Annotated in this window: 47 protein-coding genes; 22 read left to right on the top strand and 25 right to left on the bottom strand. The window is 39.8% G+C overall.

Annotation, left to right across the window (positions count from 1 at the left end; translation table 11 throughout):
• Positions 1-75 precede the first annotated feature (75 nt).
• Complete coding sequence (gene der / locus AC504W_RS25110; protein ID WP_096580971.1) at positions 76-1,437, bottom strand: ribosome biogenesis GTPase Der; 1,362 nt, start codon at positions 1,435-1,437, stop codon at positions 76-78.
• A gap of 218 nt (positions 1,438-1,655) precedes the next feature.
• On the opposite strand from der, the gene AC504W_RS25105 reads away from it, so the two are divergent.
• The 3 genes from AC504W_RS25105 to AC504W_RS25095 all read left to right on the top strand — a co-directional run bounded on the left by AC504W_RS25105 (position 1,656) and on the right by AC504W_RS25095 (position 2,943).
• On the top strand, positions 1,656-2,450 hold the full coding sequence (locus AC504W_RS25105; RefSeq protein ID WP_494874955.1) for a metallophosphoesterase: 795 nt from the start codon (positions 1,656-1,658) through the stop codon (positions 2,448-2,450).
• Positions 2,451-2,554: 104 nt separating this feature from the next.
• Positions 2,555-2,722 (top strand): DUF6888 family protein, encoded by a 168-nt coding sequence (locus AC504W_RS25100; protein WP_494874954.1) that lies wholly within the window; start codon positions 2,555-2,557, stop codon positions 2,720-2,722.
• Between the two features lie 14 nt (positions 2,723-2,736).
• Positions 2,737-2,943, top strand: coding sequence for a DUF6887 family protein (locus AC504W_RS25095; RefSeq protein WP_494874953.1), 207 nt, complete (start codon positions 2,737-2,739; stop codon positions 2,941-2,943).
• Between the two features lie 212 nt (positions 2,944-3,155).
• On the opposite strand, the gene AC504W_RS25090 is transcribed toward AC504W_RS25095, so the two are convergent.
• Both AC504W_RS25090 and AC504W_RS25085 read right to left on the bottom strand, forming a co-directional pair.
• Positions 3,156-3,611: a cupin domain-containing protein gene (locus AC504W_RS25090; RefSeq protein WP_494874952.1), complete on the bottom strand. Its 456-nt coding sequence runs from the start codon at positions 3,609-3,611 to the stop codon at positions 3,156-3,158.
• 3 nt (positions 3,612-3,614) lie between these two features.
• Positions 3,615-4,406: a cysteine hydrolase family protein gene (locus AC504W_RS25085; protein ID WP_494874951.1), complete on the bottom strand. Its 792-nt coding sequence runs from the start codon at positions 4,404-4,406 to the stop codon at positions 3,615-3,617.
• Positions 4,407-4,488: 82 nt separating this feature from the next.
• Here AC504W_RS25085 and AC504W_RS25080 point away from each other — a divergent pair, with 82 nt between their 5' ends.
• Complete coding sequence (locus AC504W_RS25080) at positions 4,489-5,892, top strand: amidohydrolase (RefSeq protein WP_494874950.1); 1,404 nt, start codon at positions 4,489-4,491, stop codon at positions 5,890-5,892.
• 104 nt (positions 5,893-5,996) lie between these two features.
• On the opposite strand, the gene AC504W_RS25075 is transcribed toward AC504W_RS25080, so the two are convergent.
• Positions 5,997-6,266: a peptidase gene (locus AC504W_RS25075; RefSeq protein WP_494874949.1), complete on the bottom strand. Its 270-nt coding sequence runs from the start codon at positions 6,264-6,266 to the stop codon at positions 5,997-5,999.
• Between the two features lie 229 nt (positions 6,267-6,495).
• On the opposite strand from AC504W_RS25075, the gene AC504W_RS25070 reads away from it, so the two are divergent.
• The gene (locus AC504W_RS25070) at positions 6,496-7,704 is read left to right on the top strand and encodes a NupC/NupG family nucleoside CNT transporter (protein ID WP_494874948.1); all 1,209 of its coding nucleotides are present in this window, start codon (positions 6,496-6,498) and stop codon (positions 7,702-7,704) included.
• Between the two features lie 15 nt (positions 7,705-7,719).
• Here AC504W_RS25070 and AC504W_RS25065 read toward each other — a convergent pair whose 3' ends face one another.
• From AC504W_RS25065 to AC504W_RS25055, 3 genes are all read right to left on the bottom strand, one after another.
• Positions 7,720-8,190, bottom strand: coding sequence for a hypothetical protein (locus tag AC504W_RS25065; RefSeq protein ID WP_494874947.1), 471 nt, complete (start codon positions 8,188-8,190; stop codon positions 7,720-7,722).
• A gap of 339 nt (positions 8,191-8,529) precedes the next feature.
• Entirely contained in the window at positions 8,530-9,180 is a 651-nt protein-coding gene (locus AC504W_RS25060) for a Rho termination factor N-terminal domain-containing protein (RefSeq protein WP_494874946.1), read from the bottom strand.
• Between the two features lie 38 nt (positions 9,181-9,218).
• Positions 9,219-10,556, bottom strand: a complete 1,338-nt coding sequence (locus AC504W_RS25055) for a ParA family protein (RefSeq protein ID WP_494874945.1) — start codon at positions 10,554-10,556, stop codon at positions 9,219-9,221.
• 413 nt (positions 10,557-10,969) lie between these two features.
• Between AC504W_RS25055 and AC504W_RS25050 the strand changes: the two genes are divergently transcribed.
• Positions 10,970-13,054, top strand: coding sequence for a glycoside hydrolase family 10-like protein (locus AC504W_RS25050; RefSeq protein ID WP_494874944.1), 2,085 nt, complete (start codon positions 10,970-10,972; stop codon positions 13,052-13,054).
• A 133-nt stretch (positions 13,055-13,187) separates the two neighbouring features.
• Here the strand turns inward: AC504W_RS25050 and AC504W_RS25045 are convergent, their stop codons facing one another.
• The 4 genes from AC504W_RS25045 to AC504W_RS25030 all read right to left on the bottom strand — a co-directional run bounded on the left by AC504W_RS25045 (position 13,188) and on the right by AC504W_RS25030 (position 17,264).
• The gene (locus AC504W_RS25045) at positions 13,188-13,619 is read right to left on the bottom strand and encodes a CAAD domain-containing protein (RefSeq protein WP_494874943.1); all 432 of its coding nucleotides are present in this window, start codon (positions 13,617-13,619) and stop codon (positions 13,188-13,190) included.
• Positions 13,620-13,792: 173 nt separating this feature from the next.
• Positions 13,793-14,254, bottom strand: coding sequence for a BON domain-containing protein (locus AC504W_RS25040; protein ID WP_494874942.1), 462 nt, complete (start codon positions 14,252-14,254; stop codon positions 13,793-13,795).
• Between the two features lie 101 nt (positions 14,255-14,355).
• Entirely contained in the window at positions 14,356-15,948 is a 1,593-nt protein-coding gene (locus AC504W_RS25035; RefSeq protein WP_494874941.1) for a general stress protein, read from the bottom strand.
• Positions 15,949-16,586: 638 nt separating this feature from the next.
• Positions 16,587-17,264 (bottom strand): M23 family metallopeptidase, encoded by a 678-nt coding sequence (locus AC504W_RS25030; protein ID WP_494874940.1) that lies wholly within the window; start codon positions 17,262-17,264, stop codon positions 16,587-16,589.
• Positions 17,265-17,822: 558 nt separating this feature from the next.
• On the opposite strand from AC504W_RS25030, the gene AC504W_RS25025 reads away from it, so the two are divergent.
• Both AC504W_RS25025 and AC504W_RS25020 read left to right on the top strand, forming a co-directional pair.
• Positions 17,823-18,209, top strand: a complete 387-nt coding sequence (locus AC504W_RS25025; RefSeq protein ID WP_494874939.1) for a hypothetical protein — start codon at positions 17,823-17,825, stop codon at positions 18,207-18,209.
• 141 nt (positions 18,210-18,350) lie between these two features.
• Entirely contained in the window at positions 18,351-18,920 is a 570-nt protein-coding gene (locus tag AC504W_RS25020; protein WP_494874938.1) for a hypothetical protein, read from the top strand.
• Between the two features lie 3 nt (positions 18,921-18,923).
• Here the strand turns inward: AC504W_RS25020 and AC504W_RS25015 are convergent, their stop codons facing one another.
• From AC504W_RS25015 to AC504W_RS25000, 4 genes are all read right to left on the bottom strand, one after another.
• Positions 18,924-20,180, bottom strand: coding sequence for a glycosyltransferase family protein (locus tag AC504W_RS25015; protein WP_494874937.1), 1,257 nt, complete (start codon positions 20,178-20,180; stop codon positions 18,924-18,926).
• 89 nt (positions 20,181-20,269) lie between these two features.
• Positions 20,270-21,628 carry a guanitoxin biosynthesis MATE family efflux transporter GntT gene (gene gntT, locus AC504W_RS25010; RefSeq protein WP_494874936.1) on the bottom strand — a complete coding sequence of 453 codons (1,359 nt, stop codon included), beginning with the start codon at positions 21,626-21,628 and terminating at the stop codon, positions 20,270-20,272.
• Positions 21,629-21,873: 245 nt separating this feature from the next.
• Positions 21,874-24,807 (bottom strand): zinc-dependent metalloprotease, encoded by a 2,934-nt coding sequence (locus AC504W_RS25005; RefSeq protein WP_494874935.1) that lies wholly within the window; start codon positions 24,805-24,807, stop codon positions 21,874-21,876.
• A 585-nt stretch (positions 24,808-25,392) separates the two neighbouring features.
• A complete protein-coding gene (locus AC504W_RS25000) occupies positions 25,393-27,456 on the bottom strand; it encodes a cytochrome-c peroxidase (protein ID WP_494874934.1) in 2,064 nt (687 codons plus the stop codon).
• 248 nt (positions 27,457-27,704) lie between these two features.
• On the opposite strand from AC504W_RS25000, the gene AC504W_RS24995 reads away from it, so the two are divergent.
• Both AC504W_RS24995 and AC504W_RS24990 read left to right on the top strand, forming a co-directional pair.
• Complete coding sequence (locus AC504W_RS24995; RefSeq protein WP_494874933.1) at positions 27,705-28,628, top strand: DMT family transporter; 924 nt, start codon at positions 27,705-27,707, stop codon at positions 28,626-28,628.
• 330 nt (positions 28,629-28,958) lie between these two features.
• Positions 28,959-30,674, top strand: coding sequence for an alpha/beta hydrolase (locus tag AC504W_RS24990; RefSeq protein ID WP_494874932.1), 1,716 nt, complete (start codon positions 28,959-28,961; stop codon positions 30,672-30,674).
• On the opposite strand, the gene AC504W_RS24985 is transcribed toward AC504W_RS24990, so the two are convergent.
• Positions 30,635-35,245, bottom strand: coding sequence for a tetratricopeptide repeat protein (locus tag AC504W_RS24985; RefSeq protein ID WP_494874931.1), 4,611 nt, complete (start codon positions 35,243-35,245; stop codon positions 30,635-30,637). The two genes, AC504W_RS24990 and AC504W_RS24985, sit on opposite strands and share 40 nt — an antisense overlap.
• Before the next feature lie 183 nt (positions 35,246-35,428).
• Complete coding sequence (msrB, locus tag AC504W_RS24980) at positions 35,429-35,923, bottom strand: peptide-methionine (R)-S-oxide reductase MsrB (RefSeq protein WP_494874930.1); 495 nt, start codon at positions 35,921-35,923, stop codon at positions 35,429-35,431.
• A gap of 344 nt (positions 35,924-36,267) precedes the next feature.
• Here msrB and AC504W_RS24975 point away from each other — a divergent pair, with 344 nt between their 5' ends.
• Positions 36,268-36,495, top strand: a complete 228-nt coding sequence (locus AC504W_RS24975) for a hypothetical protein (RefSeq protein WP_096580921.1) — start codon at positions 36,268-36,270, stop codon at positions 36,493-36,495.
• A 217-nt stretch (positions 36,496-36,712) separates the two neighbouring features.
• On the opposite strand, the gene AC504W_RS24970 is transcribed toward AC504W_RS24975, so the two are convergent.
• Both AC504W_RS24970 and AC504W_RS24965 read right to left on the bottom strand, forming a co-directional pair.
• Positions 36,713-36,919 (bottom strand): ChaB family protein, encoded by a 207-nt coding sequence (locus AC504W_RS24970; RefSeq protein ID WP_494874929.1) that lies wholly within the window; start codon positions 36,917-36,919, stop codon positions 36,713-36,715.
• A gap of 35 nt (positions 36,920-36,954) precedes the next feature.
• Entirely contained in the window at positions 36,955-37,401 is a 447-nt protein-coding gene (locus AC504W_RS24965) for a pyridoxamine 5'-phosphate oxidase family protein (RefSeq protein ID WP_494874928.1), read from the bottom strand.
• Between the two features lie 309 nt (positions 37,402-37,710).
• Here AC504W_RS24965 and AC504W_RS24960 point away from each other — a divergent pair, with 309 nt between their 5' ends.
• The 3 genes from AC504W_RS24960 to metK all read left to right on the top strand — a co-directional run bounded on the left by AC504W_RS24960 (position 37,711) and on the right by metK (position 42,806).
• Positions 37,711-38,235, top strand: coding sequence for a DUF5132 domain-containing protein (locus AC504W_RS24960; protein ID WP_494874927.1), 525 nt, complete (start codon positions 37,711-37,713; stop codon positions 38,233-38,235).
• A 149-nt stretch (positions 38,236-38,384) separates the two neighbouring features.
• Positions 38,385-41,411 carry a cation-translocating P-type ATPase gene (locus tag AC504W_RS24955; protein ID WP_494874926.1) on the top strand — a complete coding sequence of 1,009 codons (3,027 nt, stop codon included), beginning with the start codon at positions 38,385-38,387 and terminating at the stop codon, positions 41,409-41,411.
• Positions 41,412-41,621: 210 nt separating this feature from the next.
• The gene (gene metK, locus AC504W_RS24950) at positions 41,622-42,806 is read left to right on the top strand and encodes a methionine adenosyltransferase (protein WP_494874925.1); all 1,185 of its coding nucleotides are present in this window, start codon (positions 41,622-41,624) and stop codon (positions 42,804-42,806) included.
• 309 nt (positions 42,807-43,115) lie between these two features.
• On the opposite strand, the gene AC504W_RS24945 is transcribed toward metK, so the two are convergent.
• Positions 43,116-43,757, bottom strand: a complete 642-nt coding sequence (locus tag AC504W_RS24945; protein ID WP_494879463.1) for a DUF4142 domain-containing protein — start codon at positions 43,755-43,757, stop codon at positions 43,116-43,118.
• Positions 43,758-44,076: 319 nt separating this feature from the next.
• Entirely contained in the window at positions 44,077-44,646 is a 570-nt protein-coding gene (ndhI, locus tag AC504W_RS24940; protein ID WP_494878757.1) for an NAD(P)H-quinone oxidoreductase subunit I, read from the bottom strand.
• Positions 44,647-45,121: 475 nt separating this feature from the next.
• On the opposite strand from ndhI, the gene galE reads away from it, so the two are divergent.
• From galE to AC504W_RS24915, 5 genes are all read left to right on the top strand, one after another.
• On the top strand, positions 45,122-46,906 hold the full coding sequence (galE, locus tag AC504W_RS24935) for a UDP-glucose 4-epimerase GalE (RefSeq protein WP_494874923.1): 1,785 nt from the start codon (positions 45,122-45,124) through the stop codon (positions 46,904-46,906).
• Positions 46,907-46,916: 10 nt separating this feature from the next.
• Positions 46,917-47,390 carry a hypothetical protein gene (locus AC504W_RS24930; RefSeq protein ID WP_494874922.1) on the top strand — a complete coding sequence of 158 codons (474 nt, stop codon included), beginning with the start codon at positions 46,917-46,919 and terminating at the stop codon, positions 47,388-47,390.
• A gap of 20 nt (positions 47,391-47,410) precedes the next feature.
• Positions 47,411-48,112 (top strand): glycoside hydrolase family 2 TIM barrel-domain containing protein, encoded by a 702-nt coding sequence (locus tag AC504W_RS24925; protein ID WP_494874921.1) that lies wholly within the window; start codon positions 47,411-47,413, stop codon positions 48,110-48,112.
• Entirely contained in the window at positions 48,091-49,191 is a 1,101-nt protein-coding gene (gene galT / locus AC504W_RS24920) for a galactose-1-phosphate uridylyltransferase (protein ID WP_494874920.1), read from the top strand. Before AC504W_RS24925 ends, galT begins: the two co-directional genes overlap by 22 nt.
• Positions 49,192-49,359: 168 nt before the next feature.
• Positions 49,360-50,469, top strand: a complete 1,110-nt coding sequence (locus AC504W_RS24915) for a M24 family metallopeptidase (RefSeq protein ID WP_494874919.1) — start codon at positions 49,360-49,362, stop codon at positions 50,467-50,469.
• A 72-nt stretch (positions 50,470-50,541) separates the two neighbouring features.
• On the opposite strand, the gene AC504W_RS24910 is transcribed toward AC504W_RS24915, so the two are convergent.
• Entirely contained in the window at positions 50,542-50,763 is a 222-nt protein-coding gene (locus AC504W_RS24910) for a hypothetical protein (RefSeq protein WP_494874918.1), read from the bottom strand.
• 323 nt (positions 50,764-51,086) lie between these two features.
• Between AC504W_RS24910 and galK the strand changes: the two genes are divergently transcribed.
• From galK to AC504W_RS24895, 3 genes are all read left to right on the top strand, one after another.
• Positions 51,087-52,166, top strand: a complete 1,080-nt coding sequence (gene galK, locus AC504W_RS24905) for a galactokinase (protein ID WP_494874917.1) — start codon at positions 51,087-51,089, stop codon at positions 52,164-52,166.
• Positions 52,156-52,560, top strand: a complete 405-nt coding sequence (locus AC504W_RS24900) for a signal peptidase I (protein WP_494874916.1) — start codon at positions 52,156-52,158, stop codon at positions 52,558-52,560. The genes galK and AC504W_RS24900 overlap by 11 nt, the downstream gene beginning before the upstream one ends.
• Before the next feature lie 178 nt (positions 52,561-52,738).
• A complete protein-coding gene (locus AC504W_RS24895) occupies positions 52,739-53,101 on the top strand; it encodes a hypothetical protein (RefSeq protein ID WP_494879461.1) in 363 nt (120 codons plus the stop codon).
• Between the two features lie 80 nt (positions 53,102-53,181).
• Here the strand turns inward: AC504W_RS24895 and AC504W_RS24890 are convergent, their stop codons facing one another.
• Genes AC504W_RS24890 through hflX form a run of 3 tightly spaced genes read right to left on the bottom strand, consistent with a single transcriptional unit; the run spans position 53,182 to position 57,071 of the window.
• The gene (locus AC504W_RS24890; RefSeq protein ID WP_494874915.1) at positions 53,182-54,450 is read right to left on the bottom strand and encodes an ATP-grasp domain-containing protein; all 1,269 of its coding nucleotides are present in this window, start codon (positions 54,448-54,450) and stop codon (positions 53,182-53,184) included.
• Between the two features lie 54 nt (positions 54,451-54,504).
• A complete protein-coding gene (locus AC504W_RS24885) occupies positions 54,505-55,374 on the bottom strand; it encodes an isoaspartyl peptidase/L-asparaginase family protein (protein WP_494874914.1) in 870 nt (289 codons plus the stop codon).
• Positions 55,375-55,388: 14 nt separating this feature from the next.
• Positions 55,389-57,071: a GTPase HflX gene (gene hflX / locus AC504W_RS24880; protein ID WP_494874913.1), complete on the bottom strand. Its 1,683-nt coding sequence runs from the start codon at positions 57,069-57,071 to the stop codon at positions 55,389-55,391.
• Positions 57,072-57,671 lie beyond the last annotated feature (600 nt).

Genomic DNA, 57,671 nt, shown 5'->3' with positions numbered 1-57,671 from the left:
TTTAGTCAATAGTCATTGGTCATTAGTCATTAGTCATTAGACAAAGGACGAATGACTAATGACAAGCGACAAGTATTACACGCGAGTTGCGCGGTTGACATTACCACTTTCCATGTCGCGGACTTTTTTACTCCGCCAGAGTAGACGAATGGGTGTACCCTTAAATCCTAGTTGTTGACGGAATTGCCTTTCGATGTAGCGACGGTAGTTGTCGTTAAAACGTTTGGCTTCGTTGACAAATAGGGCAATTGTCGGTGGTTGGGTGGTTACTTGTGTACCATAATAAATTTTGCCTTGACGGCCACCGCGTGAAGTTGGTGGTGAGTGCCATCTGACAGCTTCTTCTAAAACGTCGTTAATTACTGATGTACTCACACGGCGTTTGTGTTCGACTGCTGATTGATTTACCAACTCTAAAATCTTTTCGACTCTTTGTCCTGTTAAGGCGCTGACAAAGATTGTTGATGCCCAGTCGGTAAAGTGTAACCGTTCTTGCAGAGTTTTTTCATAATCGTAGATAGTGTGGGAGTCTTTTTCAATGGCATCCCATTTATTCACCACAACGATGCAAGCTCGACCATCTTCAATGATCCGCCCTGCTAATTTTTGGTCTTGTTCGGTCACTCCGTCAAGGGCATCTATGACTAATAAAACTACGTCAGCACGACGAATTGCTTTGAAAGCGCGGTTAATGCTGAAAAATTCCGTCCCGTAGTCGATATTTTTCTTTTTGCGAATCCCAGCGGTATCAATGAGGCGATATTGTTGCCCATCCCGTTCGATAAACGTGTCAATGGCATCTCGCGTTGTGCCAGAAATTGGGCTAACAATGGCTCTTTCTTCACCGACAAAAGCATTCAATAAACTTGATTTACCCACATTTGGCCGTCCAACGATCGCCACTTTAATTTCGTTGGTTTGTGGTACTTCTGTAACAGTTGGAATGTATTTAATTAACTCGTCGAGTAAATCTCCTGTACCGTTGCCATGAATTGCAGAGATGGGGTATGGTTCTCCTAACCCCAGTTCCCAAAATTCAGCAGCTTGTATTATGCCTTGTTCTGGAGATTCGCATTTATTCACAGCCAGCAGTACAGGTACTGGTTGTTGACGTAACCATTCAGCGATTTCTTCATCTGCTGGCGAGGGGCCTGTTTGACCATTAACCACGAAAATTGCCGCAGATGCTTCTCGTAGGGCTGCTAGTGCTTGTTGGCGAATTAAGGGCAGAAATTCGGTGTCATCGTTAAAGACTAAACCACCTGTATCTACCACTAAATACTCGCGATCGTTCCAATAAGCAGGCATGTAAGTGCGATCGCGTGTCACACCTGGTTCGTCGTGGACAATCGCCGTTTGTTCCCCAGCGAGACGATTAACCAGGGTGGATTTGCCGACATTCGGTCGGCCGATAATTGCAACAATTGGCAGTCCCATAAAACCAGGAGTAGAGAAACAGATAGTATATCACATCTATTTATTCTATCGATTTTAAGACTATCTTAAATTTTCTCTGGCAAAAGAAAATTAAACCAAAAATCGCAAATATCTGTAAAAAACTTGGCAATTAAGTCGAAGGAGATTGTGCCTTGAGAACTCGTAAGTGGTTGATAAAAGCCAGCAGATCAGCCTTTCGATGTATACGATGGTGCATATTGTTTGGCTTTTGCACTTTACTATACGCCCAGTTAATTGAACCAAATTGGATTGAAATTAATTCTTTACAACTGACATTACCCAACCTCGCATCAGAATTTAACGGCTATCGCATCGTGCAAATCAGCGATATTCACCGCGATAGATGGATGAGTCCGCAACGTTTAAATCGGATAGTCCGGCTTGTTAACCAACAAAAACCCGATTTAATCGCCATTACAGGTGATTTAGTTACACGCCATTTATCAAAATTAATTCCTTCACTGGCAGATTCTTTAGCGCACTTCACACCCAAAGATCAAACTGTAGCAGTATTAGGTAATCACGACTACGAGAACGATACTCCAGGAATTATCAAAGCAATCCAACAAAGTAACATTGTCTATTTAGGTAATGATATTTATACCCTCAAACGAGGTAGGGCAACGCTGCATATTGCAGGTGTAGATGATGTACAGATGGGGAAAAGCCGCCTAGATTTAGTGATGCAGCAGTTACCCAAAGCAGGCGCAGCAATATTGTTAGCCCACGAACCAGACTTTGCGACTACCAGTGCTGCAACAGGGCGCTTTGATTTACAACTTTCAGGACATTCTCACGGTGGACAGATACGTTTACCGTTCATCACACCGCCTATACTCCCGCCTTTTGCCAAAAATTATTACTTGGGAAAATATCAGGTAAAAAAGATGTTTTTGTATACCAACCGAGGCTTAGGTATGACAGGTTTACATCTGCGGTTATTTGCCCGTCCAGAAATTACTGTGTTTACTTTGGTTGCGCCAAGATATTGAAAAAGTGCAGAAAGGCAATCCTTTTTTGGGTGCTTAAAATACTGAAATGAGAAAGTAAACCACAGTTTATAGGCTAAACTTGGTATGTTATCAGGAGTTTCATCTTGCCTACGCAGCAACAGCTAGTAACCGCAGCATTCCTTTGTCAGTCACTTTCTCATCTTTACCAACCAATCCAGATTTTTCGCTATGATCCGAGGTTTAAGACGATATACATACAGGCTGGAGTGAATGATGATATTGCTCTCGTAATTGATGAAGATGGAAGTTGAGAGTTTGTTCTATAATGCTGAACCTATCTGAAATGACAAATACAGAGCTAAAGCAATACATTTCTGAACATCGCAATGATGAAAAGGCATTTCAAGCTGCAATGGAAGTGTTAATGAGCCGTCGCAATCCAGCTAATCGCCATCCCTACCCTTTTGAGCTAGAAAATCCTGAAGTAGAAGTGGAAGCTCTTTTGAGAGAAAAGCTTAATCCGGTTGAGTAACTGAGTTAGAAAAAATCATTGTGGTTTATCCTGACTATTATGAGCTAGGAAGACATCAAACTGTGCTTAGTTAGTAAAAAAAATTTTAGGTTGGGTAAAGGGAAGCGGAACCCAACCAAATTCTGAGAATCTTGGGTTTCACTGCGTTACACCTAACCTACCTTTAATGAACTGTTTTATTCGTGTCAAGCCATTACAGTTTTCTGAATTCTTCAATAAGGCATAAAGGTATCTAACCTGCCAAATACTGCCATATCTTCTGCATCTAATTCTACTGGTGTGCCACTGCGAATTAATTCGGCAAAATCTTCATTAGGAACCATAATTGTCAATGTATACAAGCGACTAGAACCTGTATTTTTAATTAAATGTGTACCTGTAGGCGGCACTAGTAAACTATCTCCGGCTTTAATGGCAACTTGTTTACCATCACAAATAGCCACTCCTTCACCTTTGAGGACAAAAAACATTTCAACTGCCCATTGATGGCGATTGGGTGGAGTTTTGCCTCCGACATCAAAGATTTCTATACAACAAGTTAAAGAAGTGTTAGCGTTGGTTGAATCAAAGATAATTGCTAACCGATTGGTATCATGGGGAGTAATGCGGTATGCTTGATAATCTTTAGGAGATTTAATAACAGGAATTACGCAACGAGTAGAGTGCATTGATTAACTTCCTCCTGTTAATTCAGGGTGATTTAAAGCGGTGAAAATTGCTTGTGAGTCGGTGACAAAACCAAAGCATTGTTTGACATTATATAAAGTTGCCAACCAACAATAATCAGGTGAAGTTGTTGCCGTACAATCTTTAATTAAAATGCAGTCATATCCTAAAAAATTGGCATCACACAGTGTAGTTAATACACATTGATCAGCATTCACACCAGCAAAAAATATTGTAGTAATTCCCAAATTTCGCAGGATACTATCTAAGGGCGTGTCCCAAAAACCACTCATACGGTATTTGTCTACACGGATATCTTTGGGTAACTGTGGTAATTCATCAACGACAGCCGCCGCCCAACTACCTGCCATCAATACCTTAGCACCGTTTTGCGGTAAAGGATCGCCTAAACCCACACCATCACCAGTAGGGTTGTATACATGACGGGAAGCCGCACTGATATTGAGTAAGTCGGGACGATTACCCCAATTTATCCAAATTACGGGTACGTTAACATGACGCAGTTTAGGGAGTAAATTGTTTAACGGTTCAATTGGTTTACGTGCGGGGGTGACATCCACGCCAATATGCGCCAACCAGCCATCAGGATGGCAAAAGTCGTTTTGCATATCAATAACGAGGATGGCAGCTTTTGATAAATCAAGGCGCAGGGTTTTCGTTTCGGTTGATAAAATAACGGGTTGTGGGGTTTTGGGAGGACGCGTAATATCTGCGATCGCATGATCTACCATCCAAGCATTTGGCGCAACTCCCAATGTCCGCAGAGGCTGATTCATAAATTGCAACACCCAACACCTTTTTCTATTTTGTAACTTGAAATGTAGTAGAGCGTTCAATTACTTAATCAAGGTTTAACTCGTGAACTTTACTATTCAAAATGTTTTAATTGCCACTAATGATGCTTATACAACCAAAGATGTGCAGGTTGTAGCGGGTAAAATCTCTGCTATTGCGTCTAATTTGGATGTTGTGGGGACATCTGTTAACGGGGAAAATAAACTGCTATTACCCGGTTTTGTCAACGCCCACACCCATTCTTCCGAAATGTGGCAACGGGGAATTATGTCGGTTTTGCCTTTAGAATTATGGCTGGCGGAACTGTATGATTTTGCCCCTTTGGACACCGAAAAAGTTTACCTCAGTGCGTTAGGAACGGCGGTGGAAACTTTACTGTCAGGCGGTACAAGTGTCGTAGATCATCTGGTGTTAATTCCGGGACAAGAGTTAGAAACCATCGCTACCGCAGTTCGCGCTTACCGAGAAATTGGGATTCGGGCTTTTATTGCACCTTTAATTCAAGATGAATCTCTCACAGCAGGTATTCCCTCTGGGGAGACAGAACGCAATCATGAACCGTATTTTCGCTCAACTGCGGACACTCTAGCAATTATCGAAGAAGCGGTGAGACAGTTTCATCGCCCAGAGGAAGGTATGAATATTTTAGTTGCACCCACAGGAATTCAGCTGTGTAGTGATGCTTTGTTTACTGGTTGTATTGAATTGAGCGATCGCTATAATTTATGTCGTCACTCGCATTTACTCGAAACCAAAGCCCAAGAGAAACTCGCCCAAGAAAAATACGGTTGTAGTGCTGTTGAACATCTGAAACGCCTTGGGTATTTAAGCGATCGCACTTCCCTCGCCCATTGTGTTTGGTTAAATGATATTGATATTGAAATTCTTGCCGCAACTCAATCTACCGTTGTTCACAATCCTTTAAGTAATTTGCGCTTAGGTAGCGGTATTGCACCAATTTTAAAATATCGCCAAGCTGGGGTAAATGTGACTTTTGGTTGTGATGGTGCTTCGAGTAATGATTCCCAAGATTTATTAGAAGCTATCAAAATTGGTTCTATTCTGCACAACACCACAGACCGAGATTATCAACATTGGATTACACCCCGACAATCTGTAGAAATGGCAGCTTTAGGTGGTGCAAAAGGCTTAAATATGGTAGATCAAATTGGTTCTTTGACTGTTGGTAAACAAGCTGATTTAGTGCTTTATGACTTGACAAGTTTATCATTACTTCCCCGTACAGATCCCATTGGTTTATTAGTTTTAGGACGACCTACCAATGCTGTTGATAGTGCATGGGTGAATGGCAAACAAATAGTCGTTGCTGGTAAAGTTAATACCATAAATGTCGATGAATTACGGCAAAAATTATTTCAGCTAAGTCAATGGGATACACAGCGCAAGTCGCAAACTGTAGCAGAAATTGAAGCCCATTATCGCACTGTGATGGGTTTAATAAACTAATATGTCTCATGCAAAGACGCAAAGTTTTTTTAGCGTCTTTGCGCCTACTCTGCGAGAACGGCTTCCCTACGGGACGCTACGCGAACGCCGAATGCGCGAAATTATTATTGTGAGGCGCGTTGGCGGAATAAACCTGTCATACTTACACCAGTAATTAACAAGCCAACTAAGCCTAACCCGTTCAAGATGGGGTAAATTTTCTCTAAATGAATGATTTCTAATGTATGCAGTCCTAAGAGAAATTCACCTAATTCATCTTGGTGTAACCATTCATGGGCTATAGTAAAGCCCATGCCAGTTAATACAGTTAAAAATAAGGGCAAACATAGAATAATGGCTATCTGGCGATGGTAGCGCCGAAACATTCGATTCATAAATAGTTTTTCAATAAAGTAAATTTTAGGGTATCAGTTTTAGCATCGTTTTAAGCCGGAAGTTTTATTACAAATTCTAAACCTTTGCTTTGTATAGAGTTTTATTCTCAAGTGGCGATCGCATTTTCGTTTAATACCGAGACAACTTAACTACAAAAAGTTAAAAAAGTTACATTTTTATGTATGCTTGATAGCCAAGTATCATTGCTGTACATTTTTGGAAATCAATATGGAACGTGCTATTTCTTTCTTGGGAATATTAGTATTTATTGGGATATCTTACGCTTTGTCTGTTGAACGTCAAGCCATTCGTTGGCGAACAGTTGCTTGGGGATTAGGATTAGAGTTTATTTTTGCCTTAATAATTTTGAAAACACCTTGGGGTTTAAATATCTTTAAATCGTTAGGAGATATTGTCAGTAATTTTTTAGCTTTTTCTGATGTTGGTGCAAAATTTGTCTTTGGAGAAAATTTTAAAGACCATTTATTTGCCTTTCAAGTACTGCCGACTATTATCTTTTTCTCTGCTTTCATTAGTGTCTTATATTACTACGGAATTTTGCAGCGAATTGTCAATATCCTGGCCTGGGTGATGATTAAAACAATGAAAACATCAGGCTCCGAGTCTTTATCTTGTGCAGGTAATATCTTTTTAGGGCCAACAGAATCTGCACTGATGGTTAAACCATACATAGGAAGTATGACTTTATCAGAACTCCATGCAGTGATGACAGGAGGTTTTGCCACAATTGCTGGTGGAGTTTTAGGCGCTTATCTTTCCTTTGGTATTCCTCCAGAACATTTAATTGCAGCTTTTTTTATGACTGCGCCAACATCGTTAGTTGTGTCCAAATTAATGTACCCAGAAACAGAAGTTTCTCAAACAGCAGGTCAAGCAAAAATTGATGTAGAAACGAATTATGTTAACGTTATTGATGCTGCTACGTCAGGAGCAATTGACGGCGTAAAATTAGCAGTTAATGTCGGCGTAATGATTATTGCCTTTTTAGGATTACTCGCCGCTTTCAATGCTTTATTAGGATGGTTGGGTTCTTTGGTTAATTTACCCCAGCTATCTTTGCAATTAATATTATCAGTTATTATGGCTCCCATAGCTTGGTTGATGGGTGTACCTTGGCAAGATTGTCAACAAGTAGGGGCGCTCTTGGGAACAAAAACTATTTTAAATGAGTTTATTGCTTTCTTAGATTTAAAACAGCTAATTCAAGACGGCAAAATTTCGCAACGAGCCGTAATTATTGCGACTTACGCATTATGCAATTTTGCTAATATTGGCTCAATTGGAATTACAATTGGTGGATTAACTGGTATGGCTCCTCACCGCCAGCATGACTTAGCTAACTTGGGTGTAAGGACAATGATTGCTGGACTATTAGCAAGTTTTATTACTGCTTGTATTGCCGGAATATTAATTTAAAAAATTGCTGCATTTTTATCTGTACTTCTGGATTTTTTTGCTCTCGAAATAACCTAGTTTCCAGTTTTCTGGTTGTTTTAAGTCATTGATATGCCCTTGAAGTATCAGCCAAATCGCAATGCGAGTATTTAAATAGCCTCTAAGAATCCGATTTTTAGGCTTTGGGTAAAGACCTGGAATTACAAAACCACCAACATTTAATAGTTGTCCACAGTAAGTTTTGTTTCCTGGTAATGTCAAAGTAAAAAAGCCATCATTTTTATAACCATTGGGAACGAGAAATGTTCCGTAGACATTATGCTGTCCGCGCCAAGGTTGAACTACTAAATCTACAGGAGAAGCGTAATATTTTTCTTTGAATGATGTCGCAGTATATTTCCATTTATCGCAACTAACTACTGGGGAAAAGTCTGTGAATAAAGCAAAGCTCAGAATCGCAGCTAAGGTAAGAAAAAATATTAAATAAAATATTTGATATCTTCGCACTGGTCGAATACTAAGACTATTTGTTCCAGTTCTATTTTAGCAACTGGTAAAATGTGGCGATCGCATACGTATCAGTGTGCTGTTATCATATACCTTATATGACTAATGTAAAGCCTGACAACAAGCCGCTTCGCATTTACGCCCTAACTCAAAATTAGCACTCTCATCAATAAGCTCACTATGAAAATGCTCCATACATGAGTTTTATTGATTAATTAATTTTGTCCTATAACTACTCAATTAGTCAGTAAGATGCTTTGTGTGTTTTGAAGCACCTTACCAAACTAATACTTAGAAGTGGAATATCTGATTGTTTGATATTCTACGATTTATTGTTTGCTACTTTGAAAACTTGCTTAATGCTCTAATAAGCTCATCTTTCTTCATCTTACTTATGCCAGTAATTCCTTGTTTCTTTGCCATTGCTTTTAAATCAGCCGTTGACATTGTTTTGACGATCTCAGAATCAGTGATTGTCTCTGGTATTGATTGAGGAGTTAGATAAAAAACTTGTTTTAAAGCATCTAGTTTTTTACCTTTGGTAATGCCACATTTTAGATTTATGATTGGATCTAATGTCTTCCAATATTGACGAGGGGCTTCATCAATTCGGTTTGTCGCTATAGCAGGTTTGACAGATTTAAGAATACTATCTGGTTGCTTGACTAAATACTCTAATGCTGATTGAATTTCATCTCTAGATGCCTTAGAGAGATTGATTTTGGGAATTTCTTCCCCAGCTAGTATTTTTGTTACTTCGACAGTGTCATTACTACCATCAGTAATAATGCACCAAACGCGCTCTAAACCAGCAGCTTCGACAACTGCATAAATGAAAGAATTGCCAATTACTTGATACTTATCTTCACCAGTTTCTTTTACAATTACTGGAATCCAATTACGTCCACCTTTTTGGTTAAGTAAATGGGCTGAAGCTTTAATTAAAAATTCCGGCGCATCAGTTCCTTCACCTGGATCAATTTCATCCAAATATAAGTGCATCAAATTTCCAACATCGCTGAGGCTACTCATTGTAAAAAATACTCCTTTGCTAGATTTTTGTAATAATCATGGGCAGATCGATCTCGGTAAACCGCAGGAATACGAGAAAAGGCTGAACTAGCTATATTAGCGTAGCTGGGAACCTCATGAATATGAAGGTCTCTTCTGGCATTGGTATATCTAGGATAGAAATAAGAAAGTAAATCAAATCCCTCTTTTTTAGCAGTTTTAAGAATATTATTAATTTCTTGTTGAGCAACTGCCAACTGAGATGGTGTAATCTTTTCTCCGTTAAAGAAAATTGGTAATGGAATAGGGCTACCGTCAGCTTTTTTAGCTTGCACTTCAGGAATAAATTTCTTCATTGCCATTGCTGCATTCTCTAAAGAGAAAAGATTGTTATGCTTTGTGGGAATCAGGACAACATCAGCAGCATAAACAGCAAGTTGACTAAATATTCGCCAGTTGGGTGGTGCATCAATCAAAATATAGTCATATTCTTGTCTTGAAGATTCTAACTTGCGGTGAAGAGTGTCACTTTTCAGATGATTACGCAAGATATTTTCAGGTGCCTCCGTCAGTTCTTGATCCGCAGGGATAACATCAAATCGCAGTTCTGTATTAAGCTTTTTTAGGGGCAATTTATAAGGATGTAGGGTACTTTGAAGTTCTAAATTTCTTTCTTTAAGAGCTTCAAAGAAACTCCCTTTACTTAAAGGAAGACCTAGAGAACTTGTTAAATCTTGTTGGTTAGGGTCAAAATCAATCGCTAAAACCTTTTTCCCTAAGAAAGTTAAGATTGCTGCTAAATTGACAGTAGTAGTTGTTTTTCCAACTCCACCCTTATTGTTATAAACTGCTACGGTTAGGGCTTTTGCAGCATTTTCAATTTTTTGGCGAATTGCCGCAACTATCTTATCAATGTTATCGACATTTAGTGACAAACATTTTGTTGCAGGAAAAATTACTTTTCCGTGCTTGCGAAACAATTGAATATGAGAAGAGTTAGTAATTATTCCCCATTGTACAGTTTGGCAATTAGGAGCAAGTAGATAACGCTTGAGTTGCTTAACAGTTGTGTGATATTGTGCCGCATCTTCAGATAAATTAATATCTCGCCCTTTCAACTCTAATAGAAGGTATGGATTAGACTTTGTGTATAGAAAAACATCCTCTCCAGTAGTTTTTCGGGCGGCTTTATCAACAGCCCCATCACCTGTGTTATATTCTGGATGAATTTCCTCAGATTGAAAGCCTAAAGTCCTCAGTAGATGAGGTGTAAAAAGGTCATTTACAACAGCTTCTGGCGCATTTTCAGGAAGGCTTTGCAGTGCCTCTCGAAGACTATCAGTAGTTACACTCATAAGTTGTGGGAACTTCCAGCAATTTCTAAATCTAGTGTTCCCATCTGAAATAAATTATTCATTAGATAATGAAATTAATTTTCAGCAGCAAAAGGCATATTTACTTACTCATTTTGCCTAGTTACTTTCTCATTTTGAGAGATTTATTCAGCAATTTAGTATATTGCTTGCTCAAAATACCAAATTGCTTACTCATTTCAGTAGTTCCCTCATTTATGAGCATTATTCTGAGAAAAAAATGCCCTGACAGACATAGTAAAATTTTTGTAAGTTGAATAACTATGGATTTGATTAACGCAAACTGTCGCCACAGCCCAGAAAAGATTACCAAATATGAAAATTTATAGGAAAGTCCGGGAGGAATTGCGATCGCACTGCTAGAATCCAGCCAAGCAAACTAGTGACAATCAACAATGGTCTCTACTACTGCACGTTTCTCAGATATTCAAAACCATTGGGCGCGTCTGTTTATTGAAGCCTTAGCAGGGCGGCGTATTTTAAATGGTTATCCCAACGGGACTTTTCGCCCAGATAACTCAGTGACGCGTGCTGAGTTTGCGGCGATAGTTGCAGCAGTTTTTACTGTACCAGTCAAGCGCCAATACTCTCCTTTTGTTGATGTTCCAGCAAATCACTGGGCTGCAAGCGCCATTCAAAAAGCTTACGAAACCGGATTTTTGGCTGGCTACCCCGATAAATATTTCCGTCCAAATAATCGCATTGCTAGGGGTGATGTTTTAGTTTCTCTGGTAAACGGGTTGGACATTGCAGCAAAAATCAACCCGGACTTAGTCAACCAACTACCCCAAATTTATCAAGATGCAGTTAACATTCCCGGTTATGCGAGAAATCAAGTAGCATTGGCGACAAGTGCCGGCTTTGTGGCTAGTTTCCCCAATATCAAGTTACTTAACTATGCGACAGCTGCTACTCGCGGCGATGTCGCGGTGATGGTTTATCAAGCTTTGGTGTATTTGGGTAGCGCCCCGAAGATTCCTTCTGTTTACCTTGTAGTACCAGCAAACACAACACCAGTACCTACACCTGTACCTATCCCTACGCCAACGCCCACACCCATACCAACACCCATACCCACTCCTCCAGTACCCGGTACATTAAAACTCAGCCATACACGAGAGTTTCGCGGGGCTTGGGTAGCCTCGGTGTCGAATATTGATTGGCCTTCTAAAGCTGGGTTATCAACGGCCCAACAAAAATCAGAATTTTTGGAAATTGTCAACCAGTTGCAAGCACTGAATTTCAACGCTTTAATTTTGCAGGTACGCCCAGAAGGGGATGCTTTGTATGCTTCGGAATTAGAACCTTGGAGTGCTTGGATTACGGGAACTCAAGGGAGAGCGCCAGAACCATTTTATGATCCTTTAGAGTTTGCGATCGCCGAATGTCACAAACGCAATATAGAAGTTCATGCTTGGTTCAACCCCTACCGCGCTAAAACTAGCATCAAGGGTTCTCCTAATGTTCGCCCTCATATAGCAGTGACTCATCCAGAAGTAGTTTATCAATGGGGTAATCAACTGTGGATGGAACCAGGCTCGAAAATTGTTCAAGATAGAGCCTACAATGTCATCCTTGATGTTGTGCGGCGCTATGACGTAGATGGAATTCATTTAGACGATTATTTCTATCCTTATCCCATCCAAGGTCAATCTTTCCCCGATAGTAGAACCTACGCCGCTTACAAAGCTGCTGGCGGTGCATTGAGTTTAGATGATTGGCGGCGAGAAAATGTCAATCAAATGGTGTTACGCCTCTCTCAAGGAATTAAGACGACAAAGCCACATATCAAATTTGGCATTAGTCCTTTTGGGATTTACCGCCCCGGACAACCAGCAGGCATTACTGGTTTAGATGCTTACAATGTGCTGTATGCAGATTCACGCAAATGGTTAGAACAAGGCTGGATTGATTATTTAGCACCTCAACTCTATTGGCGAATTGACCAAACCAAACAAAGTTATCCTGCGCTATTGAAGTGGTGGACAGACATTAATTCTCAGCAGCGACACATTTACACCGGGAATAATCTTGGTCAACTAGATGGTAAAGCTTGGAAAGACGATGAAATTGATAAACAAGTGAAAATTTCCCGGAACTTAGCCGGAAGTTTGTCTTTAGGGAATATTTTCTTTAGTATGAGTGCCATTAATCAAAATCGGCGCGGTATTGCTGACCAATTCAAAAATTCTCTTTATTCTCGACCTGCAATAGTACCTTCTATGTCTTGGCGGAATGCAGCCCCAGTTGCACCACCCAAAGCCCTGCAATTCAAAGACGGTAAACTCAATTGGCAACCTGGAGATAGTCAACCTGTACGTTCTTGGACACTTTATCGGCAATCTGGCGGTAGTTGGACACTTCAGCGTATTTTATCGGCTGGGACAACCTTTGCTACTGTCCAACCAGGAACTTATGCTGTCTGTGCTGTTGATAGGTTAGCGAATGAGAGTTTGGGTGTAGTTATTACTGTAAATTGAGTGGAAGTGTTGAATTATAGAGGAATAATTTTTAGCGATCGCTTAATTAAGTTCTTAATTATATAGATACCCAACTTCTTCAAGAAGTTGGGTATCTGAAAACTGGAAATTTTCACTCATCAAATTAGGATTTCTATTCTCCTAAAGTTTGGGCTTTGAAAGCGCGAATTTCTGCCCAAAGTTCTTGACGAGTTGAAGATTGCAGAAGATAACGAAAGACAAACCAAGTAGAGTAAATAATGCCAATTAACTGTAAAGTTGGCTCTATCAATGGCAAGTCATTAATAGCATTCAGTACTGTGAGTACAACTTTGAGTGTGACAGTAGCTGCTAAAACTAAAACTAGGGTTATTAAAGGTAATTTGTAGGCTACCCAAAACTGATTTAAATAATAGGGTAGCTGATCTAAAAACTGAGATATTTGGCGATTTATTTGCTGCCATTGAGTTTCAGGTTTACGGGCAGGGGGCAGCTTTGGTAAGTTTTGCGTGTCTACACCTTCAAGGGCGACTGGACTTGTTGAAGATGCCATATCTACAGAATTGAATTCTTGTTCGAGTGCCATATTTTTAGAATTTTACTAATCACAATAATTTTACTAAGAAAGGCACAAAAAATAAAATAGCGGGCTAAATCAGAGGTTAGTTTTAACTCAACCAACCTCTGATTAGTAATCATCATCAAGTTTTCTACGTTTCTTGATGCCCGTCTATTAATTTGGATTTGCCGTTAACTCTGTTATTGTTTTGGTGGAGCCACAACTACTTTGTTAACTACGCTTTTAACACCTTTAATTTCTTGGGCTAAAGGCTGAATCTTCTTCAGTTGATCTTGATTTTTCACCGTACCGTTGACAGTTACTATACCTTGCTGGTCAGCCGCTACTGTGATTTGACCGTCAGGGATATTAGCTTCTAATTTAGAGCGAACTTCGCTGGCGAGGTCGCCTGTTGCTCTGTTGGTATCACCACCAGTAGCATTATTTCGTTGTTCACGCGCGCGAATATCTTCATTAAGTTGTCGGCGGCGCAATTCACTTTGAGCGTCTTCTTTTGCTTCTTGAGTTGTTTGTGCCGCAGGTGATGCAGGATTTTGACTTACTGTATCGGGTGCTGACTCACTGGTTTTAGAAGGATTCTGACAAGCAGCAGCACTAACAAGTAATAAGCTACTAATGAAGAAGGGAGCTAGTTTTTTCATTTGTTTAATTAGTGATAGATATAGTGGACACGAAGGATTTTTGACTGGCGATCGCACCCATAATTACAAACAAGCAAGTTAGGATTAACAACTAACTTTGGTTAGAGTGTGTCATCACGACGATCAACAATTGTGACGGTATGATCTTGATGATTGCCTGTTACTGGATGATTAGTACGACCAGTTTCGATAACTGGGGTTTCTTGATGTCTTGTCCAGTCCAAACCACGATGAGCTTCTGGATCGATATCGGTAGCGTCAAAGATGCCAAAGTCTTCAATTCCCCGACGTTGCAGGATGGTTTGAGCGTGTTGAATTTCCGCTTCTGTACCGTCAACCATGACTAAGTAATCGCCGCGTTGGAAGCGATCGCTATATACTCTGGCGCGGTCTTCGGGAATACCTAAACCAACTAATGCGCCAACTAAACCACCTGCGGCTGCACCAATCGCCCCACCAGCAATGGTTGTGGCTAAGGCTGTCGCCACTGCACCACCAGCAATTACAGGGCCGATTCCGGGAATGGCTAATGCACCTAAACCAACTAATAAGCCGCCTAAACCACCTAATGCACCGCCTGTAGCTGCACCGGCTTTAGCACCTTCATCAGCTTTATTACCGACACCAGCCACACCATGACCGTCTGTGTCTTTAGCGATGAGTGAAACGCGATTCATCGGAAAGCCAGCATCACGCAGTTCATTGAGTGCGGCTTCTGCATCACGACGGTGGGAAAATACTCCCACGGCGCGACGGTTTTGGTGCTGATGTACAGGTGTTGTTGAGTGGCTGCGAGGGTCAAAAATTTGCCACTGTTGAATTTTATGGTGATTGAGAATGGTCGCAGCACGATTGATTTCGTCATCTGTACCACTGACTGCAACTATGTAATCACCGTGATTGATACGCTCATTGTAAAAGCGAGTGCGGTCATCTGGTAAGCCATAGCGAATAGCATCCAAGCGATCGCTAAAATTCACGCCTCTTAAGGCATCTTGATTGACAGACTCCCGATGAATTAAGGAAATTTGGCTCAGGGGAAAGCCTGCGACTCGTAAATCATTAATTGCAGCTTCTGCATCTTGCCGCAGATTAAAGTAACCTAGAGCGTGTTTGCTATAACCAGTTTCCCGATGAACTTCATGGGTATGGGGATGGTCATAAATACCATATTCTTCAATTCCCCGACGATGGAGGATGGCTTCTGCTCTAGCGATTTCATCATCTGTGCCATCTACGATGACCAAATAGCCGCCTCGTTGGACGCGATCGTTATAAACTCTGGCGCGTTCTTCGGGGATTCCTAAACCAATTAAGGCACCAATTAAACTACCAGCTACTGCACCAATACCAGCCCCAGCAATAGTAGTAGCGATCGCAGTTGCTGTTGCACCTGCTAACATAATTGGCCCAATACCAGGGATTGCCAAAGTGCCAAGACCAACTAATAAGCCTGTTAAGCCACCTAAAGCGCCGCCTGTAGCTGCGCCAACTTTCGCACCTTCATCAGATTTGTCGCCGATGCGATCGCTGACTTGGGTACCAGCAATATCATCTTTACCGTCTGCATCTCTGGCAATCACAGAAACTCTATCCATCGGAAAGCCAGAATTTCTCAATTCATGTAGTGCTTCTTCGGCATCTCTACGATTAGAAAATACGCCTATAGACCGTCTCCGTACACCAACAACCATTTCAACTTCTCCTATTAGTTAAAATTTTGTGATTACAATTTTATTGAGTTCAATACATCTATTCCTATCCTTTTTTACTAAAATTTTCCTCAATCCCTCGGAGTAAGTTTCTTCTCTATCATCAGATATACGTCACTGTATATTTAGTTAGCAAAAAATATTTTTTAGTTGATTAAGTAGGTAGGCATAATTAAATATAAAATGTCATTGCGAGCGTTCGCGTTAGCGTCTCGCAGAGAAGCGAAGCAATCCCAGAGACTATGCAATTGCTTTGCTTCCCTTGCAATGAGGGAGGACATGAAATTTCTTTATGTCCATATATTTAACTAACAACTGTATGTGGTCACTCATTATTTCCTAAGCAATAACACTCCAGTTTTTTTGGTTGACATATATACCAAAGTATTTGCTGTGACTGTTAGTATGAGAATTTATTTTTTAATGTTATGTTCTAATACTTGTTTAGATTTGAAGATAAAAAATCCCCTGGTTAATGCCAGAGGATAAAATTAATATTGCTCTAATTTAGGATGTTTTTCTCTCAAATAGCATAGCAACACTTACAGTTATCAATGTGCCAAAATGCCAAAATATAATTCAGGAGTTAGGAGCCAGGATTCTAACTGATGAAGTCTATTTTAATAACCCGAATCGCGCTGATTTTTTGACTCTTGAATCACAATTTTTGACTCTCGGCTGGCAATTTGTTGCTGAGTAAACATTTCTCGTAACACTAAAGCAGGGTCTACATAGTTATTTGCATATTTCAGTCCCCAATGGAGATGCGGCCCGGTGGTGCGTCCTGTCATACCCACACGAGCAATCCTGACTCCAGTGGGAATTACTTGACCTTCCCAAATCTGAATTCCACCAGCCCTATCTATCAAGTAACGCCGACCAGATGCAGTTTCTACATGACCTTCCAAATGGCAATAGGTATGTTCCCACTCACCGGATTTAATGACTATGTGAGTTCCACAAGCAGTGCGATCGCTCACTTTAACTACTGTACCTACCCACCAATTGCGAATATAACTACCTTGTGGTGCAGCTATATCTAAGCCGCCGTGAAATTCCCAATTAGACCCACCAGTCGCAGAACGGCGATAACCAAAGGGTGATGTGTATGCTTGAAAGTTTTCTACCGGAAAAGAAGCGGCTAACCAACCATTGCTTCTGGTGGCTGTTCTTTGCTGCACTTCTCTGGCTGTAACTGTTTCTACATTTGACCCTAAAGTGCTGAAACCAACAACACCTAAACCAAATACTAATAATGTAGCTCCAGAAAGCAATACTTTTTTTGGTCTTTGACCCATTATTTGATTCCTTCTTGTCATATTATTAGTTGAAAGTTTTGGATAATTCCTGATTATTTAGTGCTTAATTATTGCCAGAAAATGCAATTCTATTTTTAATTTTTGATTGGGATTATTTATGCTAACTGTTTACATAACAATGTGATTTTGTGTGATGAATTTACTAATATTACTTGTGGGTGCAGGATATTAGCCTAGGCAACGCCCCGATTATGGTATCAGATTTCGGAATTAGAAAATTAAGTTCAAGCGGCAATTTTGCAGATTTTTTACTAGATAAATATATTTTTTACACGATGCGCCTAGTTGCTATCTCTTATCTACTAGCAGTTACCAGCCATAGGGACTGTAACCATACTTATGTATATACGTAAGTGTCACTAGAGAATCAGGAACAGAGAAAAATATTGCCTGCTGAATATTTCCTGTATCTTGTGAACAGTGACTTTTTGCTCTAGATAGTTGAAATCGTGCAAGCATTTATGCTTAAAATTGCTGAATAGGTCAATCGAGCTTGAAAAAAGGCCAAGATGACCATTTGCAGGACGCACCCAAGCTATGCTGACTGATATATTGCCTTTCTCTTTTGAAGTAGATACTGTTGCGATCGCTGGCGCTAGTCTGTGGTCTTTAGCGCTGTACTTAGGTTTATTCCCGTGTAGTGAATGGGTAATTGAGCAATTGAACCGCTGGTTTAATTTTGCCGAGCGATCGCTTTACACCAGCCAGACGGAATTTGAGAAGACTCGCAAAGCCAGAGAATCTCAAAACGCTTTTTATGCCTCATTATTTAGCATCCTGCCATTTTTAGGGATAGGTACTTTATGTAACTGGGGCGTAGAAATTAGCTTAGGTAGGAGTTGGGCAATTAGTATGGGGATACTGGCTTGTATGGGTTCTGGCATTTATGAACTGGGGCGACGAGATGGTCAGTCTTCAGATTAAGGAAGATCAGAAAGAAAAGAATTTCTTCTTGAGCTTCTCGGCTGAGTAAGAATTATGTATGTGCATTAAAACCTGGTTAATGCCAGAAATTACGTTACTTTATTACAATATGGAGGAAAGCAATTTCTTAAAAATAAAATTATGAAAAAAGCTTTATTGAGCTTGACATTATTGTTAGTGAGTTTTTGTGCCATACCATCTGTAGCTGCTTTATCAGATCGTTGTTTAATTCAAAATCAACGTAGTAACATTCCTCCAGAAATACTCAAAAAATTCTTTTCTGAAGAAAATAATCGTTTGAATATATTTCAAAAACGTCCACTAATTTCAGCTTCAGAGCAAGAGATTAGACAAGCTGCCGTCAATTATACTCTTGCTCATTCTTGTCAATTCAAGATTATAAGTGGCACCCCTGAAGCAATCTTTGACCGTCCAATCAAAGCTGCTGAAATTCCTGCTACTGGTTTCGGCGAGTTTGACTTTAAGGAAGGAGAACCACCAATGATGTTAGTAGTAGTCAAAGGAAACTTTGACCTTAGTGGTTCTACCTTTCCTTCACATCCTCGCCGTTCAACAAAGTACACTGCGTATATTTTTGACCTGAAGGCTGGTACACCTATTTTTGCGGCAGTTGGATTATCTGGAAAATACTTCCGCGATGCCCTTAATGACCCAACGTTACCAGATGATTTAGAATCTGTTGGTCTTTAATTTTTATCCAATTTCCTCACAAACAATCTGCGCTATCTTTTGTGCTGCACCGCTTTCGCCACGAACGCGTCTGAGATTGTGACGCATCTCATCCAATTTTTTTGGATGGGCTAACAAGTCTAATACCATTTCGCCAATTTCTTGTGGTTGCAATTGACCTACAAGTTCTGGGACTATTTCTGATTGCGCCCAGATATTTGGCCATGCTAATAAACCCTTGCGTCGCAGAAATAGCCAGTTAATTAATTTGGCAAATGTTGTACCCAATCCCGGCAAATTCGCTAATAATCCAGGTAGACCATCCCAAGAACGCATAGCATCAAGCTGCTGAGTTGGCAATAACACAAGCATTGGTACGCCTAAAGAACCAAGTTCGGCAGTGTTTGCGCCGACTGTAGTTAAGCAGATACTACATTGCGATAAGATGCTATATGCAGGATTTTCTTGATGTAGCTCGATATTTAATCCTTGAGTTGTTTTTAGTAGCGGATACTCATCAGTTTGTTCTGAGAGAACTAAGGAAGCACTGGAAAATTTAAAAGTTTCGACGAAAGAGTTTTGTTGGGAATCCGCAAAACTGGCTAAGGTTTGTAAATCCAAGGTTGGTGCTACGGGAATAACAAACTTAGTTTGCGGCTGTTTAGCGTGGATGTATTCAGCAATAGCTAAAGTTAAGGGAACTCCTTGAGTCAGTTTGGCGGCTTTTGAACCTGGGAGAAGGCCGATGATTTGAGTTTGTTTTTGGTCGTTTGTAATTTGTCCTTTGTCATTTGTGGCGGCTTCTAGCATTAAGTCGCCGACGACTGTAAATTTATGGGCGTATTTTTGAGAGACTTTTTCAGCGACTTTTGCTTTCATGACACCAAAGCGATCAATTAAGTTATGCCACCGCGCTTCCCATTCAGCGTAAACTACGGTGCGATATCCGAGTTTTTTGCCGATGATTACTGGAAAAATTTGATCGCCACCCAGGAAAACTACAACACCGTGGCTTCTCCAATCCCAATTGTTATATGTTTTTCCCCAAAGTAAAAATTGCCAAAAATGTTCTACTCCCTGGACTCTATCAACTTCTGGGTAAGAAAGAGCGATCGCAGCTTCTTTACCACTAGCATTTGGACAAGGTGATAAGACTACAGAAATTCTGACTAAAGAACGGTCATCTCCTAGTTGTTGGCGTAATGCTTGAACAACTGGACGCACCCAGGTTGTAATTTCTCCAGGGCCATTGGAGAGAATGAGAATATCTACTGGAGTCATGATTTATGGCAAAAGGCAAAAGGCAAAAGGCAAAAGTAAGAATTGTTTTTAATATTAGTAGTATATCTGCGTGCAATTTTCTGCCTTAACTAACTAGATGGTAGTGGTTGCTGATTTTCTAGAGTTGGGCTACCAAATGTGCGGGGTATTTGTACTGCCAATACTGTTAAATTAACTGCCATATAAGCTACCAGCGACATCCACAACAGTTGGTTATTGTGAAGATACGCAGATGTAATTGCTACAGGCAAAAAGCCCAATCCAAAAGCAATTAAGACTGCATTACGTAGGGTTGCACCTTCTTTTAAGCCGATGAAATAACCTTCCAACATAAAGGCAATGGCGGTTAATCCTAAAAGCGGCAATAACCAAATTGTATAATTACTGATATGTTTGTTAACTTCGGCGTGATTAGTTAACAGCCCAAATACTGTATCAGGAAACAGAACCGATACGGCAGCAAAACCTAATGCAATTACCAAACTGGTTAATATTGAGACAGTCAGTAATGTACTCATCTGTTCTTTAGCACCTTTGCTATAAAAGTTTCCAGTGAGTGTTTGAGTGGTCATTCCCACACCTTGGACTGTAAACTGACTTAGCAAAGCAATCTGTAATAACAACCCATTCTCGGCTAATATTTCTGTTCCCATTGCTGCGCTCAAGTTGGTGAAGATGGCATAAGTGGAAATAAGCACGACAAAGCGGATGAGAATGTTACTCTTGAGCGCTACAGTATCTTTCAGGGCTACCCAATCAAATACTTCTTGTAAAGCAGCGGGTAAAGTTTGCCAGGGAATACTAAAGCAGGCATAGATCACACCAGTCACTAGCGCCAGATATTGACTAATCGCTGTGGCTATTCCTGCTCCCATACTTTCCCAACCCCACAGCGAAATCATCAAATAGTCCAAGACCACATTAGAACCGTTACCAATCACAGACATGAGCAAGACTACACTATTTTTTTCTTGCCCCATAAACCAGCCAATTAAGACAAAATTCAGCAGCACGGCTGGCGCTCCCCAAATTCTGGCTTGGAAATAATCAGCCCCAGCGATTTCAATGTCTGGGGAACCGCTGAGAATTGTAAAGCCAAGTTTTTGTAATGGGTATTGTAGGGACAGAATTAATAAACCAATAGCGATCGCAATTAAGCCACTGCGTATCCCAGCTAAGAGTACGGCTTTGTGGTCATCGAGTCCGACAGCTTGTGCAGTCAACGCATTCACACTAGAACGCAGAAATTTCAAGACTCGGTAAAGGTAGTCAAAAATAATCGTTGCTAAAATAACTCCCGCCAAGTGACGGATATCTGCCAAGTGTCCCAAAAAGGCGATGTCTACCAAACCTGCTAGGGGAACCATCATGTTGGATAGCATACTAATGCTTGCCAATTTGTAAAAGCGAGGCAAGAAGTTGTACTTGGGTGAGACCTCAATTGTCATAGATTGTTGTCTTTACTGGAATTTATCTGCCAATACTGTTCTATTTCTTCTTAGATTCCCCAACCCCCCTTTAAAAAGCAGGCGGGGGATATTAAGTGAACTGTATTGATTTACATTCCAGTCTGTACTATTTCATTAAGAAATGACATACGGTAATCCGATTTGATTTGTGAAAATTGGATTGGCTCAGATCCCCGACTTTTCAAAAAAGTCGGGGATCTTTTTGTGTAAAGAGTTTAGCTTCTTCAATTTCCTTGTAATTGTGCATTCAAGGCTTTAGCAATGCGATCGCGTGTTTCGAGAATATGAGCTTTGCTATATTCATCGTCAGAACTGACCTGAGCCAGTTTTTCATCTAATTGCTTGAGTTTGTACCAAGCTAAAGTCCGCGCATCTTCTGGGACGGATTCTTTCCGCAACACAATACCAATTAAGAGATTCAGGTATTCTCGTTGCAAACCTCGCCGCATACTGGAGATTTGCAAAGCTGACCTTTGCGGTTTGATGACTTCTGTCCAAATACCTGATTGGAGTGTGTCAAATAATTCTGGCAGTGTCAGTGCTTGTCCTGACTGAGCTTTGAGTTCTAAATCTTTGAGACGGTTGAGGCGATCGCCTGAGAGTAAATCGCGCAACACTGCACTCTGCAAGAACAAAACCAACTCGTGAATCGGATAATCTAAACGTCCTACGCGGGGGTAGCTGCCCCAGTGTCGCCAACGCGAAGGTGCTAATTTATTCAGCAAGTCTGGAGAAAATTTTAAGGCATCTTCGGCAAACACATACTTTTGTAAGGTTTTTAAGGCTTGGCGTTGTTCTTCTACGGGGACTGGTTGAAATGGTAAACGATTTTGTCCACTCAGTTTGCTAGAGTCTACATCACCGCCTTTGATGCGGTAAAAAGACTGTCCGCCAATATATTTACTCACATAATAAATTTGCTGGAAATAATTGCCTAACACTGTACTAAAGCGTTCACTGACATCGCTATAGCTTTCCCCGGCTGTGGGATAACCTTTGTTCAGACGATCCCACATCACCCGTGAATTATCTAACTGCCATTGGGAATAAACCAGCACGTTGTTACTATTGTCCCAAGCATCGGCTGTGGGGTCGAGGTCGTACACATCCTCGTCTGTGGAATAACTCAACTCTGGCTTATAAGATTGGTTGGCAATTTCCTGCAACAATGGTTTTTCGGCAATGGGAGTGGTTGCTTGGGTAGAGATATAACCATATTGAATTGCCCAATCATCATAAGCCCCCACCGTACTCGGAAAATAATCACCCTGCTTTGTGCCTTGGGGCGCAATATTTGGCGGAATGTAATCCATTACAGAAGCAGTCAAACCTTTATTGTGGGTGACATCTTTATTGTTCATTTCTTGGGGTGGTAACAAAGTACTACCCCGGAAGTTATGCCGCAAACCAAGGGTGTGACCGACTTCGTGGGCAATAATTAACCGTAAATATTGATTAATATATTCTTTTACTTGGTCTTGGCTGGGTGTACCGTCTTTTAACAGCGTCATTGCCAAGGAACCAAAGGCAAATTGATTAGCTGCTTCCATGCCATAACACAAGTCATACTCCCCAGCTAGTTTGGATAAATTTCGCAATAACCCGTTTTGTTCTGGCTGGGGAGAATTTTGGTCTTTGGCTGCTTCCCCGCCGCAAAGAAAGCGATTTTGCATCCATGCTGATAGGGAGGTGCGATTTTGGTTGGCGTTAGGTTGGACAATTTTGCGATACTCACTCTTCAACGCCCGCACAAAACTAGCATCAACTAAAATGTCTGCATCTAAAATTTCTCCGGTTAGGGGGTTAACGCGGGATGGCCCCATTGCAAAATAACCATCGACTGTGTTTATCCAGCGAATTGTGTTGTAGCGAATATCCGCCGGATCCCAGGTGGCGTTATCTGGCATTTGTTTAGCTTCAATCGCATCTTTAAATCCGGCTTTGAGAAAAGCTTTATTCCACATTAAAATGCCTTCTTTAATGGCATCACGATATTCTAAAGGGACTGCATTATCAATCCAGAAAACAATTGGTTTTTTGGGACGGGAGATTTTGGCTTTGGGGTCTTCTTTTTCTAAATTCCAGCGATTGACATAACGCACAAAGGGGTCGCCGCTGTCTTTGGTTAAGTCTTGGTAAGCGGTGATGAAATAACCCACTCGTTCGTCGGCTAAACGTGGGCGGTAATTATTATTGGGTAATTGTGAAAGACTGTAGTGGACGCGTAAAGTAAAGCCACGGTCGTCAGCGAGGGAGGCGAAATTCAGCCGTTGATTATCTCGACTACTACTTGCACTTGAGAAATTTAATACCGACTCAATTTCGACGTTCTGGGGAAAAGCTTTCGCCTCACCAAAGTATGATTGGTCTGTGGTGGCGGTCACACCTAAACTTGCAGATAATCCGGCTAAGTCGGAAAGGAGTAAATCACTGAGGTCGATGAGAATAGTTTTGCGTTGGGGATGAACGCTTTTGATCGGTAACATATAGAGAATTGAATCGCTAAATGACCGAGCCAGCGATCGCGCTTGTGGATCTCCATCCCGCGTGCGAAAATTAACGTTGCGAACAACAAAGTGTAATTTGTCGCCTACCCGCTGCCAATAAAACAAAAAATCTTGCAAAGGTATACCGCTATAAATACCTCGTTCGCCAATTCCCGATTCTAATGTGGCAGTTGCTAAATAATTATTATTTAACTGTTCTGGTTTAATTTCTAGGTAAACTTTATTCTTTTTAGAATTACGATAGAGAGTAAATAGTCCCTCTTTTTTTTCAGCATCTTTAATTACTTCATCAAATGCTTCTAAATCATCTTTAGCTGCTGGTTTCGCCGGAGTATTTGGCTTTTTTTCTGGTTTATTGCTGGGTTTACCCACTTCTAAAAAGGGTTGTTTTTCTGCTTGCTTGATATTTTTGACGACCCAAGTAAATGGTTGACTTTGGACTTTTTTATCTTGATTAATTACCCAAACTTGCGGCGATGGTAATTTTTTCCAGGCAGGTTCTTGGCTATTTTTGCTATCTGTAATTTCTGCAATCTGGTTAACATTTAAAGCTTTATTGTCTTTGTTAGCCCTTAGTGACTCAGCATTAGCAGTTCCTATTCCTAATAATAAACCTTGCAACAAAATTACATAAAAAGTTACTTTATTCATTTACTTTAGCCCTGATAAAGATTATGAGTTAATTTTTAATTTTTACCAATAAAATTTTTGGCTGCCATCAGTAGAAGCAACCTAAAAATTTCTGAAGTTGTCTGATATTCTCTGGCAGACTTTTGGCTTCAGTTTTGAGAGATATTATGCAGTTATGTATTATTTTTCTTCACAATTCCTTAGCGAATAAATAGTAAGTATGATTGTGTCACCCGCTGAGTAAAGATAATGGTAAAAAATACACAATTTCGGCAAAAACTTTTAAAAAATATAATTTTCCTGATAAATGATTAACTTTGAAAGCTAAAACTAAAGTTTATCCTCAATATATAGTCTCTCACTGCCAGAAATTTAGCTGTTACTAAGTACTTTCGTCAATAAGATATACATACTACTTTATACTTCTATCTTTTGCCATCTCGAAACTAGACTCGACAATTAAAAATTAATGATTTTTTAATATTAAATTCTATAGATAGTAATAAAAGATGCGAATATTTCAACAACCGTTTTCTACAGAAAACCCCTGTATGTCTACAGGGGTAGTACGAAAATATTAGTGAATTACAAAACCTAGCTAATTTACTAATTTTCTAAGAAATTAGGTGTACCATTGCCACCAAACTTACCCACAGCTGGAATTTCTAGGAAGCTATCTGTAGCTTTGCCTGTACCATCGTCAGCGACAGAGGTAGAGTCACCTGGATGACCATTGGGAACAAACAATTGTGGGTGGTCAAAAGGAGCTTTTTCACCGCGAACTCGCTCATCAGTCAAGGCTTGAAGAAACGCCACCAACTGAGTTTTCTCCTGTTCCGTTAAATTTAATGGGGCAAGGGCGCTTTGCTGACGAAAGTCTCCGCCACGATTGTAAAAGTCCACAACTTGTTGCAAAGTCAAGTAGCCACCATTATGGAAGTAAGGTGCTGTAAGTTCGATGTTGCGTAGTCCTGGTGTCTTGAAACTACCGTCCGCAAGTAATAAGTCATTGGCAGTAACAGTAATATTAGGGTCAGAACCAAGCAATTGCTTAAACGTCCCTAACAAAGATAATCGCGATTCTGACAGTGGATTGCCAAAGGGATCATTACCACCAACACCAACATCTTCGAGAGTCGGTCTTACACCAATATTGAAGAAGCCATTGTCAAAGACAATTCTGCGGTTCGGGATATTAATTACCCCGATACGTTGTTGCCGCACAGCACTAACTGAAGCTCTTGTGAGTTCTGCGCCATTGTGACAAGTAGTGCAGCGAGCTTTGCCTTCAAATAATAATTTTCCTTGCTGCTCCTGTTCGTTGAGGGCAGTGGTGTCTCCTTCTAAGAAGCGATCAAGAGGTGTATCGTCAGCAATAAGCGTAGACTCGTAAAGTTGTATCGCTAGTCCAAAGAACAGCGGGAAGTTGTACTCCATGAGTGTGTACTTATTATGTGGTAAGGAGCCGTTTGGCTTATCACTGACATTTTTGCTGCCGTTAGCATTCACTTGAATGACGCGATTAGATTCCCACCATTCATTTTTAAATGCTTGGGCAATTAGTTGTTCATAGGTTGAAGTTTGTAGTCCAGTTTGAGGTGATCTACTATCTGTGCCTAATACACTATCTTCTGGATGTACTATCTGTTTAGCTAGTGGTCTTAGGGGAAGTAATTTTTTTGCCGTCTTTCTAGGTAGTTTCTTACCTTTGCCCACACTGTAAGATTTATGGTCAATTGCCCCAAACTTATCACCAATTTCTATAAAGGTGCGACCATCAGCCGACATCTCAAAAGCACTGATTGGCGGGCCGACAGCTTGAGAAGCTAATGACGCATGGTTGAGGCTAACTTTTACAGATTCTAGATGACCAGGAGTAGTGGCTTTATAAACATAAGCATTGGGATCTCTTAATCCAAATTCATTTACTCCATTGAAGATTTCCTGCGCTCTACCGTCCCAGAAGTTACGGAAGTTAAATACGGAGTCAATTACGGTTGGTGTGTTACGCGGTTCAACACGGCGCACATTTGTACCGTTGACGTTAAACACTGGATCTGGCAAAAAGTTAACTTGATCTACCGGATTACCAGGCGTAGCATTCACAAACTCGCTGTTGAATACACCTTGAGACGACACAATATCATTAGTTTGGACGGGAAAATCTTCTGGCTTGAGTTGATAGTTAGGTGCGCTACCAACATCAAAAACTGTATCTGGATTTGCCGTTTTATCGGCGTTAACTTGCAATAATCCAGGAGAAATCTGATTTTTGGATCTATTGTCAGCGCCAGCATGGAAGTGACAACTTGCACAGGCGGTTACACCGTCGCTACCCACCTGCATATCCCAAAACAGTGCTTTTCCTAACTTAATAGCGGCGACTTTGTTTTTTACGAAGTCTGTAAGGTTGTCAGGTTCTGGAACTGTTACTGTTTTGAGGGAAGCCAAGGGCGGTGTCACTTGTGCTGATACGGTGTTTCCGGCAATGATGGCGACTGTGGCGATCGCTCCAATGATCATCGCTTTTTGCCACCTAGATCTCAGCCGTTTAGATTGCAGAGATTTAATTTTTTGCCTGTTTCGCCATCTACCCTTGAAAGTCAGTAGAGAGTATGTAAGTAGGCTCGTTATCACAAGCCCAACAATAATGACAGGTATAATTGCCATGTTTTTTAGTAAAAAACATCAAGTAGATTTAACCAAATTTTATAGTAAGCTATTAGCCTGATATTGACCGCGTAACATTGATTTAACTTTATCAGGCTAAAAAGATTACATTAAAAAAGTTGATTGAATAGTAATTACTATATGGATGTATAAAAGTGCTTCTGTCTTGTGGGTGTTGTTTCTTTTCTACAAATGACCATCTATTGTGAGTTCTGCACTAGCAATTAGAGTTTTGTTACCATAACTGAATGTCATTACATCAAAATTCTGGCCGCTGGCGTTTAGGGCTGGCATTATCGCTTCTAACTGTTTTATTGTGGGGAATTTTACCGATCGCGCTGGCGGTGATAGTGCAAGCGCTTGATCTCTACACAGTAGTTTGGTTTCGCTTTTTAGTGTCCTTCGTACTGCTAACTATCTACTTGGGAGTACGTGGTGAGTTACCAAAGTTACAACAATTGCATTCTGGGTCTTGGAAATTGTTAGCGATCGCTACACTCATGTTAGGGGCTAATTATTTCTTCTTTATGCAAGGTTTAGCCTTGACATCCCCTGCTAATGCAGAAGTACTGATTCAATTAGCTACTTTGTTATTAGGCTTAGGTGGTTTAGTTATTTTTCAAGAACGTTATACTTTGGGTCAATGGATTGGGGTTGGTGTACTTATTTGTGGGTATATTATCTTTTTCCATGACCAAATAACCAATTTAATTACTGCACAGGGTACATATATTTTTGGTAGTGGTTTAGTAGTTTTCGCTGCATCTGTCTGGGCTGTTTACGCTTTAGCACAAAAGCAGTTATTACAGTCGTTGTCTTCTTCTAACATCATGATGTTGATTTATGGAGGAAGTGCTTTATTACTTACACCTTTGGCTAAACCAGACACTATTTTAAAACTAAATACTTTGCAGTTAAGTATGTTAGTTTTTTGTGCTTTAAATACTTTAATTGCTTATGGTGCTTTTGCGGAATCATTAGAACATTGGGAAGCCTCACGCGTTAGTGCTGTGCTGACTTTAGCACCCATTGTGACATTAATAGCAGTTGAGTTAGTAGCAATATTCACACCTACATTAATTCCAGGAGAAAACATTACACTCATAGGTATTATTGGTGCTTGTTTAGTAGTAGCTGGTTCGATGGCGATCGCATTGAGTAAAAAAAGTTAATACGCAATTTATTAAAAGACTGAAATACTCGATTTTTCAAAAAAGTCGGGTATTTTAATGTTCACGATTTCTTGCTTATGCCAAACTACATTACACATACCGAGGCAGAGTAATATTTTATCTGTTATGATTTTTGCGAGTGTATCAACCTAGTTTGTGATTACCCCACAGCAACTATTAAGGTAATACAAACACAAATGCAAAGCTCTTTAAAGCTGCATCGATAAAAGAAAAAGTTTGCATTATCAATTACAAATTAGAAATGTAGGGTGCGCTAATAACTACCAAAGCCAACATCCAGTGAAACAACATCACCGAAACGGTTGAGCGATGAATAGTTTGTTTAATAATTGGGCCAGCATCCTGAAAAGAAATTCTCTTTTGCTGGTTCTATCAACATTGCTGCCAATATTAGGAATTAATTCATCTGTAAAAGCAGCAGAACGAGTTTATGTCTCATATTCAGTTTTAGAGCTATCAATTTCTGTTACTGCTTTGGAAAATTATGCCAAAAAAGGTGTCATTGATGATGAATTAGCAATTTATCAGCAATATATACCTGCAAAACAGTTTCAGGAATTACAGCGAATTTTAATTACTCCTGTAAAATCTAGTCCGGCGGTGGTGTCACAATTTCTTTCTACACCACAAGGAGAGTATTTACTTCGCCGTTTTACAGAAGTAATTCAAAGCAAAGCCCCACAAGCGCAACCAGCGTTTGATGAGATGCGTTCGGCGTTAATTTTGGCTGTTGCAGAACCAGATGGGTTAACGTTATTAAATCTTTTACGCAAGTATCCGGCTAATAGTATCCGCATTGATTTAGGGCGCAGCTTTAATATAGCAACGGAACTAGAAAATTTAGTAAAGGCGACTAATCAAGCGATCGCAATAGTTACTCAAAGGTCTAATCTAGAAGCTGTGACAATTCCCAAGCCCAGCAATTTCTCGCAATTAGCAGATTTGCAAAAGCCAGGAAGTTTAAAGTCTCAAAAATATACATTAAATTATTTTGACTCAACCCGTAACCGCACATTATTAACTAATATTTATCTGCCTAATCTCTTACTTCCTGCACCACTAATTGTAATTTCGCATAGTTTGGGTACAGATAATAGTAATTTTCAATATTTAGCCACACATCTAGCTTCTTATGGATTTGCGGTGGTTGTTCCCAATCATTCAGGGAGAGATACAAAACAATTGCGATCGCAAAATCAGAAACAGGCTACTGAATTATTCACAGCAGATGAATTTCAACAGCGACCTTTAGATATCAAATATATTTTGAATCAGCTAGAAAAAGCTAACAAATCAGATGCTCGATTTCAGGGTAGACTCAACTTACAACAAGTAGGAGTTTTTGGTCATTCTTTAGGTGGTTATACTGCGCTGGCTTTGGCGGGTGGGAAAATTAATTTTGCTCAGTTAAAACAAGATTGTACAAGTGAAGCGCTGCATCAAACCTGGAATATGTCTTTATTATTTCAGTGTCGTGCTTTGGAGTTGCCAAACCAATCTGCTGCTAATAATTTACAAGATAATCGCATTAAAGCTGCGATCGCCATTAACCCAGTAACAAGTTCGATTTTTGGCAAGGCTAGTTTAAGCCAAATCAAAACACCAGTGATGATTTTTGCTAGTAGCAATGATATTGTCGCACCCGCTATATTTGAGCAAATTTTACCTTTTGCTTGGTTTACCAATTCCCAAAAGTATCTTGTCACCCTTGTCGGTGGAACTCACTTCTCTGCTATTGGCGATGGAAATTCCACATCTGGACAAATTCCATTACCTACTGATATCGTTGGTGATGTTTTGCAAACACGGCGTTACATAAATGCTTTCAGCGTGCCGTTTTTTCAAACTTATATTGCTAAAAAGCCACAATATCTTTCATATCTCCATCCTGCTTACGCCCAAAAAATTTCTAGTTTAATTTTAGGGTTAAATCTGGTTCAGTCTCTCAGCCCAGTTGAATTATCTCAGGCTATCAATCAATACGATTACAACCCATTACCAATTAAAATAAACGGCGACCAGTAATAAGGGTGAGAATAATTATTTTCTGTAGTACTAGAATGACTATGTAGTAAACTTAATTGTGCTTGGCGTAAAGCTTCAGCTTTTGTCGGGTGATTTTTATTGGCTAGATTGCTGTAAAATTGCTGCATAAGTAAACTGGTGCTGCGATCGTTTACTTGCCACAAAGAAGCTATTACTGCTTTTGCACCTCGATTCAGAAAAGAATATGCAACACTAGCAATTTCTACTCCATCTTGACGAGAGCCTGCAAGGGCTGTTTGACAAGCAGATAAAACAACTAAATTAATATTGCTTAACCCCGTTAAAGTTTGAATCTGAGGAATTACCAGTTTTTCCCCATTTCCTAACAATAAATAAGAAGCATCTTTGCTATTAGGCACAAATTCAGCATGAGTCGCCAGGTGTAAAATTTTATTTCCTGTGAGATTGTCTCGTAAATTGCGAAAATCAAAGGCATTATTGAGGAACTCTTGTCCTGGATATATACCTTGTTGATTATTCTTAGTTTTAACAATTGCATTCAACTCTGTAGGGACATTTTCTAGCGCGGGAAAATCACCTACCGCTTGCGAAACTCCCATTGCTAAAACTGAAATATTTTGCGTTCCTGCGGGTAAGGTAGCCGTAGTATCTGTTAAATCTGCGGATAAAACATTGTAGACAGTATAATTCTCAATTAAATATTGCTGACCATCAAACAAAGCACTCATAGGGATATAACGTGTTACCCTATCAAGGGCAAACACGAGATTTTTTACTTTATTTTCTTTTAATTCTGGTTCTAATGGTTTAATCAACCAGGTATAGAGTTTTTGGCTAACTGACTGAATCTGCGAAATATCTTTAGCATCACAATCAATATTTTGGCATCGTCCGATTAACCGCCGAAATTCTTTGACTGTATTTCCTAATTCTTCTCGCCCAACTTTGACTTCAAACTTTTTAGCAACATCGCCAGAATACAGCAGTAACCAAAGTTTATCTTCTAGCACTAATGGGTAAATCATCACTGTACCCGGTTGTGCTTTGACTATTTCTAAAACTTTGGGACTATCAGGACGGAATGCACCAGGATCTTTTGCTAGACGTTCTCTAATTTCTGTGTCGATTTTTGCTAACTCTTGATTAAACTCTGCAACTACGTTTGTCAGTTTATCGTTGAGTTTAGTTTTATCCTTACAGTTATTTTTTTCGCATTCGCTAATTTGTTTTGCTAAAGCAACAATTGATTGATTAGGCGCAGCAATTTTTGTCTCTTCTGGATTTAAAGTAACTTTTGGTTTCTCTGTTGGAGAAATGCTAGTAGTGGCAAAATCTTTAATTTCTTGAATCTTCAGCAGTTCTAAAATCTGTGTTGCTTCCTTTCCTCTACCTTGAGCCAGTAATAAATTTGCCAGTTGGCGATAAATATCAGAGGTGGTTACTTTGCCAAAATCAATCTTTGTTTGCAAGAAAGATGCTTGTAACTGTGGTGGTAATCCTTCAATATTACGACGGACTTGTTCAATTCCATTAATGGCTTGTTTGTAGTAAGTAATTGCCACATTTGGTTGATTTAAATCAGCGTAAGCACGACCTAACCCAGCATAAATACCTGAACTACTACCTGTAACTTCTGTAGGTGTTTGAATTGTTAATGCCTGTTGATAAGCTGTAATTGCTTGCTGTTTTCTGCCAAATTTGCGATGTAAATCTCCTAAAACAGTCAGCGCATCTTTTTCATAAACTGGGTTCTGCACCTTTCTAGCAAATGCTAAAACTGTCTGTATTTCCCGTATTGCTTGTTGATCATTGCCTAGTTCACCATAGGCTAGGCTTAACATCCGATGTGGTATGATTTCCCAGGCTGGTTTTTTACTTGCTTTTAAAATAGCTAAACTTTGTTGGGCAAAGTCTACAGTTTTTTGAGCTTCTCCGGTATTGTAATAATTACCTGCGATCACCAGTAAAGCAAAAGCTTCTCCATTGCGGTTTTTTAGTTGTCGCTGTTTAACTACGAGTTGTTGATAAAAATCATTGCTTTTTTGATAAGCACCTAAATTACTATATGTATCGCCAAGATTAGCTAACGCGTATACCTCAGATGTAGGGCTTTTGATTGCTTGAGCAATTTGTAAACTTTGTTGTGATAGCTCTAAAGCTTGGGGATAAGCTTGGATATTTCTGTAAACATTCCCTAGAGAAGCTAGTGCTTGAGCTTCTAAAGAACTGTCTTTAATTTCTCGTATAATTGATAAACTTTGCTCTACCAATTCCTTACTTTTTTGGTAATTACCAATGCTAGTATAAGCAATGCTTAAATAGAGTAAACTTTGAGCTTCTAGAGGACGAATATGAGATTTTTTAGTATACAATAGTCCTGGTTCTGCTATAGCAATGACTTTATTATATTCTCCTAGCGAATCATAGGCATTACTAAGATTAAGTGAAGCAAGCGCTATATTTACGAAATTTTGAGATTTTTGAGCTATAACCAAATGTTGTTGAGCATATTTTATTCCTTGCTCATATTCTCCTTGTGTATTATATGCTCTACTAAGCCTTGTTAAAGGTTGCATTTCATACTCAGGCGCTTTTAATTGCTTTGCTATTGTTAAAGCTTGATTTGCTACTTCAATAGCTTTTTGCGTATCTCCTAATAAAAGGTAAATGTCACTGAATTTACTTAAAGTAGAAATTTGATAAGAACGTTTATTGCTTTTTTGAAAAATTACTAATTGCTGTTGTCTTAATTCCAAGGCTTTTTGATAGTTACCTTGTTTTAGATAAATTTCACTTAATTTATCTAAAGCATCTGCTTCTATCCCTGAGTTTTGTAACTGTTTACCAATAGTTAAAATTTGTTGTGCTAACTCAATAGCAGAGTTATAATTTCCCTTTCGTATATAAATTCCACTGAGTTGCTCTAAAGCATTTGCTTCTAGCTGCGGTTCTTTAATTTGACGGGTAATATCTAAAGCTTGCTGAGTAACTTCAATAGCTTTAGGAAAGTCTTGTAAATCCTGATATACATAACCTAAATAAATTAACGCATCAGCTTCTAATTTTGGTCGGTGAAGATTTTGTACTGCACTTAAACTTTGTTTAGCAAAATCTAGTGCTTTCTCATATTCTCCAAGATTATTATAAATAAGAACCAAGCCTTGCAAAGCAGATGCTGGGTAACTGAGAGCATAATCTTGTATTGTAGGTGGTAATTCAGTAACTTTTATGTCTTTTGATTTAACTAAAGCTTGTTGACAAGCTTCAATTGCTTTTTGATAATCTGTCAATACATTATATGTACTGCAAATAGTTAATAATACACTAACTTCATTGGCAGTATCTTTCTGTTCTCTATAAATTTCTAATTCTCGCTCTCTTAACTCAATTACTTTGCGATTTTCTCCCTGGTTACTATAAATTGATGCTAAGTCAGATAAAGCAGAATGTTCTGTATCAAGTGCTTTAATTTGTCGCGCAATTTTAATTGATTGCTGTAATAATTCAATAGCTTTTTGATTATCTCCTAAATATTGGTAAGCACTTCCTAATGCTCTTAATGCGTCGGCTTCCTGGTCTGGTTTATTCAATTCTTTAGCAATAACTAAAGCTTCATCAGCCAACTTAATTGTTTGATTAGATATATCTTTTGCTTGAGATGTTATCCCACTGACATTAGCATTTGTAGCAATTACTAAATATTGAGAAATAATTAATTTTAAAGTGTTCAGTTGAATAGTTTTGTCTTTAATTTCGCGTTGAACTGCTAAGGCTTGGCGATAAGAATCTAAAGCGATGTCATCTTTTTTTTGGTTGCTATATGTAAGCCCAATAAAATATAGCAATCTTCCTTCAAATGCACGGTTTCCTACTTTTCTACTGGCAGCTAAAGCTTTATTAAACCATTCCAAAGCACGCGAATAGTTTGACATATTTTTGTAAACTATCCCTAGTCTAGATAGAGTATATTCTTCTTGAAATTTATCTCCAATTTCTTGATGTATTTTTAATGCTTGTTGTAAAAGTTCTAAAGCTTTAGGTTGTTTGTTTAAATATGAATAAGTTAACCCAATTCTACTAAGAGTAATGCCTTCTCCGGGTTGATCTTTTACTTCACGGCGAATTACTAAAGCTTGCTGTAATGCTTCTAAAGCCTTGTCATTTTGATCTAAGTTGAAGTAAGTTGCGCCAAGAGTATCAAGAGTTTCTCCCTCACCTGTACGGTCTTTGATTTGTTGGCGAATTGCTAAAGCTTGTTGCAAAAGTTCTAAAGCTTTTTGGTATTGAAATATTAAATTATAAACCAGTCCTAAATTATTGAGAGTTTGCCCAACTCCTTTTTTATCATCTAGTTGGCGGTAAATAGCTAAGGCTTGTTCATAACTTTTCACTGCATTGTCATAATATCCACGGCGATATTGTTGCACTCCCTGTTGGTAGAGTTTATCTGCTTGTGCTTTGCGGTTAGGTTGAGTAACAGTTTGTGCTAATGTCTGCTTGATTAACACATTATTTGCTGATAGCCCTAGAGGACAAAACAGAGAAAGTATAAGGGTAGTAACGGTAAAGCTTTTAAAGTTGTGACGCATTTAATTAATATATTATATTGCCAATATTTTTAAACTTGGTATAAGATAGAGATACAATACGTAAGTATTTTTTTAATAAAAATACAGCTATTTTTAATAATTCGTAAGAAAGCAGAAGCCCAGTTTTCTAAAAAACTGGGCTTTTGGGTTATTGATTTATAGAAGCGATCGCACTTTGACTAGTTAAGCAGGGATAAACTTCAATGACACACCATTCATACAATAGCGTTGACCTGTAGGTGCAGGGCCATCAGCAAATACATGGCCTAAATGTCCACCACAACGCCTACAATGTACCTCTGTACGCGTCATAAACAACGACCGATCTACAGTAGTTGCGATCGCACCTTCAATGGGTTGAAAGAAACTTGGCCAGCCAGTACCACTGTTAAATTTGGTATCTGATTTAAACAGTGGTAAGTCACAAGCCGCGCACACATAAGTACCTTCTGCATACTGCTTATCAAGGGGACTGGTGAAAGCGCGTTCAGTTCCATGTTTACGCAAAACATAAAACTGTTCTTTTGTTAATATTTTGCTCCATTCATCTTCAGATTTGGTAACTTCAAACTCAGTGTTAGAACTTGCCACGATTTCTCCTCTTGGATTAATAAACTGTGATAATAAGGCTGCACCTGTTAATACGGCACCAGCCTCTAAAAAATAGCGTTTTTTCATATAGCAATTACCAATCTAATTAGGTATATCTTCCCCAGCCTTTAATCTCTGGCATTAAAGAAATGTACACCACTAAAATGAGAAACGCTATATATCTATTATGAGTTTTTGCTTAATTGCATTGCCAGAGATGAAGACTCTGGTTTTATTACTAAACATATTTGAGCTAGGTAACAGGGAACAGAGTAGCACGTTTTTAGGTGGTGACTTCTTAATTTTACTTAAAAAAGCACCCACCTAATGATAGATATTTTAAATTAAGATATCGCCCCGTTAGTCGGAGGACAGATAGTGCTGCACTTTTTAGAATCAGGACAAAGCTGGGAACCGGAGGTAATTAGGGTGTGAATTTACAAATGTATGAATTAAAAGAAACTGCGACTCAACTACTAGCCGCCATGCTATCTAACCCTCACATTTACCCCCAGGTTAGCGATGAAGGAGGATATGGAAAGATGGAACAGCAATTAATGATTGTGGCTGTGGAGATGGCGGAAAGCTTAATTCAGCATATCAATCATACCCATCTGCAAAGTGAGCCAGAACTAAATTCTCAAAACGAATCTTGTTGATGATGTTTAAAAATACGAAATAACCTGGGAATATGACAAACTTTTAGTTACTCATCTTGAATGCTCAAGAATTTTACTATTATTTGTTTAAATCCCCAGGATCGAAGTTTACTACTACTGCCAGTAAGAAAAATAACTTTTATGACTTTTGTTAGCGTCTAACTAAAGAAGGAGCTTTTTGGCACTTATTTTGACTAGCAGTAAAATCGATTACATGTTAATTATTTGATTTTTTGTACCACTGACCATCTTCACCTTTTTCGTAATCACGCTTTACTGCACTCCACGCTACTCGAAAAGCACTTTCTTCGTTATCATATTCTCTTACTGCATTGTTAAATGCAGCCCGAAATATTTCTTGGGCGTGTTTGGGTAAGTTGTCTTTTACTGCATCTGGTAATTCATCAATTTGTTGATAGGGCATAAAATTATTACCCTCCTATTTTAAATGGATGATATTCAAGACAAGTTTATATGTTGGGGATGATAGCTAGAACGACTATCCCAATAATCAGCTTGTTTAATACTCACTTTGAGTAAAGCCAAATCTGGTTCATTTAATCCTTGAGAAAACCAAGTTTGTAATTCTGGTTTCCATAATTCTGCCATTTTTTGATGGTCTTGTAATAGTTCTGCTGTGCCAGAAATAGAAACATAACGCTGATTTTGCGATGATGTGAAGCTAACATTCACTTGCTGATTATGTTTAATTTCACTAACTCTATGAGAATTAGCGCTAGTAAAAAACCAGAGTGTCCCATCTGTATCTAGTGCATCAATAGAGTGCATTGGACAGCTGTGCAAACTACCATCATCATTGACTGTGGTCAACATCCCATAGTCAATACCTTTAATTAAGGTTTGCAGTTCTTGAATTTGGCGATCGCTGTTTGTGGAAATTGCCATAATACCTTTTTCTCTTAATTTATTTACCTAGATTTTATGGATTACAACCAATATTTGATGTTGGTGTAATCTATTTTTTATTCTTAACATTTACTGGTGCTGATTACTTGAGTCTAAAGACAGAATTTTCCTGGATAGACTAATGGATTACTAACTTCTCTAAGAAGTCGGTTATCTGATATTCTTCAAATATAAGTAATGCTAGAGATGGAAATTTAAAATTATCTCTGTGACTTTTGGACGATGGAAATAGCCAATAGTTTGATTACGCTTCTATAGTGATTAGTCGCTTCTAGAGGAGACATGACTATGGAGTCTACCTTTGATTGGGAAAAAGTGAATTTACCAGAAATTGTTGACGGTTTGACTGCAATTATTTTTTCACCGATAATTGTCCCAATAGCTGAAGTTATCAAACAACCTCTAGTCCAAACGGCTATTAAAGAAGGTATAAATCTATCTCAAAGTTATCAAGAAACAGTCGCAGCCGTAACAGGCGATGTTCGCACTCGACCAACAACCGAGGAAGTTAATTATAGAAATGGCTCAACTTATCCAATTTATTTAACAGATGGGAAATCTGCGATCGCTAAAGATTTGTTAAATGTAATGTCTGATTTTAATGCTGATGTTTACAAAATGACTAACGGTACCGCTGATTTGCGGTTGATAGTACCTTTAGGTCTTGGTTTATTTGCCCTTACTCAGTTAATCAAACAAGGATTTAAGTTGGAAGATACACCTTGGTATATATTAGCCTGGTTTGCCTTTGATAGTTTCATAAAACTTAACGTTACTGAGGAATCACAGCGAGTAAATGTAAATAAAAATTAATCAATTGAGCCTGATTATCAAGGGATAAACTTTGAAACTCTTAACATTGCTGTTAACAGTAATGAGAGTTTCATCCTCTATAATTTGACAATGGAGTTACATTTCAAGATTGCAGTTTTGCAAGAGCAAACACGGGGGCAAAAATTGCAGTGATTCAAGCAATACATACTAAAGTTAAAGGCAGAGCTAGATATAAAATAGAAGAACTTCACAATTCAGCAGAACTCAAAAATTATCTGGAGCGATCGCTAGAAAATTATCCAGAAATAAAGTTGGTGAATGCTAATCCTTTAACCAGCAAAATTTTGGTTTATTTTCCCCAAGAAAAAAGCTATAAAGACATAGGCGCTCTTATTGAAAAAGTTTTATTAACTTACAAAGAAAAAACCAAGTTAATTGCAGTAAAGAAAAGCGAGAAAAAATTAAAAGCAAATAAACCAACTATTACTAATCCCCAACAACAAGAGGGAGAAGATTGGTATTTACTGCCAGTTGATAAAGTGGTTCACCAATTACATACCTCGCCAACTGATGGATTATCCAGTGCATTAGCCAGCACCAATCTGCAAAAATATGGGTCTAATGTCCTCTCGCACACAGAAACACGCTCCGATTTAAGCATTATTATTGAACAATTTAAATCTCTGCCAGTCGCATTACTCGGAGTGGCGGCGGGGGTGTCAATTTTCACGGGTGGAGTGATTGATGCGGCGGTAATTTTAGGCGTAGTAATTCTCAATGCGGCAATTGGTTACACCACAGAAAGTCAATCAGAAAAAATCATTCACTCTCTCAAAAATAGAGAACCCGCATCAACTTGGGTAATTAGAGACAGCAACCTGCAAGAAATCCCCACAGAAAATGTAGTTTTAGGCGATATTTTAGCCCTCAAACCAGGCACTTATGTCGCCGCAGATTCCCGTTTAATTGCCGCAGATAACCTGAGTATTGATGAATCTGCTTTAACTGGGGAGAGTCTGCCTGTAACTAAAACTGATGATTTGCTTATAGGTGAAGATATCCCATTAGGCGATCGCGTGAACATGGCCTATAAAGGCACTTTTGTCACAGGCGGTCAAGGACTGGCGGTAGTTGTCGCCACAGGCCAATCTACCGAAATGGGCAATATCCAGCAACTTGTGGGCGAAGCCACCGCAATGGAAACCCCCCTCGCCAAACAACTAGACCAAGTGGGTAGTCAGTTAGTATTAATTAGCATGGGTATTTGCGGCTTAGTCTTTGGTTTGGGTGTGTGGCGGGGATACGGTTTAGTACAAATGTTGAAATCATCCATTTCCCTCGCCGTGGCTGCGGTTCCCGAAGGCTTACCCACCGTCGCTACTACAACCCTCGCCCTGGGTATCCGTGATATGCGCCGCAACCGCGTTCTAGTGCGGAGCTTGAGTGCAGTTGAAGCCTTAGGTTCAGTCCAGACAATTTGTATGGATAAAACCGGGACACTGACAGAAAATAAAATGTCAGTCGTGGAAATTCAAAGCAACACCCACAACATCAAAGTTGCAGACGGGGAATTTATCACAGGGGAACAAAAAATTAATCCTTATCACAACGATGAACTATTAAAACTAATTCATGTCTCAGTTCTCTGCAACGAAAGCCAAGTCAGCCGCGAGGGAAATGGTAAGTATGAAGTTATTGGTTCAGCCACCGAAAACGCCCTGATTTACATGGCCATTAGTTCTGGGGTAGATATCATCGACCTCAAACAAAAGTATCCCCTAGTGCAAACCAACCTGCGGTCAGAAAATCGTAACTTGATGAGTACAATTCATCAAACTCATGATGAGAAAAAGTTTGTCGCCGTTAAAGGTAGCCCCGCCGAAGTGGTGGAACTTTGCCAAACATGGGTAAAACATGGGGAAATAGTAGAATTAACCCCAGCAGATAAAAGAGCGATCGCTATAGAAAATGATCGCATGGCAGGGAAAGCATTACGAGTATTAGGTGTAGCCTACAACCACATTAACGAGTTTCAAAGCAATAATAATCATGAATCAGACTTGATTTGGTTGGGTTTAGTCGGTATGGCCGATCCCATCCGCAAAGGTGCAAAACAATTAATCGGCGACTTCCATCAAGCCGGTATCGCCACCGTGATGATTACCGGCGACCAAAGCCCCACAGCTTATGCGATCGCCAAAGAATTAGAATTAAGTCGAGACCAACAATTAGAAATTCTCGACTCCAGCAACCTCAATAACCTCACCCCCGCAGCCTTAACCGCCCTCAGCGACAAAGTAGATGTCTTCGCCCGCATCAGTCCTAGTAATAAACTGCAAATAGTCCAAGCCTTGCAAGCAGCCGGTAAAGTCGTCGCTATGACAGGCGATGGTATTAACGATGCACCCGCCTTAAAAGCCGCCCAAGTAGGGGTTGCAATGGGTCAAGGCGGTACAGATGTCGCCAGAGAAGTTGCAGATATTGTTTTAGAAGACGACCGACTCGAAACCATGATTGTCGCCGTTAGTCGCGGAAGGACAATATACAACAACATCCGCAAATCCGTACATTTCCTCCTCGCCACCAACCTCAGCGAAATTATGGTGATGACCACCGCCACCGCCGTAGGTATTGGCGAACCCTTAAACGCAATTCAATTACTGTGGCTAAACTTAGTAACCGACATTTTCCCCGGCTTATCCTTAGCAATGGAAGCCCCAGAACCAGAAGTTTTGAGTCAGCCACCCCGCAACCCCGATGAAGCAATCATTAAAAAATCTGACTTTGGGCGAATCGTCTTTGAGTCCGCTGGACTATCTGTTAGTACCTTACTCGCTTACGCCTACGCCCTCCGCAGATATGGTTTTAGCCCCCAAGCTAGTACAATTGCCTTTTTCACCCTGACCTCAGCCCAACTGCTGCATACCATTAGCTGTCGTTCCGAACATCACAGCGTATTTAGCAAAGAAAAACTCCCACGTAATGGCTATTTAAATGCTGCTATTGTTGGTTCCTTTGCTATTCAAATTTTAGCGATCGCCCTACCACCTTTAAGAAATCTCTTAAAGATTACCCCAATTAACTTTATCGATACTGCCGTCATCATTGGTAGTGCTTTGTGGCCTTTATTGTTAAGCGAATCAACAAAGAATATTCAGCCAAATATCAATGGTGTCCCACCATTACTTATGCCAGATAATAATCCACAACTCTAGAGTTTTGTTAACTGGAAAAAACGAACCACAAAGGACGCAAAGGACACAAAGGAAGAAGTAATCTTAGTATTCATACTTGAGGCTAGTAATCCATCAAATTTGCCTTCTGAGATAAAGCAATGCTATTCCTCTGATTTTCCTCTTTACTTTGCGAACTTTGTGTCCTTTGTGGTTCGTTAAAAAAAATGTCGCGCCAAGACACTGAATATTATGAAAAAAGACTTCATGTTCACATCAGAATCAGTCACCGAAGGACATCCTGATAAATTGTGCGATCAAATCAGCGATGCCATAGTAGACCGATTTTTACAACAAGACCCCTACGCCAGAGTCATTACCGAATGTGCTGCTTCCACAGGCATATTATTTATTGCTGCCCGATTTGAACCAAATGCCAATGTAGACTTTACCAATATTGCCAGACAAGTAATTGAACAAATTGGTTACGAACAAAAAGAATTTAATAGCAAAACTTGTAGTATTTTGACCAGCTTGCGAGAATTGCCAGCCAGCCAAACTCACTTATTTGATGAGCAGAATTTATCTGATGAAGAGATAGAAAAAATTACTGTGACAAATCAAGTAACAGTCTTTGGCTTTGCTTGTAATCAAACTTATACCCTGATGCCTCTGCCGATTTGGTTAGCACACAAATTAGCCAGACAATTAAGTGAAGTTAGACACAAAAATATCTTACCTTATTTAACACCTGATGGTAAAACTCAAGTCGGAGTAGAATATCGCGATCGCCGTCCTTATAGAATACATAGTATTACTGTAATTGCCAGTCAAAATAAAGCAGGTAAACCTGATTACCAACAATTACAAGATGATATTAAAGAAATAGTCATTAATCCTGTTTTTGAGAATGAAGAAATTCGACCCGATGCCAAAACTAGAATATTTATTAATCCCGATGGCGCATTTATTAAAGGCGGGCCAGCAATCCATTCTGGCTTAACTGGTAGAAAAAATGCCATAGATACATACGGCGAATATTCTAAACATAGTGGTTCAGCTTTGAGTGGCAAAGACCCAATTAGAATAGATAGAATAGGCGCTTATATTGCCCGTTATGCAGCTAAAAATGTCGTTGCTGCCAAACTTGCAGATGAATGTGAAGTGCAACTCAGTTATTCCATTGGTTTATCTCGTCCTGTGAGTGTTCAAGTAGAAACTTTTGGCACAGGGAAAATCTCTGACGAAGAAATTACTAATTTATTAGAAAAGCATTTTGACTTTCGCTTGGCAGGAATTATTAAACAATTTAATTTAAGACATTTACCGACAATTCATCCAGGCGGTTTTTATCGCCAACTGGCAGTTTATGGTCATATAGGACGAATGGATATGGATTTACCGTGGGAAAAAACAGATAAAGTTGGTATATTTTAAGATTCAATAACGAAAAACAAGCAATAAAAGCTGGTTGCCAAAGACATATTTCTCATACCATTTCACTAAATAAATGATACGAATAATTTCTCCTCCGCCCACGCCAGTCGCTACAAGTCGGGAAACCCGCCGACACTTGCTACAACGGAGGGAACCTCCGCAACGCAGTGTCTCCCCAACGCGCTGGCTCCCCTGCGGTCTATTTGTATCAAACTTAAAGTGAAACGGTATCAGCCTATGGAACCAGTTGATTTGGTTGCTGTAATTTCTAGTTTGATTAGCTCTAGATTCTAGTTTCAATTATAGAAATTAATTACCCTTGCTGGGTCGGGGAGTGGCTTGAGTTAACAAGCGTTGCCCCATTTGTAAGTGTCTCAGGGTAACGGGTATATTTTTAGTAGCAAATGCCTGTAAATCTGAGTCTTGTCCGAGTTGTGACTCACGCCGTTGCACAACAAAATATTCTGTATGTAAGTTAATCCCAGCTTCTTCTTTATATGCTTGGTCAAAATCTCCGCCAGAAAATTGTGATAATCTGGCGATCGCAGCCTGATATTTTGGGCTTAAAGTAGTTGGGGTAGTAATTCCTTTTTGATTAGCCAATTGCATCAGTTGTTGGTTAACAGGTGTATGCTCTTGAATCATCTGTTGGGCATACTGTCTCACCTCATTGTTTTTTGATCTCTGCAATGCTAATTTTGCTATTTGTATTTCTGTCATTCCTCCCTGCGCCGCTTCTGTAACATACAATCTATCAAGTTCACTCAGTCTCGACTGTGGGCTGCTTACTCCTGGAGTTCTGTCTGTTGGGGTTTGAGTAATTTTTCTTGTGGTGCTGGTTGATGAGATTGTCTGCGGAAACACTGCGGGAATTTGATGACTAGCAGAGAAAGCTGTAGCGGAAAAACCCACAATAGATATACTAACGCCAAAAATAATCATAAAACTCATCAATTTTTTGATAAATTTCCTATTTAATTGATTCATTTTCTGAATTTCCTTTGTATTTAAAGATTAATTTGATGGAAATTAAAATTCTTCTGCACTTCATTAATTAGTTCGCTAATCAGAAGTCAGAAGTGAGCAAAATTGAATAACCAAGACCAACATTTATCAGGACTTACGCAAAAATAACGTAACTTCGTCATAATCTCCCCTAACGCTGGGATTGCTTCCCTACACTTCGTTCCGGTCGCAATGACATTATCAGCGTTGCGTAAGTCCTATTTATATCGAGGAAAATTCTTAAGGTTGATGAATTTTCTCCAGCTTACTCTAAAATCTCAGATGGCAATAGACCTGCTCGATGAGCATCATCAGGCACTCCGTGAGGATTTAATACTCCTTTTGGTAAGTAAACTAATTCTCTGAGAGGTGTTACCATTGCGTCCTCAGTCACTTTGTAAGGTAATCTGCCCATCGCCACATTGTCCATATTCAACTGATGGCGGTCATAAACAGAAAGTTCATATTCTTCAGTAAATGATAGACAGTTTGTTGGGCAAAATTCCACACAGTTGCCGCAGAAAATACAAACTCCAAAGTCAATGCTGTAGTGCTTGAGTTCTTTTTTCTTGAAGTCTTTATTAAATTCCCAATCTACTACCGGAAGGTTAATCGGGCAAACCCGAACGCAAACTTCACAAGCAATACATTTATCAAATTCAAAGTGAATCCGCCCGCGAAATCTTTCTGATGGTATCAGCTTTTGATAAGGATATTGTACCGTAATTGGACGGCGACGCATGTGGTCAAAAGTAACTGAAAGCCCTTGTCCTATATGGATTCCGGCTAAAACACTTTCTTTGGCGTAATTACCAACTTGTTTAAGAAAATTCAACATGAATCAACCACTGCTAATTAATTAGCCTATTAATCAGCACATTAATAGCAATTACTAACAGTTACATCCCTCGCAAGAAAGGCATTAAGTTAAATATTTATTGTTAGCTAAAACACAAATAGTAATTATCATAGATAAAATTTCAATTGCCTGAAATTAATTCTCCAGGATATTTGCATGGCTCAATAATAAATATTTAATTTGTTTTAATCAGCTAAAATCTCCTGATGCTCTAGATATATTTATAGCTTTGTATCCAGAGATGGAAGTAAAGATGAAAAATATTCCTTACTGTTATTACTTATTGGAGTAATGTGATGCGTAAGATCTACAAATTCTGGCATTAGTTATTTAGTTAATATTTCCAGGCAAGAGTATAGTAAGCAAATGGTTACATGCTGATGTTTTTATTTGAGACTCTTGTCATCCATTTTTTATTGCGATTCCCAACATATATCCAGTTATTGAAAATATGACACAAAGTAAATCCAACATCAATGCTAACGGATTCAACCAAATAAAATCACCAGAATTGGGTGAAACGAAGTTATCAGAATTAGTTAAAAGACAGGCTTCTGGCGTATCATCGCCTGATTTTACTTCTGGCAAGAAAGAATATCAAAAAGTTCAAGTTTTCACGGATACACCTGATATTGTTTGCCTATCACATTTGCGTTGGAATTTTGTTTATCAAAGACCCCAACACCTTTTGAGTCGGTTTGCTCAAGGTAGACGAGTATATTTTATTGAAGAGCCGATTTTTAGTCAGGATGCTTTAGGGCGGCTGGATATTAGTCAAGATGAGAGTGGGGTTGTTGTTGTTGTACCACATCTACCAGACAATCTAAGTGAAGCAGGAATTAATGCAGATTTACAGGTGTTAATTGATGGCTTGTTCGCTGAACAAAACATCAAAAATTATATTTGTTGGTACTATACACCAATGGCGATCGCTTTTACCAATCATTTGCAACCTCAAGCGATTGTTTATGATTGCATGGATGAATTATCTGCTTTTAAAGGCGCATCACCGAAATTAAAAAACTACGAAGCAGAATTATTCCGTCGAGCAAACTTAGTATTTACAGGTGGGCAAAGCCTTTACGAAAGTAAAGTTAACCAATACCCTCATGTTTATGCTTTTCCCAGTAGTGTAGACATAACGCACTTTGCCCAAGCCAGAAATATTGCTGAACCAGCAGATCAAGCAAACATCCCTCATCCCCGGTTGGGTTTTTATGGCGTAATTGATGAACGGATGGACATTGAACTATTACGCGGAATGGCTGAGGCGCGTCCTGATTGGCATTTGGTAATGATTGGGCCAATTGTGAAAATTGATCCCGCAACTTTGCCGCAGCAGGCAAATATTCATTATCTCGGTAGTAAAAATTATCAAGAACTGCCTGCATACTTGGCAGGATGGGACTTGGCGATGTTGCCATTTGCGCGTAATGAATCAACACGCTTTATTAGTCCGACTAAAACCCCAGAGTATTTAGCCGCAGCTAAACCTGTAGTTTCTACTTCGATTCGAGATGTCGTCGTGCGTCCTTATGGCGAATTGACGTTAGATAATCTTTCAAATGGGCATCGAGAAATTGTCGAGGAAGTTTTGCAGGTGAAGCTGATTGTAGGGGATATGAGCGATCGCCCTCTTCTGGATCAACTATTTGCTACACATAATATAGCCGCAGTTATGCACTTTGCTGCTTATATTGCTGTGGGTGAATCTGTAACTGAGCCAGCTAAATATTATCGCAATAATGTGGTCGGTACTTTGACGCTGTTAGAAGCAATGTTAGCAGCATCAATTAATAAATTTATCTTTTCTTCTACTTGCGCTCTTTATGGTGTACCGCAATTTATTCCTTTAACTGAAGACCATCCGCAAAGCCCCATTAGTCCTTATGCTACTACCAAGTGGATGGTAGAAAGAATTTTGTCAGATTTTGATATTGCTTACAATCTCAAGTCTGTCAGCTTTCGTTATTTTAATGCCGCTGGGGCTGAACCCAATGGCTTACTAGGCGAAGATCATATCCCCGAAACTCATCTCATTCCCTTAGTTTTACAAGCTGCTTTAGGTAAAAGGGAATCTATAGTAATTTTTGGTACAGATTACCCTACTCCAGATGGCACCTGTATTCGTGATTATATTCATGTCAATGATTTAGCACAAGCTCATATTTTAGGATTAAAATATCGGTCATCTGCGTTGGATTCCCGACTGCGAACGGTGGGAAATTGGGTTTGAAGTTGGACTAGTGGGAAATTTACCGACTTCGGGTGTACAAATTAAAGTAAAACTGAGCGCTGGCGGTTTGGTGTTAGCCAGCGATACTTATGAAGTATTTAATGGGGAAATTGTCCGTCGCATTGTTTTGGGAGATCCAGGTATTGACGACTGTCGCAATGAATTACTGTGGAGTCCCGAAAAGCCGACGCTAATAGATGCCCAAATTCAGCTATGGGATAAAGATATTCTTTTAGATGAAGTGCAATCTTATACAGCAATGCGGACTGTGAGCATTCAGCGTGATCGCTTTATGCTCAATGGTCGCCCATACTATCTACGCCTAGTTCTCGACCAAGGTTATTGGCCGGATACCTTAATGACTCCACCCAATGACGAAGCATTGCGGCGTGATGTAGAACTCGTCAAAGCTATGGGTTTTAACGGAGTCCGCAAACACCAAAAATTGAAGACCCCCGCTTTTTGTATTGGGCAGATGTTTTAGGGTTGTTATTATGGGAAGAGATGCCCAGCGCTTACCGCTTTACGCCCAAAGCTGTGGAACGGATGACCCGTGAGTGGACAGAAATCATTAAGCGCGATGTTAGCCATCCTTGTATTGTGGCTTGGGTGCCGTTTAATGAATCTTGGGGAGTGCCAAATTTAGTAGAGACAGCGGCTCATCGTAACTATGTATTGGCAATGTATCATCTGACCAAAACCCTCGACCCAACTCGCCCAGTAATTGGTAACGATGGTTGGGAAAGTACAGATACAGATATTCTCGCTATCCACGATTATGACAGGAAGCCTGAGCGATTAGCCCATCGTTATCGCCCTGATATCAAGATATCGGATTTATTTGAGCGTAGCCGTCCAGGCGGGCGCATCCTCACCCTCGATAACTATCCCCATCAAGGACAACCAGTCATGTTAACCGAGTTTGGTGGGATTGCATATACTCCGCTTGACCATCCTAATGCTGATCAAGCTTGGGGATATGAAAACTGCTCAAGTATCTCCGAACTAGAAATGAAATATGCTGCCTTGCTGGAAACAGTCAATGACATTGAACTATTTAGCGGTTTCTGTTACACACAATTCACAGATACCTTCCAAGAAGCTAACGGGTTATTGTACAGCGATCGCACACCGAAATTCCCCATCGAAGCAATCCGCGCTGCCACCCTCTCAGGACAAGGATTATGTACTCCCACAAGCTGTTAAAGCCCGACGGACGCAAACTCACCTTATATAGTCGTTACCCAATTACTAGTCAGTTAGAAGCTACTAGCCCCAGTCATGAGCCAGTACAAGCCAATCCGCACTTGCGCTGGCATCCCTTGCGAGGTGAATGGGTAGCTTATGCTAGTCACCGTCAAGGCCGGACTTTCATGCCGCCCCCAGAATATAACCCCCTGGCACCTACCACCAACCCGAAGTTTCCCACAGAACTTCCCCAAGGTAAGTATGACGTGGCGGTGTTCGATAACCGCTTTCCCTCCATGAGTCTCACAGCTAACAATCCACCGGAAACCATTGTGGAAACCTTACCCGCCAATGGAGCTTGTGAGGTAGTGGTTTTTACTCAAGATGCCAATGCTTCCCTCAGTTCCCTAGAATTGGCGCACCTAGATTTGCTGTTGGAAGTGTGGGGCGATCGCACCCGCGAACTAGGAGCAAATCCGCAAATTCAGTATGTGTTACCCTTTGAAAACAAAGGTGTAGAAGTTGGTGTAACTTTGCATCATCCACATGGACAGATTTACGCATATCCTTTCGTTCCCCCTGTGCCAGCACGAATGCTGGCAATGCAGCAGGAGTATTATCAAGAACATAGGCGGGGCTTACTGCAAGATTTAATTCAGCAGGAAATTGCTGATAACCAACGGATTATATATGAGGATGAAGATGCGATCGCCTTCGTCCCCGTGTGCGCTCGTTATCCTTACGAAGTATGGATTGCACCAAAACAGCCAGTTAGCAGTTTTATGGAACTTACCCCAGCACAACGCTGGGGACTGGCTAAAGCATTAAAAACCGTCACTCTCAAATATGACGGTTTGTGGAATCGCCCATTTCCTTATTTAATGGCTTGGTTTGGTGCGCCAACTGATGGTGCAGCCCATCCAGAAGCGCACTTACACGCCCAGTTTTACCCACCATATCGCACCAGTGAAAGGCTGAAGTATTTGGCGGGAACAGAACTCGCCGCCGGGATGTTTGCCAATGATGCTTTACCAGAAGAGAAGGCAAAAGAGTTACAAGCGGTGGCTGTAAATCTGGAAATGCCAGTTTCGGTATAAAGTTACAGGTTGTGGTAGTTGCGATCGCTAATGTACGATTTTGACTACCAACCTCAACCACACCGACTATTTACTGATGAAGATTGGGTTTCAACACCTCAGACAGACGCAGGTGGACGTAGATGATTTTGATAATTAGTCATCTGTGTTCATTTATTTTTATTTTTTATGAACGAGGAAGTATCTAGAAAGCTAGAGTTAATCAGGCAAACTCTTACGGTAACTGAGGTCGAGGGTTTGCGTATACGTGGTACAGATTGGTTTGCTTGGGCAACTGGTGGTGCATCTAATACCATCTTGCTAACTGCTGAAACTGGTGTAGCAGAAGTGTTAGTTACAGGCCAAGATGCGTGGATATTGACGGACGAAATTGAAGCGCAGCGTTTAAAAGATGAGGAATTACCGAGTAATTTTAAACTGCATATTCACCCTTGGGCTGATGCTGCGGCGCGTGAGAGTTTTGTTAAGGATGCGACTGCTGGGGGGGAAATAATTAGCGATGTCTGCAACAACGCGAAGCGCGTACGCCCTACTTCCCAAGAACAACCAATTCCACCTTCTCTCCAAGCTTATAAACGAGTATTAATGCCCACTGAGTTAGAACGATATCGCCAAGTCGGACAAAAAGCCAGCGCAGCGATGACAGAAGTACTCAAAGCTGCTCGTCCTACCTGGACAGAATATCAATTAGCGGGTGCAGGTGCAGAAGCATTGTGGGCTAGAGGTTTGCATCCAGCGCTGACATTAGTAGCTGGAGACAGACGTTTACCTTTGTATCGTCATGCTACCCCAACGGGAGAAAAACTTGGAAGGCAGGCAATGTTAGTATTTTGCGCTAGAGGATATGGTTTATATGCCAACCTCACGCGCTTTGTTTGTTTTGGTAGCCTTTCAAAAAAGGAAGCTGAATTACATCGTCATGTGAGAGAAATAGAAGCCACAGCCCTATCTACATCTCAGCCGGGAATAACTCTTGACACAGTTTATTCTGCACTAGCCCAAGCCTATGAACAGCATGGTTTCCCCAATGCTATCCGCGAACATCACCAAGGAGGAACTACAGGCTATTTAGCCAGAGAGATTGTCGCCAATCCACTAACAAACGACTTTTTAACAGAAAATATGGCGATCGCTTGGAATCCTAGTTTATCAGGAGCGAAGGTTGAAGATACTTTTGTCATCCTCAAGGATAAAAAGCTAGAAAACCTGACTTTTGACTCTAACTTTCCTAGTGTTGAGGTGGATGGAAGATTGCGTGCAGTACCTTTGGAAATATAGAAAAATCAAAGGGACACAATGATGATGTGTCCCATCTCAGAAATAACATTTACTCTGTTAACAAAAGCGAGATTAGGGGTTAATAATTCCGTAGTAAATGGCAGTGATAAATAAGAAAGCACTCAAGATTACTAGAGTTAAGCCATAACGTAATCGCTTATTTGGCAAATCTTGTTTAGTGATTACACTATCTTTCTGCACCTGAGTTAGAGGTTCAGATTCGCCGGAATTGTCAGGATTAATGTAAGTAGATTGATTTTCTTTTGTTTCTGCGTGATTTGTAAAAAATTGCATAGACTTTTTTTGCCATATTGTTGGCTTTGTTGCTGCTATTTTTCTAAAAATTAACTTATCAATACATCAGCCTGAAGCATTACCTTAGTTTTAACTTTGGTTCTGCTCAAAGAGTTATCTAATATGAAGTTAGTCTGTAATTGTTAATACTTGGAAAAATTTCTAGTAAATTTCATTAAGTTATACAATGTTATGAGCAATAAAACAGAGTTAGAATATAACCTCATAAACATTCGCAGATATCATCTACTTAGGTTTTTATAAAAAGTTAAACCTCTAGACAGATGTGCAATATTTAATTAATTTTCTATTAAAATATACTTATGGATTTTCTCCAAATATTCGGCACATTATCAGTAACTCAAGCTCATGCACCGGGAAGGGTGAATTTACTGGGCGAACATACCGATTACAACGATGGTTTTGTGCTGCCAACAGCGATTCCTCAACACACAACAGTACAATTAAGTTTCAGTGATGATGGACAACACCATTTTTATTCCGCCAATCTTCAAGAACATGTCAGTATTTTAGATATTCATCATAGTCCTTCTGGATTTGCCAGTTATATTTTTGGTTGTATTGAAATTTTGAAACAAGCAGGATACACGATTCCTTCGCTGAATGTGTATGTCCAATCATCAGTTCCTATAGGTTCTGGTTTATCTAGCAGTGCAGCATTAGAAGTCGCAACACTCCGAGCAATTCGCCAACTTTTACATCTCCTTATAGATGATGTGGAAATTGCCCAACTTGCCCAACAAGCAGAAATTCACTATGCAGGAGTGCAATGCGGCATTATGGATCAAATGGCTTCTAGTCTTGCGGACACTCAACATATTTTGTTTTTAGATACCCGCACTCTAGAACGTCACATACTTCCTTTACCTAACAAAACCACGATTTTAGTTATAGATAGTGGTGTAACCCGCACCGTGGCAACTAGCGGATACAACCAACGCCGTGCAGAGTGTGAAGAGGCGGCACATTTATTGGGAGTCAAGGCATTGCGAGATATCACAGATGCTCAAGTGACAGAAAGCTTACCAGAACCATTAAACCGTCGCGCTCGTCATGTGGTGACAGAAAATAATCGTGTCTTAGAAGTTTTGCAGGGAGTAAAACCTGAGCGTTTTGGCAAGTTGATGAACGCATCTCATACTAGTTTGCGCGATGATTATGAAGTTTCTGTTCCAGCCTTGGATATATTGGTGGAAATGTTACAACAAACCCCAGGCGTATTGGGTGCAAGGCTAACAGGGGCTGGTTTTGGTGGGGCTTGTGTGGCTTTGGTTGCATTAGGTGCAGAAAAAGCCGCCACTCAAGTTCTTGAACAATACAAAGATGCAGGTTACACAGGAAAAATTTTAGTTCCTAACTTTGAGGTGAGTAATGCAGCCTAAAGTTATTTTTGGCAATGCTGAGAGTGAAGGTGCAAATCGTTGGGGTTGGTTTATGAGACACTTTATCACCCCAGATGATGATTTACGCTCAACTACCGCACTAGAAATCAAGTGGGGTGTACATAAAGCTGGAGAGAGTAGAACTGAGTGGGCTGTAAATCATCAAGCTGCGACTCTTTCTATTTTGATTAATGGGCAATTTTGCCTTCAGTTTGAAGATAGAGAGATTATCTTATCTCGTGAGGGTGATTATGTGCTTTGGTGCGCGGGTGTGCCACACTGCTGGGTGGCTAAGTCTGACTGTACTATTTTGACGGTGAGATGGCCTTCAACTCCCAATGATAGTGTAGGAGTGCAATCGCATAATATCTCCGCTGGAGACTCGCACAAATAAACCAGGCAAAGCCTGATTCGCAAATAATATACTCAACCAAAATAATTACTCAATTGAGTTAATACACAGCGTATTTTTCCCCAATTAGTTATAAGAATAGTTCTATCTATGGATAGTAAGGCTAGTAGAAAATAAAAACTAATATTAAAGAATAACTTGATTAAAAAGTATAAATATTATGACATCAAACACCCCCCCAGACAATCGCCAAGACGAGAATAAATATGAGCCAGAAGATAATCCTGGAACTCAAACCACTGTCCCAACTACAGATAAAGGTGACACTCCTTTAGATGAAAGATATCGGATGACTGGTCAAGAATCAGGTACAGAAACTCGTCAGGGTGCTGAACCTGAAGCGGCTGGCGGTAATGTTACAGTTCCTGGTTTCCCAATCAAGGAACAGAGTCTCGTTAATCAAATTCTTGCATCTTTGACAATTCCCGAATTAAGAATTCGGGAATTATTATTTTATAGATATTTCCTTAAACTGACTGCACTAACACAGCATTGTTTTTTATATATGAAGCGAGTCTTCTGATAAAAAGTTTTTCACAAAAATAATCTATAATATTTCAAGTTTCACTATAATTAAACCCTCGATTTGTAAATCATATTTAACTAACTTTGTAATCCTTTACTTTGTAATTTCTCCTCAATATGCTGCATTTGTGCTAGTGTTTCTCCTGTAATAACCCCGTATATATCAGTATAAATTGCACTGGATTCTTTTCTCTCTAGAGCAGATAATATAATCAAATCTTTGCGCTCTAATTCTGGCTTTAAAGTTAGAAAAATTGATTCTAATGAACCAAAGATGCGGTAGCTACTAGAATATTTAGCTACCTCTTTGCCCAGTGCTAGTAAGGTGTGGCGTTGCAAGCAAAGCGGAGTTGAACCGTTAACACGGAAATTGACATCAATCACATACATCTGGCCTTCTTTATCTTCTAAAACATCAAAGCCAATAACGCCAAAATATTCGTGTTGATGAGCATACTTACCAATAGCGGCAATCATCTCCGAGAATCTATTCATGTCTATTTCACGGTAATTAATCATACCGCCTAAATAGTTTCCCTCTGCGGTAACAAGTTGACTTGTAGTACCAATAAGCTTGATTTCTCCCGATTTATTAATATAGAACTGGACGCAGTAATTCTGGACAACATTTTTAATAAACTCGGAAACAATAATCGTATCTAGCAACTGAATATCGATGTATTTCCTCAGTTCTTCAAGGCAGTAATTTAGCTCCCTGGTGTTGTTGATAATATAAGTGCCTTCTCCAGAAAGCCCGTGAGATGTTTTGATGAGATAGGGAAATTTTTCAGGTAAGGGAATATCTGCAAGATTAACTTGCTGAAGGTGGTAAGTTGCGTATTTGGGATATGGTACACCCAGTTCGGCTAAGGTAGCTTTGTTGAGCAAGTGATAGTGGGTATCGGGATTAACAGCGTGTTTTTCAGGTTTGAGATGATCAAAGGGAAATAGAGTGATTAGTTGATGAAAGCGATCGCTCTGACTAAGGTCATCTAAATAAGTCGAGCAATCTATCAACTCCATATTGGAGTAATTAAAGCCAAAATGCTCCTCCCAGTAATCAATTAACAACTTTGGTGGCGGACTAATCACAATTCCGGGAATAGCATTGCCTAAAACAGCCAAATTTTTCCAAGGCTCTTTTTGAGCAATTTTGTCAAAAGCAGTTTTGGTTGTTTCACTACTCCCATCTTGAATAAAATATTTTTTCGTGTTAAGGAATGCTGCCCAATTAGCAGTTGCAGGATAATTCAAGATAAACGCATAACTCGCATCTGTGATATCTTCAGCAAACAGATCAGAAAGAGAACTCCCTTGGAAGTATTTAAAGTTGGATTTTGAGTTCATATCTAATTTAAAAATGCGGAGTAGGAAATCAAGACAAATTACGAATTATTAAAATTATTTCTTGGTGAAAAAAGCAGCTTTATCCATTTCTGAGGTCATATAAGCAACTGCCATATCTTGAGAATTATACGCCCAGCCTACTCGTCCTTGATTGTCTATCAGAATGCAGCCAGCTTCACCTTTGACTTTAGATCTTAAAGTGTCAATTGCCATTTGCGCGGCTTCGTCTGGGTGCCTGTCTCCCACCAAAAAATCGATCGCAGTTTTCGCCAAAACCACCGGAATAATCGACTCGCCATCACCTGTTGTGGAGCAAGCGCCGAGTTTATTATCGGCGTACAAACCACAGCCAACCAGTGCAGTGTCACCAACGCGTCCACTCTGCTGCTTTGTCGTTCCACCTGTTGAAGTACCAGCCGCTAAAATGCCACTGGAATCTAAAACTACACAGCCTACAGTGTTTGGACGGTCAATGACTTTTTGATCTTCCTGCCACTGTTGCAACTGTTCCTGAGCTACTAAATCATTTTTATTACACATTTCGGACTGACAATCTGCGGCGAAGCGTTCTGCACCCCGCGCAACTAACAACCTAGGTTTGTCATCCATAATTTTTCGTGCTACTGAGATAGGATGACGTACACCCTGAACGGCTGCAACGGCGCCCCAACACAAAGAGCCTTCCATAATTGCTGCGTCTAGCTCTACTTCTCCGTCGCTGTTGAGAGTCGCGCCCAGACCAGCGTTAAATGTTTGGTCAGCTTCCAGAACCCGAATAGCTGCTTCTACAGCTTCTGAAGCACTACCGCCACCGAGTAGCACTGCCCAACCAGCTTCTGCTGCTGTACAGCCTTTATGGTTGGCTGCAACTTTGTTTTCCGTAATGGTTTTTGCTCCACCATGAACAATAATAGTTGGTATCATAAAATTCCTTGGGTTTAGTATGAATTTTGTGGGGCTGCAATCTCAATAGCTACTTCTATTAGTTGCAGCAAATGCTGTTTTAAAGTTTCTAAACTTAATCGCTCAGTCGCCGAAATAAATACAGCTTGCGGATATTTTTGTTGAGCTTCTGCCAAGGTTTCACTACTTACTCGGTCAATCTTATTAAATGCAATTAAACTTTTGTCGGGAATTGCAGATATTTCTTCTAAAATTTCTTGCACACTCGCAATGTGACTTTCCCAAGCTGGGTGAGATAAATCTACAAGATGCAGTAAAGCATCAGCCTCCGTTACTTCTTCTAATGTGGCGCGAAATGCGTCTACAAGTGACGGGGGCAATTCGTGAATAAATCCTACAGTATCTGTGAGTAAAATTGTTCTGCGTTCTTGAGTTTCTGGTTGCGTAATTACTACTTTGCGCGTTGTTGGGTCGAGTGTGGCAAATAATTGATCTGCGGTGTAAACTTCCGCGTTAGTTAACACATTGAGTAAAGTGGATTTACCTGCATTGGTATATCCTACTAATGCCACAACTGGAATTTCTTGCTGTTGTCGCTGTTGGCGGATGCGAGCGCGATGTGCTTGTAATTGGTTTACTTCTTGCTGTAATTGAGAAATTTGGCGTTGAATTGTCCGTCGTTCAGTTTCTAGTTTAGTTTCACCAGGCCCTCGTGTGCCAATTCCTGCACCTAATCTCGACATTTCCTGTCCCCGTCCACGTAGCCGAGGCAACATATATTCGAGTTGCGCTAGTTCTACTTGTAATTTACCTTCTTGAGTACGCGCACGTTGAGCAAAAATATCTAAAATTACTTCTGTGCGGTCAACAACTCGCATCCCAATTTCATTTTCTAAATTGCGGGCTTGAGATGGAGAAATGTCTCGATCAAAAACAATTAAATTTGCGCCTAACTTTTGCGCCAAAAGTTTGATTTCTTCTACTTTTCCTTTACCAACAACTGTTTGTGGATGCGGCTGAGAGCGTTTTTGTCGCATTGTGTCCAAGACAATTCCTTTAGCACTGTCTACTAAACGTGTTAACTCTACTAGTCCATCTTCAAATCTTTGGGCTGACACATTATCTGTTTGTACTCCCACAAGCAATACTCTATCTTGCTCAGAAAAGACTTCTTGGGGTAAAACTATTCCGCCTGCATCGGAAATATCTTTCTCCCATTCTGCAACTAAATCGCTAAAGTCTTGTTCCGTTAAATCATCTAAACTGAGGGGTGGAGAAACTATCCAAGGTGGTTGTAAATCAGGAACTAAATAAGCTAAAAAAGCTTCTTCAGCTTGGTTATTAACTATACTTAAAGTCACTAGAGCATCTAAACGCTGGCGTGCCATTGTAATTAATGCTGTTTCATCAGTAGTTGCTGATTTAAACTGAGTAGCAATGCAACGAATTCCTATCAAACGTTCGGCACTACGCCGAGGTAATTCTTCCACTGGGATTTGAGTTTGATTTGGAGTCCCCACAGAAACTCGGAGAATTTGTCCACGCCGATTAATGTAACAACAAATAGGATGTTGGATTGTGGCACTAATTACTGCTAAAGTTTGAGCGAATTCTAGTGTGATAAATCTGTCTGCTGGTTGCCTGTCTTCGTAAAGCTGTTGTAATTTTTTGAGGTGACTCGATTTGATGCCTTGAAGATTGCCGTAGATATTTTGCATAAATCTAAATAGTTTAACTGGGTTTTATCAAATCTTGTAACAAGCTTGAATGACTAGAAACCTCAAGCCAGTTGCTACACTACGGGAAAGCTTTGAGCGCAAAAGTTGAGTATTTCCCGCCCATAGCTTTGGCTAGACTATAAAAACTAAGTCTGGCTAAGAGAAAATTGAGTTCTGTTGCTGCAATTTTAATAGTTAAGTGGAATATGTAAGTTTTAAAATTATTTCTCTAATAATTATCCTTTTTAATTTCAAGTTAATCTATCAAGCGAAACAACTAGATAAAGTTGCCTACTCTTCCTAAAGAAAGTTTATTGAGAATTGATCAGAAAAGCAGACTCAACTATAGTAATCTAAATGAGTCGTGAAGAATATAGATAAGGAAATGCAAACCTCATTCTCGCAGCTTGCCACAGAGAAGATTACTAAGGACATATAGAGAAAAAAAGCAAGTAATTTGGTAAGTGGTTAGCTTATTTACTTACTAAGTTTGACAAATATGAAAGGTAAAAATTCAGGTAGCAGAGTATTGACAAAGATAACACTTGAGGGGGAGTATCACAGATATTAACCAAAGTCTGCCTCAAGATTTAAATCCAG

This window comes from Nostoc sp. C96 (genome assembly GCF_059384975.1).
Note: the sequence above shows the minus strand (reverse complement) of the source record. Positions and strands in the feature narration are given on the sequence as shown.

Coding starts and splice junctions, on each gene's coding strand:
- der (WP_096580971.1), bottom strand. CDS start 1,437: ATGGGACTGCCAATTGTTGCAATTATCGGCCGACCGAATGTCGGCAAA.
- AC504W_RS25095 (WP_494874953.1), top strand. CDS start 2,737: ATGCTGAACCTATCTGAAATGACAAATACAGAGCTAAAGCAATACATT.
- AC504W_RS25090 (WP_494874952.1), bottom strand. CDS start 3,611: ATGCACTCTACTCGTTGCGTAATTCCTGTTATTAAATCTCCTAAAGAT.
- AC504W_RS25085 (WP_494874951.1), bottom strand. CDS start 4,406: ATGAATCAGCCTCTGCGGACATTGGGAGTTGCGCCAAATGCTTGGATG.
- AC504W_RS25075 (WP_494874949.1), bottom strand. CDS start 6,266: ATGAATCGAATGTTTCGGCGCTACCATCGCCAGATAGCCATTATTCTA.
- AC504W_RS25070 (WP_494874948.1), top strand. CDS start 6,496: ATGGAACGTGCTATTTCTTTCTTGGGAATATTAGTATTTATTGGGATA.
- AC504W_RS25055 (WP_494874945.1), bottom strand. CDS start 10,556: ATGAGTGTAACTACTGATAGTCTTCGAGAGGCACTGCAAAGCCTTCCT.
- AC504W_RS25050 (WP_494874944.1), top strand. CDS start 10,970: ATGGTCTCTACTACTGCACGTTTCTCAGATATTCAAAACCATTGGGCG.
- AC504W_RS25045 (WP_494874943.1), bottom strand. CDS start 13,619: ATGGCACTCGAACAAGAATTCAATTCTGTAGATATGGCATCTTCAACA.
- AC504W_RS25040 (WP_494874942.1), bottom strand. CDS start 14,254: ATGAAAAAACTAGCTCCCTTCTTCATTAGTAGCTTATTACTTGTTAGT.
- AC504W_RS25035 (WP_494874941.1), bottom strand. CDS start 15,948: ATGGTTGTTGGTGTACGGAGACGGTCTATAGGCGTATTTTCTAATCGT.
- AC504W_RS25030 (WP_494874940.1), bottom strand. CDS start 17,264: ATGGGTCAAAGACCAAAAAAAGTATTGCTTTCTGGAGCTACATTATTA.
- AC504W_RS25025 (WP_494874939.1), top strand. CDS start 17,823: ATGCTGACTGATATATTGCCTTTCTCTTTTGAAGTAGATACTGTTGCG.
- AC504W_RS25020 (WP_494874938.1), top strand. CDS start 18,351: ATGAAAAAAGCTTTATTGAGCTTGACATTATTGTTAGTGAGTTTTTGT.
- AC504W_RS25015 (WP_494874937.1), bottom strand. CDS start 20,180: ATGACTCCAGTAGATATTCTCATTCTCTCCAATGGCCCTGGAGAAATT.
- gntT (WP_494874936.1), bottom strand. CDS start 21,628: ATGACAATTGAGGTCTCACCCAAGTACAACTTCTTGCCTCGCTTTTAC.
- AC504W_RS25005 (WP_494874935.1), bottom strand. CDS start 24,807: ATGAATAAAGTAACTTTTTATGTAATTTTGTTGCAAGGTTTATTATTA.
- AC504W_RS25000 (WP_494874934.1), bottom strand. CDS start 27,456: ATGGCAATTATACCTGTCATTATTGTTGGGCTTGTGATAACGAGCCTA.
- AC504W_RS24995 (WP_494874933.1), top strand. CDS start 27,705: ATGTCATTACATCAAAATTCTGGCCGCTGGCGTTTAGGGCTGGCATTA.
- AC504W_RS24990 (WP_494874932.1), top strand. CDS start 28,959: ATGAATAGTTTGTTTAATAATTGGGCCAGCATCCTGAAAAGAAATTCT.
- AC504W_RS24985 (WP_494874931.1), bottom strand. CDS start 35,245: ATGCGTCACAACTTTAAAAGCTTTACCGTTACTACCCTTATACTTTCT.
- msrB (WP_494874930.1), bottom strand. CDS start 35,923: ATGAAAAAACGCTATTTTTTAGAGGCTGGTGCCGTATTAACAGGTGCA.
- AC504W_RS24970 (WP_494874929.1), bottom strand. CDS start 36,919: ATGCCCTATCAACAAATTGATGAATTACCAGATGCAGTAAAAGACAAC.
- AC504W_RS24965 (WP_494874928.1), bottom strand. CDS start 37,401: ATGGCAATTTCCACAAACAGCGATCGCCAAATTCAAGAACTGCAAACC.
- AC504W_RS24960 (WP_494874927.1), top strand. CDS start 37,711: ATGGAGTCTACCTTTGATTGGGAAAAAGTGAATTTACCAGAAATTGTT.
- metK (WP_494874925.1), top strand. CDS start 41,622: ATGAAAAAAGACTTCATGTTCACATCAGAATCAGTCACCGAAGGACAT.
- AC504W_RS24945 (WP_494879463.1), bottom strand. CDS start 43,757: ATGAGTTTTATGATTATTTTTGGCGTTAGTATATCTATTGTGGGTTTT.
- galE (WP_494874923.1), top strand. CDS start 45,122: ATGACACAAAGTAAATCCAACATCAATGCTAACGGATTCAACCAAATA.
- AC504W_RS24925 (WP_494874921.1), top strand. CDS start 47,411: ATGCCCAGCGCTTACCGCTTTACGCCCAAAGCTGTGGAACGGATGACC.
- galT (WP_494874920.1), top strand. CDS start 48,091: ATGTACTCCCACAAGCTGTTAAAGCCCGACGGACGCAAACTCACCTTA.
- AC504W_RS24915 (WP_494874919.1), top strand. CDS start 49,360: ATGAACGAGGAAGTATCTAGAAAGCTAGAGTTAATCAGGCAAACTCTT.
- AC504W_RS24910 (WP_494874918.1), bottom strand. CDS start 50,763: ATGCAATTTTTTACAAATCACGCAGAAACAAAAGAAAATCAATCTACT.
- galK (WP_494874917.1), top strand. CDS start 51,087: ATGGATTTTCTCCAAATATTCGGCACATTATCAGTAACTCAAGCTCAT.
- AC504W_RS24900 (WP_494874916.1), top strand. CDS start 52,156: ATGCAGCCTAAAGTTATTTTTGGCAATGCTGAGAGTGAAGGTGCAAAT.
- AC504W_RS24895 (WP_494879461.1), top strand. CDS start 52,739: ATGACATCAAACACCCCCCCAGACAATCGCCAAGACGAGAATAAATAT.
- AC504W_RS24890 (WP_494874915.1), bottom strand. CDS start 54,450: ATGAACTCAAAATCCAACTTTAAATACTTCCAAGGGAGTTCTCTTTCT.
- AC504W_RS24885 (WP_494874914.1), bottom strand. CDS start 55,374: ATGATACCAACTATTATTGTTCATGGTGGAGCAAAAACCATTACGGAA.
- hflX (WP_494874913.1), bottom strand. CDS start 57,071: ATGCAAAATATCTACGGCAATCTTCAAGGCATCAAATCGAGTCACCTC.